This window comes from Ruegeria sp. YTSC325 (assembly GCF_059609525.1).
In genome coordinates, this window is sequence record NZ_JBXWLY010000001.1 from 1 (window position 1) to 56,184 (window position 56,184).

The window sequence follows — 56,184 nt, forward strand, 5'->3', positions numbered from 1 at the left end:
TTCTGACCTTTCCCCCAACCAGATTTACGGGTGCCGTTGATTTCCGAGCCGTATCGATGCCCAGGGCTATCAAGCAGTACACCGTATATTTGCGTTCGATCCGAGGTGAACAGATCATGGGTTGGTTGGTATGAGTTTGGGTCGGCATCCGCAGCCGCGAAGACCCGCCAGCCTTCGTGGTTCATGCGCCCGCCATGAGAGCCACCAGAAATCACGAGGCCAGGCTCTGCGACTTCGGAAAAATGCGCCTGGGCGTCCATGCTGCGCCAAACGGCGACTGGAACTTTGACAGTCGTGTCGAAATATCTGGAGAAATGATAGTAAAGCAGCGAAGAGGTGGAAAACGTTCCACTAGTGCCCTTTTGGTTCATGGTGGATTTGAATTTGGCCACCCTGTCCTTGGCCAGATCTTTCGCCGCCTTCCCCTCTTTGCAAGCGTTTCTCTCGAACTCAGAACGGTTCCCCGCGTAGGGCCCTTCCGAAATATCGTAGACGGCCATTCCTGGGCTGGTACTCCAGGTTTTTGGGCAAATAGCAATTTCGGAGGCATAGAAATCGATCTCGCAATAGGCCGTTTCTTCCTCAAGATCGCTGTTCTTGTACTCGCCCGTTGGAACTTTTTCGATCCGAATACAGCGTTCAGTAATGCCGTTGGGGCTATCAAATGTCGTGGCTTCACCTAGAACATTGTCGTTCGCCCACACGACAGTGGGTGCAATGAGAGCAAGTGACCCCAGAAGATTGAACTTCATTTGGATAGTCCTCCCGGTATCATTTAGGGCAAATCGCTGCCTGTTGTTCGGTGGAGATTTTTAACTTTGGGTCGACACTGAAGTTGGAGAACTTTGAGTCAATCCACTTGTCGCATCCGCCTGAACAAGGCGCCCCGTTTCGGGCCTCATTCCAATAATCCTTGGCCCTTTCTTCTGTCCAACCGCAAAACTGAACGAGCGCCATCGCCGACAATGCACCTGAGGAATGAACCCCCCACATACAGTGCACCAGAACAGGGCCCTTTCCAGGGTTTTCTATCACCTCGTGTATGGACGCCATAACAGCACCGGGTCGGGAGGATCTGGCGCTTTGATAGTCAAAGGATCCGTTTCCACAACTGGTGCGACCGTATTCAGTGTTTTTGCCAAAGTCGGCATAAAACCCGATTGAGAACCCTTCACCACATAGAGTTTCGCGTTGACCTTCACTTAGGCCCGTTCGCTCCTTGTCGCCGCCTTTGAAACCAGAGCGATACAATACTCCACTTAAGACTGGGCGAAAGAAAGCGACACCATCAACACCGCCGTTGCTACCCTTTGAAAGCAATTGACTGTCGCTTGGGCCACCGTTTCGACTGGTCACGTCAGAATTGGCAGCGGTTGCGAGAACACCAATGAATATGAGGGACATCAAAAACCGCATGCCAGCTCCTTCCTATTTTTCAGCCTGTTATGCTCAAACTCTTCCCACTTAGTAGCCTTTTGGAGCGGTTCATTATTGGCAGCTATATCGAGTGGACGATAATCTTTCCGCCGTGAAGCATCAAATCGGCCACACCAGATTGATGATAAAGACGACAACGAAGTAGGCCAGAAAAACTTTCCAGTTCCATTGGTGCTTGTTTTCTTCGTTTATCACGCCGGCCGATTTCAATGCCAGGTTTGTGACAACTAGAGCGGCAATGATGACCGCCGCATGAGCCAGGTCGAAATGCAAACTAAAGCTCCCTTTCGCAGATGTTTGATTGATGAAAATGTGTCAGCAGTCACCTGATGGCAGCATAGTCACATCTGAGTACCTTCCCTCAGACGTCGTTATCCGAGCACAGGCACCAGTATCCTTGTTAAACCAGTACGAGGTCAGCCCTTCACTGCGGATGAGTTCAAATCCGAGACTCTGGATGCCCATTTCAGCTTGGCCCGCTCTTGCCCCTTCAAATGACGAAAGATCGCTGGAGCTGCCCACAGTTGGTGCACTTGCATCCACTGATCCGCCACTGTCGTCGCATGCTGCAAGCACAGTAATACACGCCGTGCCGATCACCAATTGGACCTTGGTTTTCATCTGTTTTTCCCTCGCTTTTTTTGGACTTGTGTTCCAGGGTTTCTGATTGATCACCTATTCAATTCCGAAAATGACGTTGTAATCGACTGAAGAGTTGCTGCGATTGATAACTTCCACGACATGATCACCGGATTGCCAAAGTTGTCCTCGATACTCCTTGTCCGCCGACATCAATCCTAAGAGTTCAGAACCGTCGGGGTTACGAATAACGTAGTCCAAGGAGCCATTTCGCGGAGCAACGCGGACGTAAAGAAACTGTTCGTTTTTGGCACCCAAAACGTATTGCTGCGACGCTCCGGGCGCGAGTTCACCAACGAGTTCGGCGCCGGTGGAACCAGCATCGAATTTGACACGTTGGCTACCAGTAGACCCGGCGGCGCCTGCCATGGCTCCACCGCCATCATCCATCGCTTCGACAACCGACATCTCGCCGATGCTACCATCCTTGTACGCGATGCAGCGCCAAAGTGTTCCGCCTGCGTCTCGTAGCATGACGAGCGTGCCCGCTTCTGAGAACTCCGAGCTTTCAATCGTACCTGATTGACCGTCTGGTCCTCCAACCTGTCGCAAATGATCGATACACGCGTCGTCTGCTTCAGACATTGCAAAAGAAGCCGTGCCCGAGATTGCGAACATGGGTGTGAGGAGTTTGAGTAAATCGAGTTTCATCAGATGGTCCCCTGTTGGCTTGTCCTTACATTTTTGCTCCGTACAAAGCGGAACCTCACTTCGCGTCTCGTAACTTTGACAGAAATTCATCGCATGCCTGCGCGCTGCCGACGATCTCGTCCGTCGTTTCAATTCCTTGCAGTGACGCCATTTCGGAATTTACGCGGTTGAGGATCTGATCCGCTTGCTCGGCGGTGATAAGGTTCTCAGCTTGTGCTCCTTTCAATGTGGTGCAGACACCGGCGGACAAGCCTGTTGCAACGCCGACACCCACCGCGGCCCCGCCACCCAAGGTCATCGCCCCAACCACGCCGAGGACGAGCCCGATCACAATTCCCAAGATCACTTTCCCCATTTTTTTCTCCCTGTTGGTGAGAACGAGCTCAGCCTTCACTGCTGCCGCAAACTGCGTGCCCATCTACAAATCATGACCAGCACCAAAAGGTTGAGAGCCGGTGCAAGCGCCGCGAACCACGGCTTGGCTGCCTCCCAGACCAAGTCCGCCACAAGTATCCAAGGTAGTCCCAACGGCAGCAGGAACACTCCGGACAAAGGGTCTCGTTCCTGTCCCAACCAGCCAAATGTGCCCGTTAAGAACGCAACTAACGCAAACAGGTAAAGGACCGCGAATACGATGATGGTGGTTCTACAAACCAAGTCGAGCCTCAGCAGATCAAGCCAGTGCTGCGCAGCCGTTTTCAGCTACGCAGCAGACAGGTCACAATGCGCCTTCGTCGCCCAGGAACTCGATACCAGCCGTCGCGCCATCACTGTAAGCAATGCAATTCCAAGGAGCACGATCCTCGCCAACGCCGACTGTGACCTGTGTTCCCGCCTCGCTAAACGCGGATGAGAGCACCACGACTTGCGAATTGTTCGTCGTGTTGGCTACATCTCGCAAACACGCCTGCTGAGCCGGCGTGAGCTCGGCGGACGCGCTTGATGTACTCGTATCGTCGCAGGCCACAAGCAGTGCGAAACATGTCGCGCCTGCAATCATCACCATCTTGTTAGACATTTTCTTCTCCCTCTGGTTGCCTTGAAATTAGTGAAATTGGATGCGCTTGTTTGAAGCTCTCGCGTCAGAGCAGGCTATGGAACATACTTCGACCCTGTGATTTCCCTTTCCAACAACTTGTCGCGGGGGGGGGCGGGCAGAGCGATTTTACTTTGACTACCGAGACCGCCGACAACGTGTGAAAGCTGAATGACGACACTGGCAATAGCTCGAGCGAATTCTGGAAATAGGGCGAGTACGTTTAGTCTGAGCATCGCGTCCTCCCAGCGCTCAATCATTGTAAAGTGCCTTCCGACCGCCAGCACTCACTCCAGCAGTCGGAAGGGCTCGGCACAGCGAGCAGCAACGACAACAACGGAGGTAAAATAAAGTTGTGTCGAATTCGCATGTTTGAATCTTATTTTTTATAAATCAACATTTTTTCCGCGCGTAAATTTCGCTACCTTTTTGAAAGATAGGTTTTTAGCGTTCAAACAAAAATGGAAGGCGGAAAAACCCAGAAGGGCGAAGGCGTGCTTTTGGGTCCGCGAGGCGTTCTGAGGCCGCACAGAAACTAAGAAAGGATTGAAAAATGGGATTTGGTGAAGCCGTTAAAACGTGTTTCTCGAAGTACTTCCAGTTCTCCGGCCGGGCTTTACGCTCAGAATATTGGTGGTTCTTCTTGTTTGTGGTTGTCGTGAGTGCTGGTTTAGCTGTGCTGGATACGATCATATTCGGGACCAACCCCGAAACAGACCAGGGATCTCGGGTCCTGTCCTCTGTTTTCCAGCTGGCTGTTCTCATACCTATGCTGGCCGCCGGTTGGCGAAGGCTGCATGATACAGGACGACCTGGCTGGTATTTGCTGCTGCCGATGGCGCTCAGCATTACAACGCTATTTGTTATGCTGGGTGGGGTAGCGTTCTTTTCGGTATTGGAGCAAGGGACCGAAAACCCCGATGCATTACGGGGACCCGCGGCAGTCTTGGGCGTGACCGGTATCGTGGTTGTCTCAATTCTTCAATTGGTTCTGTCTATCCTGATGATCTGGTGGCTGACGCGACCTTCCCAAGAAGGCGCAAACGAATACGGCGAACCTGTTTCCTGATCTGGCTGTCCGGGCAATTGGCTGGAACTTCTGCTGAACGACAGTGCGAACCGTAACTCAATGGAGAGAAAAAAAATGAGCTGCAAAACCATTTCCATTGGAATGCTACTGATGGCAGTGGCGACCACAGCATCAGCGGAGTGGTCGTTCAGCTCAGGGCCCAACCCCAATGCGTTTATTCAGACAGGAAACATGACGCTGGAACTTCAGTGTAACCGTATCCGCTTTGCACCGGCTGGATATGAGGACAGCCAGGACATTGTGGAGAAGCAGGGGCTTTCCATTCGATTTTTGAAGAATGGCACTACCGAGGTTGGGGCATTTCAGGTTGGCGCAGAAAACGCTGCCGTGCAGATCGTCGACAATTATCCGGTCGAAATCAGTTTCAATAGTCAGCAGGACTACGGTTTTGTACTGGACCAGCTTGCGGCCAATGCATCGGTTAATCTGTCGATGATTGATCAAGATGTCAGCTACGGAATCTTTGACTTAAAAGGTTCCAGCGCGGCAATTCGGTCCCTTCGTTCCGCCTGCGATTCAGGTGCTAGCCAAGGAGCCTCCTACGAAGCACCCGAAGGCATTGTCTATTGTGGTGGCGGAGCGATAAGACGCCAAATCGAATATGTAATTCTGGACAATCCAGAGGGGGAGTGGGACGCGCGAGTAACGGTCAACGGCGAGTCGATCAGAGCCATGACGGCCTACAGTTACTTCGGAAACTCTGTGCCGCCCGCCGGGTTTGTCGTCGCCCTACTTGGGGAGGACAGGTCCGAGTTTCTGATTTTTAGCGAAGGCTCGGCAAACTGGCTGGAATACGGGGATTACAGGTATGAACAATGCAACTGAAGCCACCTTCCAACCGGCTTCCCAATTGTCAAGCTACTTGAAACATTTGGTATCTGCGATCCTGCTTGGTTCGAGCCTGGTTTGGACCTCACCAGTTGTCGCGGCTGACGTTTCGCAACTTCCAACCGGTTTGCGAGCAAAGGTTGATCTGGCGGTGCGGGCATGCGCGGAGTTCAACAACAGTCAGTTTGACTTAGATTGGGGCGCGGTTGAAAGGGTCGATCTCGACGGAGATCTACAACGCGACTGGGTTTTGAATGAGGCTGGTTTTGCGTGTTCGAGCGCCGCATCTCTTTACTGCGGAACTGGAGGATGCATGTCGCACTTTTGGGTAAGCGAAGAGGTGCACTCCTTGCTCAACCAAGGCTGGACAGTCGTTGATTTTGGGCGTCAACGCGTTGTTGTTGCGGATATTCATGGATCCAATTGCGACGGAATAGACCCAACGCCTTGCGTCACCGCCAGTGTTTGGGATGCGGACGCTAAGACGTGGCGCTCGTCTGCTGGCGATTGGGAATAAGTTGCATTTGAGAATTGCAGATAAGCCATAGGAGCTGGTTTGTTCGATGGGTTCTCTGTGGCAAGCAAACTTATGGGCAAATCGTGCAAAGTTATGCGCAAATACCGCGCAGAGTTATGGGCAAGCTTCCAAGATTTTCTTCAATGAAATCAATGTTGGGAATGCAGCGTTATGAGCGCACCTACAAGCTTGTAGGGACGCGCACAAACCTTCACGCACCCCATAAGTTTGCACGATTTGCCCATAAGTTTGCACTGTTTCACGATAATAGTGCAGAGGAGAGCAAGTAAATCGCCTTATGCGGGTGTCGAAGGATAGGTTTCAGTTGCTCAAGTATTGAACACCTGATCGCGATACCAGATCAGGTTCTCCTTGTGCCCAGCAGTTTGACCAGAGATCTGCTTGGAATGTCCAGAAAACGAGCTCATTGCCGGTGCGGACAATTTACTCGAAAACCTAGGTGTCCCGTCGTCCTTGAAAGTCACCAGACCCTTGTCAAATGCTGTATCCCATGATGCTGACAGCAAATAGCTTTATTCGGTTACCCTAAGGTCTGTAGCTCGTTCAGCTCTCTTTTCGGGCAATGTCGCAAAGCGAATACCCTTTAAGGAGAGTTTGTCGCGCAAATCATTCATCCTACGCAAGTCATATGCGCTTCCTTCGGGCACAATCATGAGAATTTCTGGCACAAGTTTTTGAATTAGTGCCAAATACCCAAGTGTTGTTATGAACTGATGCCGGTCTACCCGGTTTCGGTAAGATTTTACTTCTACTGCAACACGCTCTCCAGAACTCAGGTTCACAACAAGGTCTGGGCTAATAGGATCGATAATTCTTCCGGGCTGGATAGATACGCTGTCCGATTCAAAGAATTCAGCCCCAAAGCGCTTAAGGTAGTCGTCAACAAAGTCGTTAAATCGTTGTGCTCTTTGAGGCGCGGAAAGCTCTATACTTCTGGTCGTTATGGAAGGATCGCTTTTTCTTTCTCTAAGGTCGTCGAAGATAGCCTTGAGCTCGATCTGCTTCATCTGACCTTCAAAAACTTTCGGCGTTATTTTTTTTGCTTCTGCGGCATCCAACTCTTCTATTTTCATCAAATACATAACGAGCGTCATACCCAACCAGGCCGGTTTGGCTTCGTAAACCTCAGGATGCTTCTCCTTTAACCATGACGAATTTCAAGCCGAACGTCTTAGTCAGATCAGTCATACTAATAGAGTTTTGCTGACCCATTTGACCAGTTTAGTGGGAATTAACCCCGTCACCCTTCAACTCGTCATCAGGTTCGAGGTGAATGACAAAGACGGAACCCGGATACAAACGATCCAATTCTTCCTCGATGTCATTGCAAATATCATGCGCCGCGCTGACTGGCATTGTGCCGTCCACAACAAGATGAAACTCCACAAAGATGACATTCGCGGATCTGCGCCCTTTGAGGTCGTGATACTCTAAGGCTGTGCCGAGGTTTGCTTCGATTGCATTAGAAACAGTCTGCAAGTCATGTTCCGACAGGCTCACATCCATCAGGCCATCGACGGACGACCGAATAACTTTCCAACCCTCCCACAAGATGTTCAGTGCAACGAGAATTGCCAGAATCGGATCGAGGATCAGCCAGCCGGTGACAAGCGCCAGTATCAGACCTGCAATGACACCAACTGAAGTCATGACATCTGTAAAAATGTGCCGGGAGCTTGCCTCCAATGCAGGCGAACCCTCGCGCCTGCCGATTTTGAGCAATAGGTAAGCCCATGCGCCATTCACACCCGTTGCAATAACATTGACGACGATTCCAAGCAGCGGTGCATCCTCAAGATGCGGGTTTGGGAGCGCCAGCACAGCTTCTCTGATGATCAAGAACGCAGCCAGCACAATCAGTACGCCCTCGACGACGGCAGAAAGATACTCGGCTTTTTTGTGACCAAAGGGGTGGTTTTCATCAGGGGGTTTATTGGCAACCCGAACTGCGAAGTATGCCAGCAACGCCGCAACGACATTCACGGTAGATTCCATTGCGTCCGACAGCAATGCCACCGAGCCAGTCAGCCACCAAGCCAACAGTTTTAGAGCCAGTACCGCAATGGATATCGGAATGGACCAAAGAGCGATTTTTTGTGTCATTCCGTCACGACCCTTAGTCAATCGTTACAAATGATCCTGGGAACAGGTGAGCGCCCGTACTTAACACGCAAGACAGGAGTTGGGTAACAATGAATAGGGCCACAGGGTCGGTCATGCACGACCGGCTGTAGTGAATGGCTCCAGCACCATAGTGTCATACATCCGTTACTTGGATGGACCTGATGGTTACATAGAGCTAGCATCTGTGATCAAAACAGCACGAAGGGAGACACACATGTCGAAGTTCACCAACAGAAAAACTGCTCATGGGGTTGTTGCACTCGTAATCTGCTGTATCGCTGCGACTGCACACGCGCAATCGGCAGGCGAGGAGATGTCGTTTTTCATCACTAGTGTGGGCAAGGGGGACGGTGCAAATCTAGGCGGCCTCGAAGGCGCCGATGCTCATTGCAATGCGCTTGCCTCCGCGACCGGTTCTACCAAGACTTTTGCGGCCTATCTGAGCACCTCAATGTCCATTGATCGCAGCACCGACCCGATGACAATCACCAATGGCGTTTCTGCTCGCGACCGGATCGGATCGGGTCCGTGGTACAATGCCAACGGAGAGCTCATCGCCAACAACGTTGAGGACCTGCACAGCAACAGCGTGAACATTAATCTACAGACCGCGCTCGACGAAAATGGTAACCCTGTCAATGGGCGTGGCAGTCAGCCAAACAAACACGACATTCTGACCGGCTCCGATTCCGCGGGATACTTCTCGACGGCAGGAGGCGACACAACATGCAGTAACTGGACTTCGAATAGTGAAGATGGATCTGCGATTGTCGGGCACCATGATCGTGTAGGTCTCAACGATGCTCGAAACATGATATCCTGGAACTCATCGCACGGCTCGCGCGGTTGCGGAGAGGAACATCTGCCACGTTCAGGCGGGGCAGGTCTGTTTTATTGCTTTGCAACGGACTAATCGGGCAGCATTGGTACGCGTGACGCCCGCATTGAACCTGACATTACCAAGTCAGTTTGGGGGATCGCGTTTTGGAAGCGGTTTTTGGGCGGAAATAGTCTAGATGCCGCTTCGTTGCGAGTTTACTAAATTGCAATGCTTGGGTGAGAAGGTTCAGTTTGGGCTGCTTCAAGTCACTTATTTGCAAGTCAGCGAAAGGCGCATCCGAGGAGGATACTGGACATTGCAATGTTTGGCCGGTTCCCGAAAGTCGACATTGCCGTGGGCGACACTGAACTCAAAGGTGTTCATGTTGCATTGTGAATTAGCGGCAGCGACAAATCAGGGTGCAGTCGTCAACGTTGTGGGGAGCGCTTCGAATTGACCCTGCGACGTGCTGATGTCAAGCGGCAAACGTAGTCATACTGCGATCTTGGAAACTGTTATGTTTATTGGCCGCTTTGTTTGCAATTTCAGGCGATTCTCACCGTCCAGGATTGGTTTTCGCGAAACTGCAAAGCAGATCGACATGTCGATCCAACCATTCTTCGTTAAGTGCCTCGTGACGTATGAGCTTTCGGAAATAAGGTGCAGCGATTGCTAATTCTATGAGCTGGTCAACCGGAACGTCGGCGGTGATCTCACCGCGGCCGATTGCGGCTGCAAATACTGCTTCAACACTTGCGAACCTGTCTTTCATGAATTCAGTTATCACTAACCGCGCCTCTTCGTCGGTGGACGCAGCAGCGACCACTTGAGGTGCGATTTGGCCCCATGGTGTGTCATTCAAGGCTCCCATCAGTATTCCGAGCAACCAGCGCAGGTCAGATCGCATCGGGCCATCGGTTTTGGGAGGTATGTTCGGCGGTGTTGCGATGCGCCTGAACGCTGCATCACGCAGACTGCGCGCATCTGGCCAGTGCCTGTAAAGTGTGCTGCGCGAAATGCCCGTTGCCTTTGAAACCGCGCCATGAGTTACGTGCAGCACGCCCTCATCCATCAGTATCCTTTGCGCTGCATCAAGTGCGGCCTGTCGTGTGGCGATTAGCCTGGGATCTTCTTTCAATCGCCCCTCCTATAGAACATCTTGTTGCGGAGTAGAACATTTTGTACTAAAAGTATGGCCAGCTAAAAGCTAAAGCTCAATACTCAATTCCGCGAACACGTCTTGTCAAAATGGGAGCGTATCAATGTTCAAAGTGGCAGCAACCCCGCTGGCGGTACTCTTATCGATGGGCGCGACAACCGCGTTGTCCGAGAGTGGCACTTACGAACTGGATCCTGGACACAGCCAGGTTTTGTTCAGCTACAACCACATCGGGTTCTCAGAAACGTTTGGAATGTTCTCAGGTTTTAGCGGTGAGATCGAGTTCAACGAAGATGATCCGTCTGCGTCATCTGTCACAGTGTCTATGCCTGTAAAATCCATGATCACGGGCTGGGACGCCCGTCTGCAACACTTCATGTCCGATGACTTTTTCAGCGCGAGTGACGATGACGTGGTCACATTCGCCTCAACCAGCATTGAAGTGACCGGGGACAATTCCGCGAATATTTCTGGCGACCTGACCATGAATGGCGTCACCAAACCTGTTGTTCTGGAAACAACGCTTAACAAATCAGCGCCTTACCCTTTTGGCGAAAAGGAGGGCACGCCGACCTTGGGGCTGGCAGCCACGGCGACTATCGTGCGGTCTGAATTCGGACTTGGGGCGTTTGCACCTGCGGTGAGCGACGAGATAGAGCTCTTAATCAATATCGAAGCGTTAAAGGCTGAGTGAAGTGTGCAAGGGCACCGATACGGTGCTCAGCACTCAATCTTTTTGATTGGCGGATGGTCAACACGATGAATGTACACATGAGAACATTGACGGTTGCCGTGACGGTAGTGGCATTGATGTGCTCGATGGCGTCCGCGCAAGAGCGCTCCTTGCCGGAGCGCTCCTCGCCCCGTCCCGAAACGACAAGCGGCGTACCGCATACACAGATTGGTGTTGAGATTGATGCCGATTTGGCCCAGCTATTGCTGGAGCGAGTTGCGCAATTCCCAGGGGTCACACTTGGCCCAACACGCATATCATTACCTGGCGCGATTGGCTTTCAGCTTGATCCTGACATGTTGTTGTCTCAACCGAACTCTATCGTCGGTGGGTTTGAGTTTGCGCATATGCATCCTGATGGCAGCTTGCACGCCTCGCTCGACCCGGCAATGGCGCGGCGGGCAATTGAGGCCGGCTGGGCCGTAGCGCACCCTTGGGCCGATCAACGCCCCGGATGGAGCGGCTTTGTCATGATTTATACTCCGACCACACCAGAAGAGCTGGATGTCGTCATCGATCTGGTGGAAAGTTCGTACACCTTCATCACCGGCAACACCTTGGGCTAAACGCCTACCTGCTGATCTTACCGTTGCTGACTAACACGCAGGTCAGCCAGTATGCAGCCGCACGCGGATATACAGATGATCCATGTTCCACTGTTCCAGCCGGGCATGATCCAGAGATGTGGCGCACCCACAACGGGTGCAACTAGGATCATTTGCGTCGACCCATCCTCGTAACTTGTCAAAACCACATACCCACAGTAGGTATTTGGTATGTTTCGCCTGGTCCTGACGATACTTCTTGTTGTTGCATTCTCTGGCGCATCCGCAGCGTCAGTGAAGCATGGCTTGACCCATGGATCGGATCATTCTGGTCATCATGCTCAAATGGCGGACGACGATCCGTTGGCTAATGCCAAGAAAGCTGTTGCGGATTGTTGTGACACCACTAGCGGCATGGGTTCAGCATCCTGTTTTGGTGATCTTGTCGCCACGGTGGGGATTTCGCCGATTGCTCCAATGGTGATCTCAGTGGGTGGTGTGATGTACGCTGGAGCCGATTTTTCGGGCCTCGCAATGGGCGTCCCCACCGGTCCTCCGAAAGCCTGAACGGCAACGGGCGCCCGCCCGCAATCCGTTCAATTTTCACATCAAAGGACCGACAGACATGATCACACGTCGTCACTTCACCACACTGTCTGCAACTGCTCTCATCGCGACCGCTCTCCCCGTCCGTGCAGGCACCCCAATGCACGTGCTCAACTCACCAGGTTGCGGATGTTGTCACGCCTGGGCCGACTTGGCTCGCGCACGTGGCTACGCCGTAACCGTTGAGGATCTGACCGACCCTGAGGCACAGAAGTCAGCGCGGGGTATCCCGCTGAACCTCGCATCCTGTCACACCATTGAAGCCGATGGTTATGTCTTCGAAGGCCATGTGCCGTTCGAAGCACTGGAAGCCGTGTTGAGGGATCGGCCTGGCATCACAGGGCTAGCTGTTCCTGGCATGCCAATGGGCTCTCCAGGTATGGGCGACGATCCGTCCGCCCGCTACGACGTCGTTGCATTTGGGGGAGAGGCTGGGACCGGAACGGTGTACTACCGCGCGGGCACGGCTCAGCCGTTCGACACCTGATGCTAGGGCACACAACACTCTTGGTCACCGGTGGGCTTGCGCTCGCCGGTTTCGCCGTAGCGTTCGTTCTGGCCCAGCCCTCCAAGGCCGTCGGACTATTGGCGCCGGATGACGCCGAACTGGTCGCCACTGGCCAAGATATTTACGCGGCACAATGTGCTGCCTGCCACGGTGAGAACCTTGAAGGACAGCCAAACTGGCGGATACGCGGCGAGGACGGTTTGCTACCAGCACCGCCGCATGATGCCAAAGGGCATACGTGGCACCACGATGATGAAACGCTCTTCACCTTGACCAAATTTGGCCTGGCCGGACTGATGGAAAATGCGCCCCCAACCAGTATGCCGGTCTATGAAGGTGTGCTCAGCGATGACGAAATCATAGCGGTCCTTTCTTTTATCAAGTCAACCTGGCCCAATGATCTTCGTGAGTACCACGACGAGCTGAATGCCCAGTCCGAATAGGGGATAACTCAGATGATCAAACAAACTCTTATCGGCTTGGTCGTAGTAATGGCTCCAATACTTGCGGCCGCGCATTCCAAGTCCGAAGAAACGACACCAGCTGACGGCGCAACTGTCACGGACGTGCCGGAGCTTTCCATGCGGTTCGATGATCCGATACGCATCATCTCAGTCACGCTGACCTCACCCGATGGCGACGTCAAAATTGAGCGCGAGACAGGTATGGATCCCACCACGGAATTCCGGGCTATGCCTTTGGAGGAGCTCGTACCCGGAAGCTACCGCTTCGACTGGCGAGGCATGGCGTCAGACGGTCACCCGATGCAGGGCAGCTTCTCTTTCACGGTCGCTGAGTGACCGGAGTGGCCCCCATTGACGGTGTTATCGTCTTGGCCATTTTGGCGAAGGCACTTGGCTACGGCTCGGCGCTGCTGGCGATGGGTGGCGTCCTGTTCACCGTTCTTTTTGCCACACGCGCTGAAACGTCAGTTCTGCGCGTTGCACGGCACCTCGCGGTCGGTGCAGCGATTGTCGGTCTCGCCGTGCTTGCTCTACGTTTCGGCATCAGAGCGGCGCGGATATCCGGGATGGGCTTTGATGGCGCGACGGACCCAATAATGCTTGGCTTTGTTTGGGACAGTCCGCTTGGCACCGCCGCGATTTGGCGAGGAGTGGGTGAACTCAGGGGAAGATCGAGCGATGGCACCAGACCTTGAAGAACCGCATCCTGCTGGAAAACTACTATCTGCCCGGCGATCTCAGGCAACAGATCGATGCCTTTGTCAATCATTACAACCATCGACGCTATCACGAGAGCCTACAAAACCTCACCCCGGCCGATGTCTACTTCGGACGCGGGCAGACCATTCTAAATCAACGAGAAAGGATCAAACGAAAGACCATCGAAACGCGACGCTTGCTTCACCGCAAATCCGCCGCATAATCACATGAACCAGATGAGCCAGACCCTCTCTTAGCTCACGCCGCCATCTGTCCCAAAATCCCTGACGACGGACAGGGAGCCGAGCTAGAGAGCTCGCAGGTATTCACATGTCGCGGGAACCCGATTTTAGCGTTTCAATGTTCCGGCATATGCGCGCTCGTATCTCTATCGCAAAACCAGAAATCTATGACGCCTACTATAAAATGCTGGCAGCCGCAGGCATTCCTGATTGACGACACCAGTTGTAGACCAGCGGCAAGTCATAGCAAGTGTGCAACATGTGGAAACATATTTTTTGCCGCTGGAAGAATGCCCAATTTGGTCTGCGAACAGTCGTTGAAGTGAATAGCGGCGAGCGGCAATCGAACCTTCGCGGCGCTCGGCGTGAACGATTGCTCTGCGGACAAAGCTACCATTGCCACGTTAGGTCAGATTAATAGGTTTGCAGTTTCATGCTCTAATCAGAACAGATGCCCATACGTGCGAATTGCATGCTGTCTGTTTTGCAGTTCAAGTTTGGCGTAGATTTTACTTGTGTGGTTTCGAACGGTTTTTTCACTCATTTGAAGACTTCTAGCAATTTCTTTACCACTCATTGCTTGGCAGATGAGTCTCAGCACGTCCAGCTCGCGCTTTGTCAAATCGTTAAAGTCCGTCGTTTGACCGGAAAATGTAAATTCAAGCAAGCTCTTGGAAAAAGCGCGCCAGGCAGGTTCATCGCGTTGGATAATGTGATTTTTTCCCTCTAAAGCAGACATTGTCGCTCCGGGAATTTTCTGAGCGAGACGTTGTCCTTCTTCAAACGGAATAACCTGATCGTTCCTTGAATGGATCACCAGTGTTGGAACTGAAACCTTTGGCAACAGACTTTCAACATTAACGTCAGCGCGCGCCATAAGCAGGTCGGCCCCTGTCTCAGGCAAAACGGTCTTTTGGCAAAGTTCTGTAAACCAAGAGCGTTGTTCGGGCGGCGCACCAGGAAGAAATCTTGATGTAAATACATCTTGAAACGCAGGGTTGTCATTCTCCCAACCCAGGCGAAATACATCGATAACAGTCTTGTAGTTTTTGGCGGCAACCGATCCGCGGTGGCTGCTGCCCCTTGCATAGCCTCCAACGAGTACCATCCCGGCGACTCTACCGGGATACCTCAGCGAATACGCGATAGAAGTCGCAGCGCCCTGAGAAATACCCAGAAGATAAATTGGTTCGTCTATTTCAGCGGCGTCGATTACAGCTTCGAGATCATCAACCCAGTAATCAATACCCAGATTCTCAACTCGTTTGTCAGATAATCCGCAGCCTCGCTCATCATATCGAACAAGGGTGAATTGACTTTCTAGCAATTCGATCCAGTGAGACCAAATTGGACTGTCTAGATCATAACTGAGATGCGTGAGCCAGTTAGCCGCCTTTACCATTGGTAGGCCGTTTCCGGATTTGCTCCACGCCAGCGACGTACCATCGCTTGAAGAAGTGTATCTAACGGTTCGCTGTCTTTTTTTAGTCAATTTGGGGCAAATGTCCCATCAATTTCCCGTCGGTTTGAGTCTAGCCGGGACATGTGTCCGATAGGTTGAAGGCCAGATGAGTGACACCATTGTGAAACTCAGATTGGAGGTCATCACATGAATAAGCAATTTGACGCATCACTACACGCTTGGCCGTGCTGGTCCCAAATATCGCCTGCTCCCTGCGTAGGGCTACATTGTTCCGGCGCTGACGGAAGCCAGTGGCGCAATCTGTTTGCCCGGATGAGCGAAGAAACCAAAACAATAGCACCCGACCTAATAGGAACCTTGTCTAGGGGTCATAAAATCCCGGACGGGCCGTTCACATTGGAAAACGAAGCTGCTTCGATTGTCACCGAGATAGAGAAGCTTGGCAGGCCCGCTCACTTGATCGGACACTCCTATGGAGGAGCGCTGGCTTTGCATATCGCCAGAGCTCGACCCGACCTTGTTCGATCACTTTGTCTCTATGAACCAACTTTGTTCAGCCTACTGAAAGCCGGAGAGGTGACTGATGGTTTATTGTATTCCGAGATTGTTAGCCTCACAAACGCAATACGAACTGGCATAGAAGAGGGATGCGAAGAGTTTAGCGCACAGGTTTTTACTGATTTTTGGGGAGGACTTGGCTCTTGGCAAGCCCTGAGTCGTGAACGCAGGTGCGCTATGATTGACTGGGTTCACAAAGCCCCAAGCGATTTCGATGCGCTTCTGAAAGAACCTGACCCAGAATACATTCTTTCTGAGGGAGTTCCTTCTACGATCATTCGCGGATCGCAGACGCATGTGCACACAAAGCGCATCGCAGAACTTCTGGCATCCCAAGGTAAGCTTGTTGAACTAAAGGTTCTGAAAGGTGCTGGCCATTTGGGTCCCTTTACCTTCAAGGAAAGTTTCGAGATGGAGGTGCTGTCGCATATTAGAACTGTTGACCGCCGCGACATGGCTTCAATGGAAGTCAAGCCGATCAGTAGATCGTGAGCCGGGGACACTGGAAATCTAGAAAAAACGACCGACCGATCTGGTCTACGAGCGTTCGGTCGTTGTGCAGCCGCACTAACGTCGAATGGGCGCCCGCATTGGGCTCGATGTTGTCATTTTCTCAAACGCTAGGAATGCTCTCTTTGCGGATAAAGCAGAAATCGCTCGATCACTAAAAAACATCAGGCGGCTTAGCCAAAGGTCCCCAAGTTTCAGGGTCTGGTAGACCGACACTTGACCATGCTTCTTGCAAAACTCTGGAGTCTGAAGATCTTGTCCGCGGCAAATCATCCAAAATATCAAACCAAGGCATTTTGCTTTCTATTCCGGAGTGGACTGAAGGAGCAAAGTTTTCCGGTTGGTCGAGGCTCGAAGTATGCAGGACCAGATAGGCCGTTTCTCGTGGCTTTACGAGCTTATAAGTTAGGCTTGCCCCGCATCTGGCACAAAAGCCACGATTTGCTATCGGCGTAGTTGCGAAGTATCGAGGTTCCTCGGTGAGAAATCGAACAGCAGAAGCGGGAAAAGCCGCCCATGCATTAACTGCTGAACCAGAAAATTTTCTGCAACAACTACAATGGCAATACCCGGTGCTTATGGCAGGCGCGTTTATTTCATACCGTACTAACCCACAGATGCAGCCACCAGTTATTAAGGTTTTGGCCAATTCATCTTCATCAAAATCCAGAAAACCTCCCTCTTCTCCGGGTTCTGAAACGGTCATGTAGACATGTATTGGACTATCAGTTCTCTTGAGTCTCTTGTGACCGCAATCTGCCAGCGGAAGATCTATCTTGCCCGCTATTTGCGCCATTACTTCTCCTGAAACCGCGATTCCACCTGGTTCCGCTATTGCTTCAAGCCGTGCCGCAGTATTTACGCCGTCTCCGAGAATATCGTCGCCGTGTACAACGACATCACCGAGAGAAACGCCGACGCGTAAGATGAGAGGGTCGTCACTGTTCGACCGGCGTGCTTCGCGTGCGCAGGCTCTTTGAATGTTAATTGCACAATTGACCGCCTCAAAGACACTCGAGAACTCAGCCAAAAACCCATCGCCAGTAGACTTAAAAACACGACCCCGGTTTGCTTCCACCTGCATGCCGATGATTTCACGTTCTAGTCGAACCAACTTAGCTAATGTTCCGCTTTCATCGCGTGATACCAATCCCGCGAAACCGACTATATCGGTGGCCAGAATGGCCGCTAACTTGCGTTCCATCTCCGTTGCTCCGAGCCAACAATCTCCAATTGATGCCTGCTTACTTTAACATAAAATCGGTCGCAGCGAGCCACGGTGGCTGAGGTGTTAATTTCCAGCTTTCAAAGACCGTTCGGGGCTGCGAGCGGTCAATCATGCTCATCGCAGAAAATGGCAGCGCTGAGCCCAAAGCCGAAAGTTTCCTACTTTTGCCGAGCTCGTACCTCGGCGGCCCGACGAACTGCGAGTACCGCTGTTGCGTAATCTCCCAAAGAAATCCCTCTGAAAGCGAATGCAGCCGGTTTCTCGCTTAAAGTGGTATCGACTGCTCCCGAGACAATTTCCGTCAAGTCCCCTGTTACCCGCTGATATGGCAGCATTGGTTTGTCGCTTTCAGATTCCTGTTTTCGGTCGTCAACAATAACAGTTTTGAAAGCGGTCATACCCTCTGGAAGCCACGGAATGCAGGCATCTGTAATGGCGGCGAAGGCAGTCGGCTTTAGCCATCGGGCATCCAGAAAAGGTTCGATGGAATAGTCCAAAGTTATTGATGTCACTACCAGATCGGCATCACGCAAGGCGTCCTTGGCACTGGTGGCTGTTTGGGCCTCGAGGTCTATGTCCCGAGCCCGGCGACAAAGCTTGTCGACATTCGCTTTGCCACGTCCGAACACACGAATGCTTTTCAAGGGGAAAACTTCGGAGAACGCAAGCAAATGGGAGTGAGCTTGCACGCCGGCCCCAACAAAAGCCACTGTCTCAGCATTGGGATCAGCAAGTCGACGCGCGGCGACGACTGACAGCGCCGCTGTTCTAACAGCCGTTACCCAATTTGCCCCTAAGACTGCCCGGAGAACCCCGGTTTGCCCGTCCATTACCATGATAGCGCCGTTAATCGCAGGGAGCCCTTTTGCCGGATTGTTCGGACACACCGTTACCTGTTTGGTCACGATGAACCCATCATCTCCTACTGCCAAGGTCGACATTGCGTACCGTCCATCCCCGGGCAAAATGGCTGTCTTAGGGGACGTATGAAGCTGCTTACTTGCCTTGGCTATCAGCGCAGATTCAATCGCGTCGGCAACTTCCGAAGGTTGGATCCCTAAACCTTCCAAGTCTTCGTCAGAAAGATAAGTTATTTTGCTTTCAGAAGTCATGTTGGCGCCGCTCCGCTTTGCAACCCGGCTTCCCGATTAGGCTATCAAATTGCATGTTAACATAAGCTTTGGGTGTCTAGATTGGGACTTCACTCGAGTAAATTATTCGTTGCATTGGGTTTTCTGTTTTCATGCTTACGGTCTCAAGTTGTCTCAAGCCAGTTGAGTTTGAAAATTGTATGCTCTCCTTCGAGACCTTTAAGCGGAACAGTCATTTGCTCGGCAAACTGAAACTCCTGTGATCCGCCCACCATGATCCGTGTGGCATCCGAGACGCGGATGTCACTTGGTGCTGCCAGGGCGGCTATACGTGCTGCTTTGTTGACAACGGTCCCGAAGTGATCAGCATCAGAAGTTATCACTTCGCCGGTATGCAAGCCGATGCGAACCCGCAACTTTGGCTCGTTTGTTTCCGCCGCGTTCGCCTGTTGAATATTTTGAGCTGCCAGCAATGCTGCCCTTGCGGAAGCAAAAGACGACATCACCCCGTCTCCCAGTGATTTCACCGTACGTCCACCACTCCCGACGATCTGCGTTTCGACAAGTCGCAGATGTCTTCCGAGGGCGTCGCTCCAAAGCGTATCGCCTATAGCCTCAGCGATTTTTGTGCTGTCCGCGATATCGGTGAACATGATGGTCGCTATACCACTTTGGCTGAGTTCGTGGGGTGTAGAGAGGGCGGCATCAAGCAGTTCCTCAAAGCCTCTGGCCTCATACCCAAATCCCTCTACGTTGTTGACCGGTAGGGAATTGTGAACGTGCACAATCTTCCAGGATCCTTTGTCGAGTTTCAGAATGACCGTAGAACGTAGGTGCGCGATCTGTCCTGTTTCAATACCCTCAATGCTTGCTTCCCATTCGACCCAACCGAGTGATCCGCATTCAAATCCTCTCAGGTCTTTTGGGTGCCACTTGAACCGTGGAACCTCACCGATGTATTGCTCCATACCGCGACGCAGCGCATCGCCCTTCCAGGCTTCGCCGTGTGCTGAGCCAAAGTATGACAGGGCAGCGTCATCAGAAAAAAGATTTGCCACCGTCTCCCCATCGCCCCGACCGTAGGCGTTGATCCATCGTGCCACTATAGCGGCCAGTTCTGGTGAGGGGCTTATAGTATCTCTCATGTCAGAACGTCGCGTCGACGGCCAGAAAACTGCTTCGAAAAATATGACCTTCGCACGTCCAGTTCCTTTTGAAGCGTGTCATGGCATAACCTTTCCGAGATCTCCATTTCTGAGGTCCTGTTAGTTTAGGCCAAGCCGGGGCGGCCAAGCGACAAAAATCTCTGCCCGTTTCTGCACCCAAAAAACTATGCACCCCAACTGGTACTAACAGTTCAATTGCAACTTAGAGCGACGAGATGGCATTGATCACTGCTTCTCTGCTCTGAACAGCGCCGGTTTGTAGATACTCCATAGCTTTGAGAGCAGCTTCATGGGCTTGGAAAGATGACCCGCCAACGCAATCTTCTACAACGCGGCAGAAGTAGCCTGATTGGTGGCCATCGACGAATGTGTAGTGCACACAAACATCTGTCAGCCCGCCGCACAACAAAAGTGTGTCCACCTTTAAACCGCGCAGCAGGATTTCGAAATCGGTTCCAAAAAACGCAGAATACCGTCGCTTCGAGACGATGTAGTCACCTTTGCGATATCCCATCTCATCTTTTGCAACTTCCGTACGTGGATCACCTTCGAGACAGTGTATGTCTTCGTCACCATCCAGTTCCCTGCCGAAGTCGATCTGATCGGGACGATGGACTTCTTGGATGAAAATGACTGGCACATTGTAATCATGTGCGGCATCAACCAAATCACGCGCAGCGATCATGCGCTCTTTGTAGCCCGGCATGTTGTCGATGGAGCGTACTTCGCTGTCATCAATAAACGTGCTCTTTTGAATGTCGATTACGATTAGGGCAGGTCTACCCTCGATCAGTTTCCTGGCTTGTTTGGTTTTAGTTGTCATGTTCGACCTCTAATTTGCCAGGTCGTCCTGAAAAAAACGCCCTTGCTTGGCCGGGTCGTCTCAGCGGGCAGATCAAACTTGACTAAATGTGCAACTGATTACGGTCAAGGGTGTGCTGCGTTGTTGTGGGATGAAAAGAATGTATCCGCGCCTGGGGCAACATTGACCGCAAAGCTGCCGCCAGGGGTAAGTGCAGTGAGTGTCTGCGCCGAGCGCAGATTGAGCAATGATGCGAGCAAAACCGACGGCGGCTATACAACTTGACCCATCGTTCATAGTGTAAATGCATGAGCCGAATTCGAAACGCCCAACCCTCTGATGCAATTCGATGCTTTGAGATCGAGACTGATGCCTATGAAGGCGGCGAAGCGGCTACCCTCGAAAAGATAGCAAAGAGAATCGAGGTCTATCCCGATGGTTTCCTTGTTCTTGAGGTCGAAGGCGAGATCGTCGGCTTTGTGAATTGTGGATGTGCATACGACGTCGAAATGTCTAATGAGGAATTCAAAGAGCTTGTAGGGCATGACCCCGACGCGCCAAATGTCGTTATTATGTCTGTCGTCGTGGATCCGGAGCATCAAGGAAAAGGCCTATCGCGGGCATTGATGACTGAATTCGTCGGCCGTATGAGAAAAATGGGCAAATCCGCGATCTACCTTATGTGCAAAGAGCATCACGTCCCGCTTTATCAGAGATTTGGGTACAAGTATCTTCGCCGATCAACCTCTGATCATGGCGGAATGACTTGGCACGAAATGTCCATGCATCTTTGAACCGTTCTGTTCTTTGGTTGAGCCTCGGTGAGTGGACATTCAAGGCCGACCGAGCAGCGCTACATTGAAAGGGATCTGCCGCGACCTCTCAATTGAGTTGTGTTGTTCGGTTTTGGGTTGAACTTTACTAGTCAGAATGCACTTTTGATTGAGTTTTGATGCGTTAAAGTTGATCGAATTACGCTACAACAATCGAAGTTTGAGCGTGTATAGTGAACCGTGCAAACTTATGGGCAAATCGTGCAAACTTATGCGCAAATGCTGCGCAAAATTATGGGCGAAGCCCCCGAGATTTTCTGAATAAAATCAGTGTTAGGAATGCAGCGTTATGCGCGCACCTACAGCTGTGGGCTTACCCAAAATGCCTTCTTCCACATCGTATATTAGCCTGGAGACTAATTTTTGCATTGCAATACCTGGAAGTGAGGTGGCGGTTTAGTGAATTCCGATCAATGCACGCCTTGTGGACGATGCCGTCGCGGCCAGGCCTAGCGTGTTTCAGTATCAGGGCTCGCGCTTCACAGCGGTCCAATCCAAGACTTCTTGTAGGACTTCACCGCTCGCACCATTAGGACGTGCCGTACTTAATAATGCAGACAGTGTGGATGCGATAGCAGTCGTACAAACCCGGCGTGCAACCCGGTGCGGTTTTAAGTTCGCTCCAGCAAAGAAAATCGGCACATGTGTGTCACCGCGCCACGGTGACCCGTGGGTGGATGTGACGGACAAACCATCGAAGTCTGCGATGAACCAGCCGGGTTTGAAGACTACGTATATGTTCCCGGATCGGGTCGGATTATAATTGTTGCGGATCCGGCGCATGATGTCGGTATCGGGCAGGAGGTTTGCTTCGATAGCCGTACTGGGGACGGCGAATGCCACATCGGTAAAGGATAGAAGCTCTTCTGCAATAGCTGACTCCAGCGTTGGTAAATCAATATCACGGCGAGCCAATACTTCGGGGGCGATATTGAGATAGGGGTGATTATAACCCTCAAGCAGTTTCCCGGTGATCCCAAACCGCTCCTTAAGCCTGGCTATCTGTTCCGTCGGGTCCCATGTGTCCGGAGCAACAAGGCCAGTTTGGATGCCAACACTCTCCAAATAGCCCGGCGCATCGGTGGTGCCGTGGTCCGCCGATAGAACGATCAAAACGTTTTCCAGCCCAATCCGTTCGTCGATAAACGCGAAGAGATTCATGAGAGTCTGATCGAGGCGGTATATCGTGTCCTCGGCTTCAAGACTGGAGGGGCCAAACACATGGTTGACGTAATCCACGGACGAGAAGCTAATCGCCAGATAATCCGTTACCGCGTCTTGCCCGATATCCTCGGCAGCAATCAATCGTTTGGCAAATTGCGCCGTCAGATCGTCGCCAGCGGGGCTAAGCGTTAAAAAGGTCGTAAAATAGGGATTTTCCAGCGGGTCAAACCCATTTTGCGTCGAAGAATAGCGATGAGGAAAGGTTATGCCGAACCCGGCGACATCCGTCTCCCATGGTTGGTTGTCACGGTCGCCAAAGAGATAGGCTTCCTTTGGGTGCATCAACTCCCAAGAGGTTCCTTCAAAGGAGGCGCTCGGCGATGCGTCATTCCATGAGGAAACCCAATCTGGGTATTTGTCATAGTAATAGGTGCTTGTGACAAAACGATTTGCGGCTTTTGAGAACCAGAAGGCTTTGCCGCTTTGTCCCGCCATTGTAATTGCCCCACGGTCTTTGATTGCAACTCCAAAGACTTTGGCCGCACCAGCAGTGGAAGCGCTTAATTCGTCCGAGAGCGTCGTAACAAGCATAGCGCGTGGTGACCGGCCATCTGTGCCAGCTGCCGCCCGTGTTGGGTCAATTTCAATATCGTCATTGACGCCAGCGCCATCTCCAAGAAGCGGAGCGGTGCTGTCTTCAACGTTGTAGACAACGCGGTCCAAGGTTCTGTCGAACCAGATGTTTCCGATCATCCCGTGTACTGCCGGAGTTGCCCCGGTCGCCAATGTGGCGTGTCCGACAACCGTCTCTGTATTGGCATGGCAATGATGGGCGTCCAGATAGTGTACACCGTTTTCTAGTAAATACTTAAGGCCACCCTCCCCAAGATTCTCAAAGTAGCGTGTCGGCAGATCGCCCCGAAACGCGTCAACGGTCAGCTGCAAAACGAGACGAGGAGGTTCTTGCGCATACGCAGGAGCGACTGCAACCAACCACAAAGACAAACAAACTCTCAGTGTTTTGGTCATAGTGCTTCCTTTCGCTGTATTGCGCAGCAGGTCAGTCGCGACCGCAATTGCGCGCTAGAACAACCCTCTTCAATACCAAACTGATAGCAAAACCGCTTCACGTCTACTTCTTCCAACCCACCGCGAAAGAGCCTGCAACACCCAAACCAGTGTTCATACAAACAATTGCTTGGAACAGAGGTGCCCGGATCGGTTTTGATCCAAAACAAGGCTTTGAGTCTTTTGAGACACTAAACTCTGCGCCAGAAACCCTGTCTCAGGTAAAACGCTATGACCAAAAACCTATCGGTTTTTCTTATTTTGGCTGGTTTGGTAATTGCTGGTGCGTTGCTGTATGTCGTTGTTGCCCAGGATGGCGATGAATTGCCGGTCGGATTTGTGCAAGGAAACGGGCGGGTTGAAGCGGAACAAGTCGAAATAGCACCAACTAATGCAGGCCGGGTTGCGAAGGTAACGGCAACAGAGGGCAGTATGGTTGCAGCCGGTCAAATCCTGGCCGAAATGGACATAGACGAGCTATCTGCGGACCTGGATCGGGCTAGAGCCGAAGTAGCCTTGGCAAATCAGACAAGGGCTGAAGCAGAAGCGCTCGTTGTGCAACGCGAAAGCGAACAGCGCAGGGCCGAGCAAGAGCTTGATCGTGCCACGGCGTTGCTGGCAGGTCAAAATATCTCCAAAACTATTTTTGAAGATCGCGATACCACTCATAAGGTTGCTACAGCAGTATTGGGCGCCGCCAAAGCCCGAGTCGCAACCGCAGAAAGCCGTATTGCTGCCGCTGAGGCGGAAGTGCGCAGGATCGAAGCGCAGATTGAAGACAGCGCTTTAGTGGCACCTTTGCCCGGCCGCGTGCTTTACCGGCTTGCAGAACCCGGAGAGGTCGTTGGCGCAGGCGAACCAATCCTGACTATTCTTGGCCTTGAGAATGTTTACATGGAAGTTTTTCTTCCGGCGCGTGAAGCCGGACTTTTGCCCATTGGAGCTGAGGCTCGCATCGTGCTCGACGCTTTGCCGGAATATGCGATACCTGCATACGTGAGCTTTGTTTCTCCCGAGGCCCAATTCACCCCCAAACAGGTCGAGACCCTGGATGAGCGAGAGCAACTGGTTTTTCGCGTTCGCGTCCGTATCCCAATAGACTTGGTTGAAAGTCGGATTGAGCACGTCAAAACCGGTCTGCGCGGTGTCGCGGTGATCCGGCTGAACCCAGCCGCTGCTTGGCCTGAGGCGCTTGAACAACGCATCCCGGAAGAGCTGTTCGAATGAGAGTAGAGGATGACGCCTGCGATATTAACATTTCAGGTGTTACGCACCGTTATCGCAAGCATGTCGCATTGGATTCTGTTTCGTTAGAACTGCCAGGCGGCCAGCTTGTTGGCTTTATCGGGCCGGATGGGGTGGGAAAGTCTACACTGCTTGGTTTGATCACCGGCGCAAAGAAACTGCAATCCGGCAATATCGACGTTTTAGGCGGCCCGATTGGCGATTCTGGTCATCGACACAGCATTTGCCCAGCCATCGCGTTCATGCCGCAAGGGCTGGGTCGAAACCTGTATCCGGAGCTGTCTGTACGCGAGAACCTTGAGTTCTTCTCAGGTCTCTTTGCTCAAGGGCATTCAGAGCGGGATGACCGTATCGCAGCGCTATTGGCTGCGACAGGGCTTGCGCAGTTTGAAGACCGTCTGATGGGCAAGCTCTCGGGTGGGATGAAGCAAAAACTAGGTCTTTGCTGTGCCTTAATCCATGACCCCAAACTTTTGATTTTGGATGAGCCAACGACCGGGGTCGACCCGTTGTCGCGTCGGCAGTTCTGGGCTTTGATTGAAGCAATCCGAGCAAAAAGCCCCGAATTGTCGATATTGGTTTCAACGGCGTACATGGAAGAAGCCGACGGTTTTGACCGCATTGTCGCGATGGACGCGGGTCAAGTCATCTTTCATGGGAAGCCCGCCGAATTGAAAGGGAGTGATGACGACCTCGAAATTGCATATCGGCGTCTGAGAGCACGGGAGTTGCCTGTCGAACCGGCGGGGAAAAACAAAACGAATGGGAAGATCGAAGCAAGCCCAGTGATAGTTGCGCGTGGACTGACACGACGCTTTGGTGATTTCACGGCCGTAGACAACGTCGACTTCACAATCAATCGCGGAGAGATATTCGGGTTTCTAGGATCAAACGGATGCGGCAAGTCCACGACAATGAAGATGTTGACTGGCTTGTTACCTTCCAGCTCAGGTGAAGCACTGCTGTTTGGCAACCCTGTCGATGCATATGACCGAAAAATGAGGCGTGAAATAGGCTACATGAGCCAGGCCTTTTCCTTATATGGCGAGTTGTCGGTACATCAGAACTTACAATTGCATGCGCGGATATTTGCAATTGCCGACCGTGAACAACGCGTTTCGGAACTCACTGAGCGCTTTGGGCTCGAAGAGCACCGGCATACGTTGGCGACGGCACTGCCTCTAGGGATCAAACAGCGACTGTCGCTAGCCGTAGCAGTGATCCACCGTCCGCGGGTGCTAATACTCGACGAACCAACATCCGGTGTGGATCCAGAGGCGCGCGATTCCTTCTGGGACTTGTTGATTGAGCTGTCGCGAAATGAGTCGGTAACGATCTTTGTGTCCACTCATTTCATGGGTGAGGCGGAACGCTGTGATCGCGTTTCTTTTATGCATGCTGGTAGAGTTCTAGCAGAAGGTACTCCGGCTGAACTGATCGTTGTTGAAGGGGCGGATAACCTTGAAGACGCTTTCATTTCGATATTGGAAGCAGCAGAAAAGCCAGTCTCTGTTGTCGCGCCAAAGGTGGGTTTTAGAACCAAATCCCACGCCGGGGGAGGAGCGTTTTCGCGTGTATTGGCATATGCGCGGCGCGAAACCGTTGAAGTAGCTCGTGACCCGGTGCGTCTGGCTTTCGCGTTTCTGGGTTCTGCTATTCTAATGTTGGTTTTTTGCTTTGGAATTACGCTGGATATCGATGAGCTTGAATTCGCGGTACTTGACCTTTCTCAGGGGCCGGAGAGTCGTGCTTATTCGGCTGAATTCGCTGGATCGTCCTACTTTAAAGCCACATCGCCGCTGCAAAGCGCCAGCGAAGGGCGCGACCGTCTGGTGGCAGGTGAGGTCTCTCTGGTTGTTGAGTTGCCACCTGACTTTGACCGAAAGATGAGTACGGGTGAACCGACCCAGATACTTGCAACTGTAGACGGCGCTATCCCATTTAAGGGTGAGACGGTTGAAGGCTATGTTTCCGGATTGCACCAATCATTTCTAGAGGAATATGCCCTTAACAACGGCAAAAGCCAGATAGATATCGCCAGGATCGAACCCCGGTTTCGCTACAATCAGAGCTTTGAAAGCATCGCCGCGATGGCTCCGGCAATGCCTGCTATCCTGCTGATTATGCTGCCAGCTGTTTTGACTGCCGTAAGCGTAGCAAGGGAACGAGAGCTGGGGTCAGTTGTCAATTTCTACGTGACACCAACCACGCGGCTTGAATTTCTAATTGGCAAACAAATTCCGTACATTTTGATCGCCTACGCAAATTTTCTGCTTTTGGCCGGAATGACCGTTTTTCTTTTCGGGGTGCCGTTAAAAGGAAATCCTTTCCCTTTGGCTGTTGGTGCCCTTCTTTACGTTTGGGCAACAACATCCTACGGGTTGTTGATCGCTACAATGACATCCAGTCAGGTGGCCGCCACATTTGCAACTGCCATCGCCTCAGTTGTCCCAACAATTCAGTTCTCAGGTCTGTTGCAACCTGTTTCAACACTTGAAGGAGGCGCACAAGTGCTGGGCTCTCTTTGGCCTTCCTCATATTTCTTACACCTAAACGTTGGTGCCTTCACTAAAGGTTTGGGTTGGGAAGCCCTTGCGCCAGACATTCTGGCCCTCGCCTGCTTCGGACCCGTTCTGACACTGATCGCAGCCCTATGCCTTCGGGCGCAGGAGAAGTGAATGCAGCGCTTCTACTGCATATTCTGGCTAGGCTTGAAGGAAGTGATGAGCCTGCGCCGTGATTGGGTGATGATGGCATTGTTGGTTTGGTCTTTCACGCTGGCCCCGATCATGGAAGCAACGGGAGTGGCAAGTTCTATAAACAACGCCTCGATAGCGTTTGCGGATGAAGACGACTCGCCACTTTCTCGAGCACTTGCCACAGCGTTTTTCCCACCAGAGTTCCAACCGGTCGTCCAAATCGAACCCGGAAAAGGACCTGCGTACATGGATGCTGGGCGCTTTATTTTCGTTGTGGCTGTGCCCCCCGGATTCGAAAAGGATCTGCGCGCAGGGCGCAGTCCGGAGATTCAAGTTCTTATTGACGCAACCGCCATGGAACAGGCCGGTATTGGTGCAAACTACATCACCAGTATCTTGAGCGCTGAAATACATCGCTATGCAATTGGTATCGATCTAGTAGATGCTCCCTCAGTCAGTGTCATTCTAAGAAGCGCCTTCAACCCAAACAGAGACACCGTACGTTTTGCTGGTATCGTTGCTTTGATCGGCCAGATCATGTGGCTCACAACTATATTGACCGGAGCGGCAATGATTAGAGAGCGAGAGCACGGGACCATTGAACATCTCCTTGCCATGCCGCTTGCTCCATTTGACATTGCCATTGCCAAAATTTGGGCGAATGCAGCAGTGGTTTTGGTCGCGGCTGGTCTTTCACTAACCTTTGTGATGCAGGGTTCTTTGGGCATCAGTATCGCTGGATCCAAGATGTTGTTTTTGGTTGGCACGGCGTTGTTTCTTTTTACTGCGACGGCGCTTGGGGTGTTTCTGGCAACCATTGCGCGCTCTATGGCGCAGTTCGCGCTTCTGGTCATGTTGATTGTGTTGCCAATGCTAATGCTGTCAGGTGGAGAGACCCCAATTGAAGGTCAGCCAGCGTGGTTGCAGGCAGGTACTTTGGTTTTGCCGTCACGCCATTACATGTCAGCAAGTCAGGCTATTGTTTTCAAAGGCGCTGGTATTGAGACTGTCTGGCCGGAATTCGTTTGGATGACGTTTTTAGGAATTGCTTTGTTACTAATGAGCCTACGGCTTTTTCGGCGTTCTCTTGCTCAGATCAGCTAGCGCTCTAATCTGTTGGCTGTGACAGATTGGAGCGCTAGCTGATCTGCCTCAGAAGAAAGTTTGGAAATCTGCTCGGCAGAGGTCAGGGCATTAGCGACTGTATGAGCGTTAGCCAAAATACCTCAAGTCATGTTCGTACTATACGCGCCGACGGCTGGATTGCGATGCAATCGAGGTTTTCAAGGGCTATAGTCGCAAACTCAAAGGTTTGTAATGAAAGTGTGGATACCTTCTGCATCAAATGGGCAAGTCCAAGGCCGTCATCCGAGAAAACAAGCCGCATGAGACGGCCTGATGGATTTTGGCCTTATCTGCGGCGCAGAGTTGGTCCTTCGTATTTGCTGCTGGTTAGGTAACGTTAGGTTGGGAGTACGATATGGAATTACCAACACTGACGTACGAAATGATAGCCGTACTGAGTCTATTGTCTTTTACCGTCTTGCTTTTTGTTACCGAGATTATACGGATTGATGTCGCAGCAATTCTTGTAATGGTGTTGCTTGGCGCACTGAGCTATCTACCGGGGCTAGGTAATCTTGCCGATGTCTCCAGGCTCTTTGAAGGTTTTTCCTCGAACGCTGTGATGTCAATCATCGCAGTTATGGTAATTGGGGCTGGGCTTGATAAGACCGGACTTATGTCAAAGGTTGCGGCCTTGATCCTCAAGAATGGTGGCACGACAGAGGCCCGGATCATCCCAATCATATCAACAACTGTTGGTGTCATCAGCTCTTTCATGCAGAACGTTGGAGCTGCTGCGCTCTTTCTACCCGTTGTTAGCCGTATCTCAGCACGTACGGAAATCCCTATGAGTAGGTTGCTAATGCCCATGGGGTTTTGCGCGATTCTGGGTGGTACGATTACATTGGTCGGGTCGTCGCCCCTCATCCTGTTGAATGACCTGATTGTTTCAGCAAACTCATCCCTTCCGGCTGACCAACAAATGAAGACATTTAGGTTGTTTTCAGTCACGCCTATCGGTGTGATGCTGGTGCTGACAGGGGTGCTTTACTTTGTGCTCTTTGGTCGTTGGGTCCTCCCAGCGCAGCGAGAGCGCGGAGAAGACGCAAGCTCAGCTCGGTCCATGCAAACATACGTCGAAAATACCTATGGGCTTAGGGCCGATATGTTCGAGATACGTGTTCCTGAAGGCTCAATAATCATCGGGCAAACGCTCGCGGATCTAATGGTGGCCCATAACATGTACATTCTTGGCACATCCTATCGCGGCCACAAGGTCATCGCGCCAATGGCGGATACCAAGATCGAAGCCCCTGCGCGGCTCGCAGTGCTTGGCCTGCGTCGGGTGGTTGAGCATCAGTTTGCTGAGCCTTACGGATTAGAGATCCTACCCCAACTAGATGTCTTTGCGGATGATTTCGCCGCGACCCAATCCGGGGTGGCCGAGGTTGTTGTTCCGCCCGGTTCTTCAGTGATCGGCCAGACTCCGATTGATTTGCGCCTCCGTCAGACACATGGTTTGTCTCTTTTGGCCATTCAGCGCGGAGAAGAAACACTGAGCCACGTTGAAACCGAGGATCATTCAGCCACACATATCGGGCAAGTCGCTTTGCAGGCCGGTGATACGTGTGTGGTTCACGTGCAGTGGGACCGTCTGACACGACTGAAGTCGGACAGGGATTTTGTTGTCGTAACTTCAGACTTTCCCCAAGAAGAGTTACGGCCACACAAGGTCGGCTGGGCGCTTGCTTTCTTCCTAATAGCGTTGAGCTTAATTCTGTTTTCCGATCTGCGCTTGTCATTATGCCTGTTGATCGGCGCTATTGGGATGGTGTTGAGCCGGGTGCTCTCGATTGACGAAGCCTACGAGTCGATAAGTTGGAGCACAGTCTTTCTACTGGCTTCGCTGATCCCGTTGGGCCAAGCAGTTCAAAACACCGGCACTGCGGATTGGATTGCCGCGCATGTGTTGGCCCTCCTGAAGGGGTGGCCGATCTGGTCTTTGCAAGCAGGGATCGCCGTTTTGGCAACGGCGTTCACGCTGGTCATGTCGAACGTGGGTGCAACTGTTCTGCTGGTGCCGCTGGCGGTTTCTATCGCCATATCGGCGGGTGGTAACCCGGCTGTATTTGCTCTCACAGTGGCAATTTCAACGTCCAACTCATTTTTGATCCCAACCCACCAGGTGAACGCGTTGATCATGGGTCCAGCAGGCTATCGGGTGGTCGATTTTGTTCGCTCGGGCGGAATTATGACTCTCCTTTTCTTGGTTGTCTCAATGACCGGGCTTACGATTTTCTTCTGAGCCGCCTCTCGGCGATCCGTTCAGACCAACTCGCAATATAAGGTTTTTGAGACCAATTTTTTTGGCGCAGGTTCAAGACGCCTGCGAAAATGGCCTCCTCCGCGAGGGACCGAAGTAACGCGTCCAACTCAACCAAACCTGAAGTCGGTATACGCTGGAACTGGACCGTTTTAATTTTATCGATCACTGTTGTTGGACCAAGACCGTCGGCATTTGTGGAGAGTTCACGATGAGATTCCTTCGCACACCTGAGCATCGGTTTGACGGATTGCCAGATTTCGACTTTGGCCCGAACTATCTTGATGTGGATGATACCGAGGGCGGTCTTCTCCGACTGCACTATTTGGACGAGGGACCGGCGCAGGCACCGCCAGTATTATTGATGCATGGAGAGCCAACCTGGTGCTTCGTGTATCGGCACATTATTCCGTTATTCAAAGATGCGGGTCATCGAGTTCTGGCTCCTGATTTGATTGGGTTTGGACGGTCGGACAAGCCCACTGAGCGATCCGATTACACTTACCAACGCCATGTAGACTGGATGTCCGAATGGTTGCGGAAAGTTGACCTGACGGGCATCACATTGGTTTGCCAGGATTGGGGCGGACTCATTGGCTTGCGGCTGGTTGCGAGTATGCCCAAGCGTTTTGCTCGTGTGGTAGTGGCGAACACGGCTCTGCCCACCGGTGACGTCCCCTTGGGGGATGCATTTCTTTCATGGCGGGAATACTCACAATCTGTGTCTGAACTCAATTCGGGCCGTATCGTATTCGGCGGCACAACATCGAAGATTTCAGATGAAGAGGTTGCAGCCTATAACGCACCATTCCCGGATGCGCGCTATCTGGCAGGCGCTCGAGAGTTTCCAATGTTGGTGCCCGACAAACCCGAAAATCCAGCTTCCGATGCCAACCGAGCCGCATGGGAAACCCTCAAGACCTTAAACACTCCGTTTCTGAATGTTTTTGGAGAAGACGATAGGGTCATGGCGGGGGTAGACAAACTGATCCAAAAGTCGATCCCTGGGGCAGCTGGCCAAAATCATGCCGTTGTGCCTAAAGCGGGGCATTTCATTCAAGAAGATGCTGGCAGAACGCTGGCACAGGCGACTTTGAAATTCATTGAGCAAACATAGCGGCTATCAATTCAGTGTCTTACCCTGTGGCCTCAACTCACACCAAATTTGCGACGCAAATGCTCGGTCAAGGCCGTTATTCGACGTGGTTGGGCTCGGCTCGGCGGAAACATCATTTGCAAAGGTTTCGGCGGTGGGAGGAAGTCGCGCAAGAGAGAAACAAGTCTGCCAGATCGAACATCGTCGCCTACATCCAACTCCGACTTCAAGACGACCCCATGGCCTGCAATCGCCCAATCGCGGATGAGGGAACCATCATTGACTATTCGATTTCCCTTTACCGATACGCGCTGGGCATTTGGTCCTGATCCAAACTCCCAAACGTTGTCGATCATGTCGCCAAACCTCATAGCCAAGCAGTTGTGGCCTAATAGATCTTCTGGTTTTTCAGGCGTTCCGAATAAGGCCAGGTAACTTGGGGATGCACATACGAAACGTTGGTAGCTTCCTAGATTTCGCAACCTGAGCGAGCTGTCTGTTATGTTGCCGAAGCGAACGGCAAGGTCGAAACCCTGGCCGACAAGGTCAACATAGCCGTCCGAGAGGGATAGTTCGATTGAGACGGCAGGGTTCTCCTCGGTGAATTCGGCGACAACCTCGGAAACAATGCTCCGTCCCAAGTCAATCGGCGCGCTTATGCGAATTGGACCAGACAGAGTTTCGGCGCCGTGCCGAACAAGCGTATCCAGGTCCGCAACCTCACTAAGTACGCTTCTTGCTCCGTCAGCGAGTGTCCGGCCTTCTTCGGTCAGGCTAATGGAACGGGTGGTACGGTTGAACAAAACCACACCGTAATGTGCCTCCAGAGCCGCGAGCCGCTCGGATACTGTTGTGCTCGACATCCCTGTTTCGCGCGCCGCGGCCACAAGACTGCCTTTCTCGGCTATGGTCAGAAACAAGCGAAGATTGTCTAAAAGCATTAAACGGAATTTCCGTATTATATGTTCGATTATGCCCTGTTTATCCCGAAAGTACTGCGGCGTAAATCTTGCGCATCGCTGAAGAACACAAGGGACCTATTCCAATGGCCAAGCTGACAATCCTCGCCAACATCAAAGCCAACCCCGACAAGATCGACCTCGTAAAGGGTGAGCTGATCAAGCTCATCGACACAACCCGTGCCGAAGAGGGTTGTATTAACTACGACCTGCACCAGGACAACGACAACCCGGCTCATTTCGTGTTCTACGAAAATTGGGAAAGCCGAGAACTTTGGCAAACCCACATGGGTGCTCAGCACCTTGCGGCTTACCTGGAAGCAACAGAGGGCGCCGTGGCAGAATTCACGTTGAATGAGATGACAATCATCGGTTGATACAGAACCGAACAAAGGAGCACGTTATGAAAGCCGTGGGATACCGTGAGACGGGGTCGATTGATCGGGCGGACGCCTTAATCGATTTCGAGGCCGACAAACCGACGCCAAAGGGGCACGACTTGTTGGTGAAGGTGCAGGCCGTGTCAGTGAACCCGGTTGATACGAAAATTCGGCAAAAACGTGCTCCTGCGGGTCCAGCGCCTGATATTCTGGGGTGGGACGCAGTAGGCGTCGTCGAAGCCGTTGGAGAAGCGGTGGAGACTTTCAGTCCGGGCGATACGGTTTGGTACGCCGGGGCGATCAACCGACCGGGGACCAATGCCGAGTTTCATCTGGTGGATGAACGTATTGTCGGAGCCGCGCCAAAATCCATACCGGCAAAAGCGGCTGCGGCGATGCCGCTTACGACACTCACTGCTTTTGAGATGCTGTTCGACCGCTTGCGAGTCCGGGATGCCGTTTCCGGCGGGACCAATACATTGCTGGTTATTGGTGGCGCAGGTGGTGTCGGATCAATCACCATTCAATTGGCGCGGGCTCTCACTGACTTGACGGTGATTGCCACTGCGTCTCGACCCGAGACACAAGACTGGGTTCGAGAGCTTGGCGCACACCATGTCATCAACCACTCAGAACCTTTTGGCTCACAACTCGAGGCTCTTGGTATCGACAGCGTGGATTTCATCTATTCGACAAACCATTCTCAGCTTTATGCGCCCCAAGTTGGACAGGTGATGACACCCCAAGGTCGCTTTGGGTTGATCGATGATCCTGAGACCTTCGACATCGCGCCGTTCAAACACAAATCGATCTCATTGCATTGGGAGTTCATGTACACTCGGTCGCTTTTCGGGACTAGAGATATGAATCGTCAAAGCGAAATCCTGAATCAGGTCGCCGGGTTGATAGATGATGGAAAGATCATATCCACAGCGACCGATACACTTGGTACAATCAATGCTGCAAACTTAATGAAAGCGCATGCTATCCTTGAAAGCGGAAAGGCCAAAGGAAAGCTCGTGCTTGAGGGTTTTTAGATGAGAATTGAACGGCTGGATCATGTGAACATCGTGACGACTAGGTTGCCTGACATGGTTGCTTGGTATGAAGACGTCTTGGGTTTGAAACTCGGGGCCCGCCCTGAGTTTCAGTTTCCCGGAGCTTGGTTGTATGCGGGTGATCACGCAGTGGTTCATCTTGTGGGTCACGAAGGAACGCCTAATGTCGGCTCCGAAGTAAAGCTCAAGCTCGAGCATTTTGCGCTCTCAGCCACAGGGTTAAGAGCATTCGAAGAAAAACTGATCTCGTGTCAAATCCAGTATCGCAAAACTGATGTCTCGGGGGCTGGAATGGTGCAAATCCATGTGGCCGATCCTGATGGAAATCACATTCACATAGACTTTGAAGAAATCGAGTAAGGGATAAACACTCGAAATAGTCGGAACGCAAAACTAAGCTCGTAAATTCTTGCCGATTAGTGATCGAGATCATTACCGGGTTGCTTCTAAGAATTACTCGGACCAACATTTTTGGGCGGTACAAGCGTAGAATTGGAGATCAGCATGCTGGACCTCGAAACCAACAAGAAGAATGTCATTGCTTTCTACGAAATGATGTTCAATGAGTGTCGGCCTGCGGAAGCCATAGATATCTTTGTTGGTGATACCTATACGCAGCACAACCCGCATGTTGGCGACGGCAAGCAAGCCTTTGTCGAATATTTCGAACGCATGGCCGCCGAATATCCGGGAAAGCGTGTGGATATCAAACGTGCGTTTGCTGAAGACGACCACGTTGTTCTGCATTGCCACCAAATCTGGCCCGATGGTCTCGCGTACGCAGGTATCGATATTTTTCGCCTGGATGCTGAAGGTAAGGTTGTCGAACACTGGGACGTTCTTCAGGAGGTTCCGGCAAACAGCGAGAATGACAATGGCATGTTTTGACTTAACCGTTCTGACAGTGGTGCATGGAACTTCGAAAGGTCCTGTCGGCTAAACCACGATAGTCAAAGGGTATAAGTCTGATCCAAGAAGCCCGCCGAAGCGTATCTATCAAGAACCTTTTAGAAAGGAGATAAATATGCTCCCGAAGAGTATTCTCGCGGCGACCCTTGGATTATTTGCAGCTACTTCGCTTCAAGCTGGTGTACAAATTCACTTTATTGAAGGCGCACCCAAGGACCGCTTTGTTCTGACAAATGTCGGAGCTTGCAAAGTAGAAGCCTCGACCCTCAAAATTGACTTGTCGAAATCTGCGGGACGTCTGATTTTCGACGTTACTGAAAAGGGTGCGGGCGTCGAGGTCTTTCAACCTCTCGAATTCGTTGAGGGTGCGGATGCTCTGCGGCAAATTCCAGCGGTCGTGGACGGGCAAGATACAATAGAACTTGAAATCGCCTCCTTCGCAGCCGGGGACACACTCGCTTTTACCATCGATGTCGATGATACTATCGGGCAACGCGAAATCACCGTAACGGGGTCGGAGATCGAAGGCGCCACGGTGTCATATACCGATGCGGATGAGACCAGTACGGCGACCTTCTCTTCCGAAGCACTCGTCAACGTGACGACCAGGGACTGCTGAAAGCTATCGCAAAATGTGGAATTGGTTGATCCGCATAGCATTCCTTACGCTCGTGATGGGAGGCGGCATCCTGATCGGAACACTGACCGCACCTGGCGAATGGTATGCGCAGCTTTCTAAACCGGCTTTCAATCCACCTAATTGGATTTTCGGGCCGGTTTGGACGGTGCTATATGTCTTAATCGCCATGGTAGGTTGGCGTCAGTTCGAAGCGGACCGAAGCTCGACCGCCATGAAGCTGTGGTGGGCGCAGATGGGTCTGAACTTTTTATGGTCCCCAACCTTTTTCGTACTGCAACTGCCGTGGTTTGCCCTTTTGGTCATTGTCGCGTTGTTGGCTGCCATCGTCATGTTCATCACTCAGGTTAGGAATTCAGATCGGGTCTCCGCACTGTCTTTCCTGCCGTACTTTGCATGGGTCGCATTTGCCGCGGCGCTGAACCTCTCCATTGCGATACTGAACTGACAAGGAACAATATGCGTGCAAACTTCATCGGGCTTGTTTCAGGTCTTGTTATCATCGGATGCACAATGGCTCATGCTGATGAAAAACTGACTGAAGACTTTTCTAAGTCTCCGGAGACGCGTTGGGACTACGTTGCCGACACCGTCATGGGAGGAGTTTCCTCAGGACAGGTGCAGTTTCGTTCGGAAGGTGGTGTTGAATTCGCGCGGCTGACCGGTACCGTGAGTACAGAAAACAATGGGGGCTTCATCCAGTTCCGACGCAAGTTGTCTGAGCGACTGGATGAGGCTGTATCAGGCGTCAGGCTATTGGTACGGGGAAACGGCGAGCAATACTTCGTTCACCTCAGAACACGTGGCACGGTGCTTCCGTGGCAATACTACCAGGCCGCGTTCGCAACTTCTGAAGACTGGACCGAAGTCTATTTGCCTCTGTCAGGCTTCAAGGCTTCGAGTGCCATGTTGCGCGCTATTCCCGATGCGGAAGCAATAACCTCAGTTGGGGTTGTAGCCTTCGGGCACGATCATGAGGCCAACGTAGATGTCAGCGAGATTGGTTTCTACTGAAGGTCGCCCAAGCGAGGGGCTGTAATCTTCTGTTGAACCAATTCAGATCAGGCGGCTCAATAAGTGTAAGCGACAATGCAATTCCAATAGTCTTTGCTCATCTTATGCAAGCGACTAACTTGGGTACATGGAAGAAGTCACCCGACTAACCGAATGGATGATTACAGAAGGTCGTCGCTCCGGCGATCCTGTAAAAGTGGTGTCACACTTTTGTTCCTCCTTGGTCGAAGCCGGAGTTCCGCTGTGGCGAGTAAACATTGGCCAACGCTTTGCCAATCCATTGCTTATTGCTTGGGGCGTGGTTTGGACGCCCAACGGCACCGACAGCTACGATGTCACCCATGAGACGACGTTGACGGATGGTTATGTTGGGAGCTCATTTGAGTATATTCTGGCGAATAGAAAGCCGCTTCACAAAAGTCTTCAGCAACTGGACTCAGAAACAGAGCATTCATCCTATTTGGAGTTTGCAGAGCAAGGCGGCACCGACTACTACGCTACTTTGCTTTATTATGGTGATGGATCGCTGCATGGTTGCACGTTCATTACACAGGCGCCGGATGGATTCTCGACGGAACATCTAAGGCTGATTGAAGCGGTCTTACCGGCCCTTTCTTGCGCCTTGGAACCTGTGACGATGCGAAAATCGTCTAAAGGTCTACTTCGAACTTATTTAGGAGATGGACCTTCTGAGGCAGTCTGGAGCGGCAACATCAAGCGGGGTGAGCGAACAACTCTGGATGCCGTGGTTATGTTCTCTGATCTGCGAGGCTTTACGGCACTTTCCGAAACCTCAACGGAAGAAGAAGTCTTCGACACGCTCAGCGACTATTTTGATCTGGTGGTCAAAGCCGTAGAAGACAACGGTGGAGACGTCCTCAAGTTCATGGGTGATGGCATCCTGTCGATCTTCACTATTGAAGCTCAAAAAAACCATGCCGACCGTTGCAGAATGGCGGCTCTTGCAGCGCAGAGTGTGCTGAGTGGTTTGAACGCTCTCAACACTAGACGAGACGAGTTCCAAAAACCGCCCTTGGACATTGGAATTGGGATCAACGTTGGGCAGGTCAGCTACGGTAACATCGGTAGCCCCGGCAGGCTTGATTTTACGGTTTTGGGCGGTGCGGTGAACGTCGCAAGCCGAATTGAAAACTTAACAAAATCAATTGGTCAGAGAGTGTTGGCGACGTTAGCCGTTGCAAGTGCTGCACCGAACATGTTCGTTAGCTGTGGGGATCACGAAATACGTGGCCTTGCTCAGCCCATTGAGCTGTTCTTTCTCACTGAAGGGGCGCAATAATCAGGTATATTTTTTTAAACAACATACCTTTCCGGGAGCATTCTGAGTGTTTGCAAGAACCATAGCCTTACTGATCTGCGCTGGGGCTTCTCCGGCCACGGCATTGGAGCTTCGCGAAACTGGGCGCTATGAGCTCAACCAACCCGCAAGCCTTGACTACGATCCAACGTTTTGTGGCTTGTGGATTGCCAACGAGGGGCCCGAGGCCATTCTCGTTACATTGCAAGGTGATGAGTTGCGCCGCATATCCAGCGATCTCTTCCGTATCAAGGCAATTGCTATCGAAGGAGATCACTTGTTGGTAGGCGACGGTCTTGGCAGCCTCCAACGTCTCACGAAGGAAGGAGTCACTTTAGGAGCACCCTTTGAACTTGAAGGTGGATTTGCGGATACCGAAGGGATCGCGATCAATGCAAAGGGGCAGATCGTGACCGTAGAAGATGATCCGGAACGATTGTCTTGGTTCACTTCAGAAGGCGTCCTTACGGCAAGGTTGGATACCATGAAGCTCTCTCCCCCCTTAAGCGAGGCACAGGGCATCGCAATTGACCCACGAACCGGTCACATGTTGATCGTTGATGACTGGGAAGGGTCAAACAGCCTGTATGAGTTCACGGCAGATGGCCAACTGCTCGCCCAGCAAAGCCTGTTGGAATTCGGAACTGACCCGGAAGGCATCGCCATTAGGCCGGGATCTAACCAACTGTTCGTGGCGTTCGACGGTGGCGCGAAGATTGTGACATTTGACTACACACCCACCTTACCTGAAGGATCGCCGCCTCTGCCTCCGGGCGCGGATTGTATGATCTTTTGAGAATTTGGCTGCTTGCTTGGGGCGATGCAGGTTACGGCTAGTCGCGCTCGCTGTCTAGCGTTTCACGTATGAGCGTCAAATTGGGCAAAGACCTATGGAACGGTTCGGGCCCGAGTTCGGACAAAACTGGAGCCAGGGCTTCAGACATCCGTTCCATAGAAGCTTTCAAAAACTCCGCACCTTGCGGCGTGGACCGGGCTATTTTCGAACGCTTGTCATTGGGGTTGGTTTCAAGGGTAATCAGGGCATGGTTTTCGAGGCTCGCGAGCATGTGCGTCATCGACGTCTTGGGCACTTGAAAAGCGTTCGACAGCTGTAGTGGCGTTTCCCCCTCGGGGCGCCGGACCAGGTGGCCCAATATGCCAAATTGGGTAGCGGTCATTCTGCCAGGTAAGAACGCTTCAAGCTTGGTCGAGATCAGCTGGTTGATGATCCCGACCTCGGTGAAGAACCGGTAGACTTCGTTGGTCTCATCTTCAGGCTTCATTCAGAATTCGTGTCTCCAGAGGCCAGCGGGGTGTGGCAATTGGCTCGGGTCCATACCCCAAACGCAGCAACATTTGCACCGTGTGGCCCGGTGACGCAAGAAGCTCATGCGCAAGATCGTATTCATCGGCCATCTCGGGATATTCCTGAAGGGCCTGACTGACCGGATGCACGCCCAGACCCATTTCGGTTGTCTTCAGGTAGAAACGCATCAATTGACGTCCGGCTTCGAGTTGATCGCTTCGCGTGTTTGTAGTTGTCGTGAGGACTGCGTATTGCGGCGTCGCGTCTAGCATAGCGAAGTAGCCTCGCATGTGAGACTGAGTGCCTGGGTGGTCAACATTCATAAGGGTCTCATTGTCCAATAGGCCAGTAAGTCGCAGCGTTTCCAGCATGGGATCGCGTAACTCAATCCCGTCCGGGTTGGCGTTGATTTCTGCTTTCCCGATCCGCATGAGGTCGACGGATTCTTTCAAGGTCTGCGGTGTTCGCATTTCGATTTCGAAAGCGCGTTTCGTAAGGTCTCGAATACGGGTCACCAAATCTTCATCGGTAATCAGGGTGGCGTAGTTTTCAAGGACCGACACTTCCGTCTCGGACAGCCGCTGTTCAGTATACGGTTCTTTGTTTGAATGTCGGTTGAGGATTTGATTTGAAAGTGGATCGGGTGCCCCTCCAGGTACAAACACTGCTTCTGCAATAGGCCCGTCATCCCCATCTGGCAGCAACTTGACCTCGGTATCAAACCCGAGAGCACCTGCCGCCAGGACCATCGTCTCAACAAATGCGCCGAGGCCAATATAGAGCTGGCGGTGGTAAGGATCAGTTTCCGGAAGCTCGCGATCTGTATCGCGGTGGATGCGAACCTTGTTTTGCCCAACTAACTCGACGAGCCAAGGTTGCAAGTTGTGCGGGTTAGGGGCGAGAATCGCGTAGGACAAAGCGGCTTTGCGGGGGTCGTCATATGGTTGTGGCGTCCACGGAGCCAGCGCGTCATGCGGCGTGCGTGTAGCGAGAAACGCAACCGCGCCCGTTGCCGCCAGTATTGTGCCTCCGCCTAGAATCTTGAGAAAACGTCTTCGATTTGGCATCTTGAGTCTCCAGTAGTACGATATCGAACTAATATAATCCGAAATCGTACTATTTCAACTCCATTGATGCAGTGGTTGGTTGAGTGACCTGAAAAAAGTAAATCAGAACAGCCGGCCTCAACGATAGACTGCCGTGTTAGACAGGTGTTCGGAGAGCTTTTTGTGCCTAAAAAAGCAGCTATTTTAGTTGATTAACGACCGGATGCGAGAAGATTAGAGGCTGTTAAGCCGATGCTTTTCGAGTATCCCGCAAAGCATAGCCTGTGCTTGCAGCCTGTGTTCTCGATGACGTTCACGGGCGGCATCTGGACGACCTTCACTAATCGCTTGAAAAACAACCCGGTGATCTTCGTTGGATTTAACGGGCAGGGGCCTGATGAACAACGTCGTTGCACGCGCGCGGCGGACTTGGTCGCTCATCATGGCAACAATCGCTTCGACTCGTTTGTTGCCGCCCAACCGAACGAGCTCTTGATGAAACAACTCGTCTGCCTCTGCCCACGCTTCAAGGTCTTCGGCTTCGATGGCTTGGTCCATCTTCGCAATTGATCCAGCGAGTACCGCCAGTTCATCTTCTGAATAACCCGCTTCGGCAGCGCGCTGTGCCGCGAGACTCTCAAGTTCCGTCAGTATGTCGTAAATCTCACGCATATCATCTGATGAAACAGGTAGTATCCGAACGCCCTTTCGGGGTCGCATTTCCAGCAACCCCTTACTTTCCAACATCAGCGCAGCTTCCCGTATCGGGGTGCGGGACATGCCAAGGGTCTCGGCGAGTTCCGACTCCAGATGGTCAGTTCCGGCCGCAAGTTCGCCAGACAGGATCATCCGCCGCAAATCCCTAACAGCGCGTTGTGTATTGGAAAGAGTTTTTGCGTCCTGATCCTTCACGGTGTCTCCAGGTTGATTTTTCGTCCTTCCGCAGCTGAGAGATAGATATTCTCTTCAATGCGGATCACATCCAAATAGTCTCGGGCCGTGTTTTCCAAAGGCGTGCCCAGTAGAAGGCCCGAAATAACGTGACTTTGCAAGGCGTGAACGCAGTCTCCTCCAAATCCATCATGATCGCTTGGAGGTAGAATCTGCTGTCTCTCCTGTTTTCCAAACGCGCGGAGGTCAACGGAACCGTCGCCGTAAAGAACTAGTGATCCTTCCGTTCCTTCGATGAGAGCTTCGCCCATGGTCTGACGCGGGTTTTTGGCGCTGTGGTCAAGGCATCTGTTGCCATCGAACAGAGTTTTCAAACCGTTGGGGTGGTCAAACAGGATGTAACCTGCGTCCTCGCCCGCGATAGCGGGGTTAACTTGGCGCAAGTCCGCATAAACTGCGCTGGGCGCATCGAACAAAAATCGGAATGTGTCTACCCAGTGAACCGCTGTCTCATGAACTAGGAAACGTGGCATTTTCTGAAAGTACGGCTGCCGGTCCAGGTAGGCTCGCGGTCCCTGTCCGTCGCCGGGCCGAAGCCGGAAAGTCGCTTGTAGAGGTGTTCCAATTCGACCCTCGGTCATCGCCACCTTGATTGCACGATACCAAGGCTGAAAGCGAAAATTCTCATGCACGACAATAGTTGCACCTACCGCTTCAGCCTCTGAAACGATCTTCTCCGCTTCATCCAGAGACATGCAGAAAGGCTTTTGGCAGATCAGCCATTTTATGCCCGAATGCAGCGCAGTTCGAATGGCGTCGGCCTGCGCCACAGGTGGAAGAATGATGTCCACGAGATCTGGTTTTTCCGCCTCCAGCATTTTTGACAGATCATCGTAAGCGGCCAGTCCTGTTTCCTTCGCCTTGTTGATATCACGGTTGCAGGATGCAATCAGAACCGCTCCGGGCATTCGGGACCAACTTTCGTAGTGGAACCTACTGAAATACCCCGCACCCACACACGCGACCCTGATGGCTTGTTGAGTATTCATGCCCGCAATGCTTCCAATACCGATGAGGCTGCGTCCTGCGTTCCGGCGGTGCCACCTAGGTCACGCGTCAGGTTCTGTCCCTTCGCAGTCACCTTTTCCACGGCTTCACGCAACCGTTCGCCGTCGTTGGACAGGCCTGGGTGATCATGGGTCAACCCCAACCATTCAAGCATCATTGCTGCGGACAGGATCATCGCAAAGGGGTTGGCAATACCCTGTCCTGCAATGTCTGGAGCGGAACCATGGCAGGGTTGGAATACAGCGTGATTCAATCCGATATCCGCTGACGGAGCCAGTCCAAGACCGCCCATGAGACCTGCACCAAGGTCGGAGAGGATGTCTCCGAACATGTTCTCGGTCACCATGACATCGAACTCCCAAGGTTTTTGGACCATCCACAGTGCAGTGGCATCAACATAAGCATGGTCTGCCTGCAAATCGGGATGGTGGGCGGCTTCTGCATCAAACATCGATCTGAAGAATGCAAAGGCGCGGAATACATTGGCTTTGTCGACACACGTAACTCGACCCTGACCGCGCCCGGTTCTTTTGCGGTTCTGGGCGAGTTCAAACGCGAAACGGAACAGCTTTTCGGACACCTCACGAGTGATCAACAGAGTTTCACGTGCTTCGTCTTCGGTAACTTCGCCAGCGCCTTGGGTGAAGAACAGTCCTTCTGTGCTTTCGCGTATCAAGACAAAGTCGATCTCTTTTCCGGGAGGCAGCGCCAAGGGGGTCATTTGTCCACTGCTTACCTTTACTGGCCGTACACCAGCGAAAAGTCCCAGTTGCTTTCGCAGATCGATTTGCGGTGAAATCTCTGTTCCGTCAGGGTATCGAACATCTGGCAAGCCCATTGCAGACAGCAGAATCGCGTCAGCGTTGCGTGCAGTTTCGAGTGATCCAGCCGGAAACGATTCTCCAGTTTTGGCGTAGTGGCCTGCACCTGCCGGCGCGTCCGAAAACGTCAACTCGTAGCTGGGGTTTTCGCCTGAGAGCTGGCGCAGAATTTCAAGCGTAGGAGCCATAATTTCAGGGCCGATCCCGTCCCCGTGGAACACTGCCACATCATAACTTTTCTTCATCTTAGCCCGCTTCCTTCTCGTTTCGTATTCATAGCGCGATAGCAGCTTCCACTACAGTCCGTTGACAACGCATTCTTTAATGTATACGCAAATAAATGCAATAATAAACGCAAAGTTGTTTGGGAGGACTTGGAAATGAAACGAAAACTAGGGCGGTTGGTGGCCGCAGCGGTGTTGGCGACCGGTATTACAGGGACGGCGTCTGCGCAGGATTACCCCTATCGTGATATCACCACAGCTGTGGTCTGGGGGGCCGGTGGCGGGACGGACACAATCAACCGTATGATCATGGCTGAGATGGAAAAACACCTTCCGGTCTCGATCAATGTTATCAATCAAACAGGTGGTGTCGCGGGTTCCAACGGTATGGTCTACGTCATGAACCAACCGGACGATGGCTACACATTGGTTGGCCTGTCAGAGTCTAACGTCACCGCTGCCGTGCAGGGTGGGTGGGATAAGAAATTCGACTTTTGGTATCCGTTTATTGTTGGCGGATCGCCTGATCTGATCTCGGTCCCGGCAGACAGCCCTTACAATACTCTGGAAGAACTGGTCGACGCTGCGAAAGCTGCTCCTGGGACTATTCCGGCTGCGGCTTCCGGTGCAGGTTCGATCCACCACTTGAATCTTCTCGCCATCGAGAAAGGGTCGGGGGCAGAATTCAAGTTTGTTCCATACAAAGGCTCGGCGCCAGGGCAGGAAGCGGCGATAGCAGGCGAGGTTGCGTTGGTTGTGACCTCCCTAGCTGAGCAAGCCCCCTTGATCGAGGGTGGCCAGCTGAAACCGCTCGCGATGCTGACACCCGAAGAAGCGCAAATCGCAGGGGCAACGGTGCCTTCCGCCTTCGGCATTTATGACGGTCTCGATCAGTATCTGCCGCTTAAACAAGCAATCGGATTTGCTGTTCACAGCTCGGCCGGGGATGAGGTTAAGGCCGCGCTTGGTGATGCGTTCGAGCAAGCAATTGCCTCTGACACCGTCGCCGAATGGGCCTCAGCAAACAATTATGATGTCGGTGGTCAACACGGGGAAGAAGCTCAAGAGCTGTTTGCCAACCTTGAGGCTACCTTTGCCTATACCTTGCAAGATCTAGGCGCTGCCACGGTCGATCCGGCCTCGCTGGGTATCGAGAAGCCCTGATCCGATCACTTTTGAAAGGGCGCGCCTGATCGCGCCCTTTCCATTAGGAGGCAGGCATGGACAAGTCTGACGAAACGCTGGTCATGCGAACACGCGATTTTTGGGCCGCGATTGTTCTTATTGTCGCGTCCGTCTTTTTCCTTTGGAAGACGTCGGACATCTCGCTTTGGGGTGAAAACCGCGCAGGTGTAAGTGGATCGGATTGGTACAACTCGGCTGCAATTGTACCGCTGTTTATCTTCGGAGGGTTGCTTGTGTTGTCCTTCGTCTTGCTAGCCATTTCGATCCGTTCAGGTGGAGCTCAAAACGCGCTTAGCGCTATGCGTATCGGATGGGATAAGTCGGAAGCCTATCGAGCTTCAACAATAGGCCTGATCCTTCTTGCATATGTCTTCGGGCTCGTTCCCAGAGTGGACTTCATTCTGTGTTCTGGGTTGCTGATTACAGCTTTGACTTACGGCTACTACGGAGGTCGGGCGCGGCGTGCTTTGGTGGCGTGCTTTGCAGTAATTGCTGCAGGACTGTTTGCCTTCATCGGCTTTCCGGCACAGATGGATTGGAATGCGCACGGCGATGATTGGTTCACGCTGATCCTGTGGATCGTATTGACGCTGTTGGTGCTGGCCAAAGCGACTACCGAACGCGTTTTGCGCTACGTTCCATTGGTGGCAATACTTGCCCCGCTCATCCTCGTTTGCGCGATGGCCTTTGTTTTCCGGCAGAACGTGCCCGCGCGCGGCGGGCTGATCTTCAAGCAAATCGAATACCACTACTACGTGACGCTTCGTCCGCTATGGAAAGACTGACCGGATGGACTTTTTTCTTTTGCAACTGGCTGGATTTGGGACTGCATTCTTTGGCCTGGCAGCGGACCCGCTGACCTATCTGTATTTGATTGCATCCGTGTTCCTGGGCATCACGTTCGGCGCATTACCCGGCCTTACGGCAACCCTGGCTGTGACGATCCTGACGGGTTTCTTCGGTAACAAAATCCCGCTCGACTATTCGCTCATCGCTTTGCTCGGGGCCTATGTCGGCGCAATTTACGGCGGCTCTTACCCGTCTATTTTGCTGAACATTCCGGGCACGGCAGCCAGCGCGGCGACGGCCATGGATGGATACCCACTGGCCAAAGCGGGTCGAGGGGGCGAAGCACTTGGGCTGACCACGACGGCCAGTTTCATTGGCACAGTTATCGGAACCATCACGCTTTTGATTTTTGTCTGGGCGCTGCTTTTGGTTTCAAAGAACATCGCAAGCCCGGAGAAAGCATTGCTGGCCCTGTTCGGCATTTTGCTTTCTGGCACTTTGATGAGCGAAGACCTGGTGATTAAGGGATGGATCGCCGGTCTGATTGGGCTTGCGATGTCCATGGTGGGCCTCGACCCTCTGTTGTCTGAGCCGCGCTATACTTTCGGTTGGTCTTACCTGATGAGCGGGTTTCAGGTTGTGCCAGTTTTGATGGGGGCCTTTGCCATACCCCAAATCATTGACGGTTTGAGGCACGTTGAGGCCGGGAAAGTTCTGGCCCTGAAAGGCCGCATTCTTCCGAACCTACGCTCCATCCGACGCTACCTGCCCACCATTGGCCGGTCAGGAGTGATTGGAACTGGGGTAGGAGCGCTTCCTGGCGTCGGCGAAGACGTCGCCGGTTGGGTCAGCTACGGTGTTGGCAAGACCGTTTCTGCCGAGGGCGACAAGTTTGGAAAAGGGTCATTGGAAGGTCTGCTGTGCTCTGAAACAGCAAATAACGCCTGCATTGGGGGCGCGCTGATCCCGCTTTTGGTTTTGGGCATTCCCGGTTCACCACCCGCCGCGGCTTTGATGGGGGCTTTCAAGATCAACAACGTGATCCCAGGTCCGACGATAGACCCCGAGATCATTCTGCGCGTGGTTGCAATTTTGGTGCTGGCCTCCCTGACAATGTTCTTAATGGGCCTGTTCACTGCTCGGGTCTTTATCAAAATACTCGCCATCCCGCAGACCATCTTCTTGCCCGTCGTTATGGTTCTGACAACCATTGGGTCTTTCAGCGTCGGCGGCGGCATCAATGATCTTTACCTGATGCTTGGCGTCGGCGCTGTTGCCTATTTCATGAACCTCATGAAGTACCCAATCGCGCCGTTGGTGATAGGCGTTATTCTGGGTAGCCTGTTTGACGAAACCTTCCGTCGGTCGCTGTTCCTGTCGGATGGGGATCTTTCGGTCTTCTTTTCTCGGCCTGGTGCGGCCATTCTGCTGGTGCTCAACATTGGTCTGATCCTCAGCCAACTGCCCGTCGCGAAACGCGCTTTCTCACGCCTAAAAGGAATTTCAGTCTGATGTTTGCGGTTACTGTCACCTTCACTCTCAAGCCCGGTAATAGAGATATCTTCTTGCCGCTTATGGTCGAAAACGCTTCAACTTCTTTGCGTGAAGAAATCGGATGCCGGCAGTTTGACGTATGTCTCGGCGACGATCCTGAGACAGTTTTTCTCTATGAGGTTTATGATGACAGCGTGGCGTTCTCTGCCCACCTAAAAAGCGCGCATTTTCAGTCCTTTGATACGGCAGTGGCTGATATGATCGCCACCAAGGTGGTTCACCAATATTCCGAGGTCATCCGATGAACGATTGGGAAATCCATGCCGTGAAATACGCGGATCGCAACGCCCGGACGCGAGCTGATAGTTTCATCATCGATGATAATCACGACGCTCCCCATGCGATGGACTATTTCGTTTGGGTGCTGAAACGCGGCAACAAAGTCATTCTGGTGGATACTGGCTACGACTCCGATGAGGCCGCCGCCCGTGGTCGTCCCATCGCGATGGACCCTCGCGAGGCTTTGCGACCCCTAGGCATTGCGCCGGAAGCGGTGACCGAGGTCATCGTGACCCATCTTCATTATGACCACGCAGGGGGGCTGCATATGTTCCCCAACGCGAAGTTGCATATGCAGTCGGCGGAAATGGCCTTCGCTACAGGTCCCTGCATGTGCCACGATCACCTGCGTGCTCCTTTCACGGCTGGCCATGTCTGCGAGGTCGTAAAGCGTCTCTATTCGGGCAAAGTCGTGTTCTACGACGGAGAAGCCGAGATTGCAGATGGGGTCACGGTGCACTGCATCGGTGGGCATTCGCGCGGGTTGCAATGCGTGCGCATAAGAACGGCGGCCGGGTGGATGGTGCTCGCCTCTGATGCCTCGCATTATTACGAGAATTTCATGGCGCGCAAAGCCTTTCCTATCGTTGTCGACCTGCAAGACATGATGGACGGCTTCAATACACTCGAGAGGTTGGCCTCGCATCCTAGGCTTATCGTGCCCGGCCACGATCCACTTGTGCGCGCGGTATTTCCCGTAGGCGCGGCACCGCATATCCATAGGCTGGATCCAGGGCCGACGCGGGACATTGAACTATGAAAATCGGTGTCATAGCGGACGATTTTACCGGTGCGAGCGATATTGCGAACACCTTGGCGAAGGGCGTTGAGCCAGAAGGTGGGTTACGAACGGCTCAGTTTCCGGGTATTCCGACGACCCCAGCCAACGAAGAGATCGAAGCGGGCGTCATCTCGCTCAAGAGCCGCACTGCACCGGTCAAGGAAGCCGTTGCAGACAGTCTGAGTGCCTTGAGGTGGCTCGTGGGCCAAGGATGCCAGCAGTTCATCTTCAAATATTGCTCGACATTCGATTCCACGATGGAAGGAAATATCGGCCCAGTTGCGGAAGCGCTGGCTAGTGAACTGAGTGCGCAAAAGGTGATTTTCTGCCCGGCCTTTCCGACAACGGGACGCACGGTCTATCACGGTCATCTTTTTGTGCTCGGCAGGCTGTTGAACGAGTCCGGGATGGAAAATCACCCTCTTACTCCGATGACGGATGCCAACATTAGGCGTTGGTTGCAGCATCAGACCCAAGAAGCGGTTGGGTCGGTGTCAATTGACGCCGTGAAGCAGGGACCAGAGGCGATTTCTGATGCGTTGCAGAACGCAAACGAACGCTTTGTGATCGGTGATGCGATTTCGGATGAAGATTTGTTGGCCTGGGGCGAAGCTCTAAAGGATGCCAAGCTCATTACTGGGGGATCGGGTATAGCGCTGGGTCTACCAAGAAACTTCCTGAGAGAGGCTTCATCCAAAAGTGTTGGCATTGCGTTCACTGGTATCGCAGGGCCCGCCGCTATCCTGGCAGGGTCTTGTTCAGGTGCGACACGCGGGCAGATCGATGTTCATGCGGAATCCAATCCGACGTTCGTCATTGATGTTCCAGGTGTCATGTCCGGGGGTGTGACCACGCAAACGCTTCTGGATTTCTTTGAAACGCATCCGGGTCAGGCGCCGCTCGCGTATTCATCAGGAAGCCCGGATGATGTGCGCGCGATACAAAACAAATTCGGTCAGGACGCTGTGGCGGAAAAGCTGGACAATCTCTTTGCGGATACAGCACGAGAACTTGTTCAGAAGAGCTACAAGCGATTGGTGGTGGCAGGAGGGGAGACCTCGGGAGCTGTCGCCAAGGCTGTCTCTGAGGCACTGGGGTCTCCGGCCATGTCAATTGGGCCAGAGATCGACCCGGGCGTGCCAATCTTGAGCGTTGGAAAAACTGAACCCATTGTGTTGGCTCTAAAGTCTGGAAACTTCGGCGCTCCGGACTTTTTCGCGAAGGCCCTCAGAATGATGGAGGTCGGTAAATGAGTTCTGAAGAACTGGCGCTGCGACAGCAGATGTCGGAACTGTGCGCCTCACTGTTTGCACGTGGCTTTTCCGTCGGCACTGCGGGCAATGTCTCTGCCCGGCTGCATAACGGAATCCTTATGACACCTACCAACTCGACTTTGGGGAATATCGATCCCGAGCGCATCGCCAAGATTGACTTGGATGGCAACCACGTCTCCGGGGACAAGCCGACCAAGGAAGTCTTTCTGCATCAAGCCTTCTATGAGACAAGACCAGAAGCGGGCGCCGTGGTTCATCTGCATTCGACCTGGGCCACCGCATTGTCGTGTCTGGAAGACACCGATCCAGACGACTGTATTCCACCGCTTACACCATACGTGGTCATGCGCGTCGGCACGGTCAAACTGGTTCCATACGTCAAGCCGGGTGATCCGAAATCAGGTGATCTGATCCGTAAACTGGGCGGCAAATTTAGTGCTGTTCTGTTGGCCAATCACGGACCAGTCGTATCGGGGAAGGACCTCTTCTCGGCGGTCTGTGCAGCAGAAGAGTTAGAAGAAACAGCCAAGCTGCTCGTGGCATTGCGGGACATGCCAACCCGAATGTTGGATGCAGCACAAGTCGCAGAACTCAAAGAGACTTTCGGAAGGATTTAATTCGACACCGAAATGGGGGCGTGCAAACTTTTGGGCAAATCGTGCAAAATTATGCGCAAATACGGCGCAAAGTTATGGGCAAGCACACTTGAATTTGATGAACGAAATCAACAGCAGGAGCGCAGCGTTATGAGCGCGCCTACCAGCAGTATAGGCGTGCGCATAGTATTTCGCGCACCTCATAAGTTTGCGTATTTTGCCAATAGTTTATCATCTTCATGTCTGACATCGCCCTCGCGACAAAGCTTTTGATTGGGTAAACTGCGCAATACGTCAAAGTTCACCGACTACTCGGCCAGGGAAATTTCGTGGTTGCTTTTAGCCATGTAAAACAAGACGAGGACGATTGGGCCGTCTTTGACTTGTTCCGGCTGGAGGGTGGAAAGATCGTCGAACATTTGATGTTCAGGACCAGATCGGCCCGAAAGAGACCTGGAACAACTCTGGCAAATTCTAGGGGAGTAGAGTGTAACGGCCTATCTGGCGGAGGCCGATGATGATTTCTTTCTCAGGCAAACGCGCGTTGATGCCGGGTCAACATTCCAGAAATCGAATGGTTGTCTTTGACTGAACCAGCGCGATAGTCTGATTGCATCTAAGGATTGGCGGAACATGTGTGGAGCTTTGAATGAACAGGTTGGTGTTATCAGCAATGGCATTGATCTCCACTGGCGCGGTGTGGGCCGCCGGTATGGAACGGTGGGGTGAATCCGGCGACTGGACAATTCTGATTGATGCCGAAAAGGGCAATGGCTGTCTTGCGTGGAAGCCCTTTGAAAATGACATGACCGTTGAAATCGGCGCAGCACCTAATCAGGACGGCGGCTTTTTTGCCGCTTTTAATCCAGCCTGGGTGCAAATCGAAGAAGGTGCGACCGGGATCGTACAGTTCGATTTTGGTGATGCGAGATTCGAAGGCGAAGCGGTGGGTGTCTACAAGAATGGCGTGCCCGGTGGTTACGCCTTTTTCGACAACCCGGCATTTGTAACCGAGTTTGGAAAACGCCAAAGCGTCACGATTATTGGCGAAAGCGGGGCCGAGGTTGAACTCGATCTCAGCGGGTCTGCCAAAGCCATTGAGGCCGTTCTGACGTGTCAGGCCGAACAGCCGGAACCACTAAAGAACTAGGTCGCGTCAGATCACTGCAATTGGTTGATATCAGGCACGCAGGGTTGCCTGTCGACAGGCATAGCATCTGCGCCGTCTGGAGCCTTGTTTCTGGACCCGCCTACATCCAGCTTGAACTTTGGCGACGAAAGTTGGCCAGTCACATCAAAGGGCCAAGCGCTTCTGGATAAGGGTTTGCCAACGCGCCGCGGCTCAGCTCTGATCGCAATGCTGTCGTTCAGCCAGTCCACTTGTCCTCTGGCCACCAATTGAACCGATCCCGTTTCAATGACGATAGAGTTTGAACTGACTCGCCCGGCTTGGATATTAACCGGGGCAACCACGCAAGTGATGTCGGTGTAGCCTTGTCTGAACTCCTCTGAAAACAGCCAGGGGAAAATTCCCAGCCCCGCCAGCTCCAATAGGCTGGTGCTGATATAGCCCTGCGACATCGACAAAGACGCGTTGCCGCGCATCGAGTTGATGAAGGCTTTGCCAGAGCTGGTGCTGCCAGAAACGTTGAACTCTCCGCTCAAACGGCCATAGGCATCAATACCGATTCCCAATTCATCAAGGATCTCCCCGAATTCCCATCCCGAGGTTGATCCCGACAATGAAAGCCAATCGGGTGAATCAATCAGATCCATGACCGCCCGAAGGCTGAAGTTTCCGCCACCGTAAGCCATCTGAAGGGGGCCGAAATCCACAGTTCCTTCTTTTGCTGACAATTGGCTTGAAACAGACGTTACACCTTGCTGGCCTACAATCTCTTTGAATTCGATCTGTACCTCGACGTCAGCTTCGCGTAGCACGCGCTGCACATCCAGAAGATCGGCAGGTTTCCCTTTTTCCTTTGGCAATACCAAGGGCTGCACGTCTGTCTCCTTCGGTAAAACTAAAGGTTGCACTTCGGCTTCAGGTTCTTTTGACGTCTCCCCTACCAGACTTTTCAGTTGGTTCAGCACGGCAGTCAGGTTCTTCAGGTCGTTGAGATCGAGCTTTTCGCTCGTGATGTTGCCCCGAACAACAGAAGTGCCCTCGGGGAAATTTGCGTTCAAAGTCGCAAGGAGATGCGAAGACCCGGCTTCGAACTGGATTGCGGCATCAAAGTCCTCGCCCTGTTTGGAGGTTTCAGCATCGATAGCTAGTGCCCCGAGCTCGACAGGTTGTAGATTAACTGCTGTCAGAAACTCGACGCTGTCGTCGACATCCAATTCTACATCAAAATCGAGACCGGCCAGCCCTTTTAGCTCGTTGACGGATAGTGCAAGATCAAGCGCCCATAGATCGGTGTCGTAAGTGGTCGCGTTAAACCTGTTGAGAGAAACCGACCCGCCCGCATTGGATACGTTGAAGTCGGCTTTGATGCCGCCGAATTGGTCAACGTAATCTTTATCGAGGTTGGGCAAAATCAACTTGGCGGGCCCGTTTAGCTCCCCATCGAAAGTCACGTCCTGAAGCTGAAGCAGATCGAGGATTTCACCTTCGGCTTTCAGGACAGGCTCTTCAATTGGACCGGCTTGTAGCGCAATGCCCAGCATGGCGAGCCGTCCGTCTGGCATGCGGCGAATACTTTCGATTGAGGCTGGGCCGATTACGTCCAGCCCTTGGTCAAATGCATTGGTTTGGAACAGCAACTTCTCGAATTCGAAGGAAGCCAGAGATCCGACCATGTGCATTTCAAAGCCGGTGAATTTCAGCTCTTGGATACGTTTTGCTGCAGGCGGCGGCTGTCCTTCGGGATGAAGCCGTGCGTTGAAAAACAGATCGACGCCTTGCGCGGTGTAGAGGTCATCTATTGCGCCCTCAGCTTCGAGCTTCTGCCCATCTTCCAGGCTGACGGTGGTCTTAAACGCCTCGATCTTCAGAGCGTCCTGAGACACAAGCTCTGCTTGCAGCTGACCATTGCCTTCCAGAACGCGTTCCAATCCTATGACATCTAGAAAGTCACCGAATTCTCCGGTGTCCATCTCCAATACAGCCCGATAGCCGCCCCCTTCGTCTGCCGATAAGGGCTCGCCATCGTAGCTGACGGTTATTTCTCCGAAATTGGCCCGTGTGGTAAACGGTGCGTCATGGGGGTAGTCGCCTACGATTTCGAAGCCTTGACCGTTGACGGAGCCGGAACCAGAGACCTTTGTTCTTTGTCCATTATCTACTTGTTCGAGCGCGAGTGACTGAAGGTCAAACACAAATGAGAAGCCCGAGACCTTGTCGTCGATGTTTAACCCGATTGACGTGAAGCTGACGTTCTTGTCGCTCAGGAAGTTCAGGATTCCGCTGCCTTCTGTGTCGTTCTCATTGGTACTATCAGCGCTAGCAACGTCTTTTGGACCATCCGCTGATACAGTTTCCTCGGACAGTGGTTTGGGTGTTGGCCTGTCTTTTCGCCAGCTTGTGGTGCCGTTTTCGGCCGTAAGAATATTTGCTTGGAGGCCTTCCACGACGAGATTGTCAAAATGCAGACGCCCGTTGGTCAAGGCGATAATATCCAACTCCAATTCTAACAGGTTCAATTCTACAAGAGGTGACTCCGGCATTGTCAGGCTCGGGATAACCACCCCGCCGACGTAGATGTGACTAACGCGCCCAAGCGCGACGCTTACATCATCGTTCACTAGAAGGGGCCGACCAATTTGTTCTGAAAGAACTTTTTCTACAAGGTCGCGCCGCATGTCCGAGAACATCGGAGCCGCAAGCAACAACCAAACAAATGCGACCGTTGTTAAAGCGAGAATTGCGACAAGCCCAATTATTCTAATAAGCCAAACCTTCATGCGCTCCCCTATCGCCGCTTTCGCCGTTCAGTCTTTCACGAGCAGCAATTTAGCCCACCAGCTTGAACGCTCGTTCTGAACCATATTCTGATCAATTGGCTCGTGTCACTAATCGTCTCTGGTAGCCCCGCCAGTCGCCTTGATCCTTCCCATCAATACACTTTCCCTATTGGTTGAAGCCTCTTCGGAAGTCTGGATTGGTCCAAAAGTCTGAACGTCATCGACCTTCATAGTGAACGCAGCCTTCATGAGGACAGTACCATCAACAACCAGCATTTCTTTCTGCGTCGGCTCGATCCTGATTTGACCAGTTACAACGATGGGTTCGTAGACTGTCGATGGCGTCCATGAATCGCTTAGGTGCAAACGCACCATCTGGTTCGGAGGTGGAGGTGGTACGTGGCTGCACATTCCACGTTCCGGCACGATATATGCCATTTGGGAACCATCTTCGTCGCGGGGTGCCGGGATCACAAACCCGCCCAATGAAACGATCATGCCGTCGATGTCGATGTTAGCGGCCGTGCCCGCCTTCTCACGTCTTTCCATCACAATCCAGCGTTGGGAAATCAGCCAGTTCGCATCAACGCGTTCCTCAGCAAGAGTTGCTTCGGTCGCCTCGATATCCACTTGAAGCTGGTCCAACAGCTCTGGCGACGACCCGCCTTTTTCTTGCTGCGCGCGCAACCGGACCAATTTTCGAAGCGTGTTAAGCTGTTTGCCCGTCAATTCGACGAATGGATCTTCGTAGTTCTGAGCAGTTTCATCGATCAAGTCAGCCCATTCGATACGTGTAACTTCTGAGTGAACCGGCAAAGCCAAGAAAAATGCGAGAACTGTTGGAACAAGTGTCAGTTTGGCTCGAATTCTCATTTTGAGAAGTTCCCATTTGTAGAGCTAGGGATGCGCGGGGTGCCGAGGTAAATTCACCCCGCGCGACACTCAATCGAGTGTATTCTTGTAGATCACACCATCTTTCATGATCAGGTCGATGTTGTTGGTGTAGTCGACCAGGATCTCGGCATCCTCGACCGGGTTTCCCTCGACCAGCAGCAGATCGGCGTACGCGCCCTGTTCGATCACGCCCAGCGGACCTGCTTGATAGGGGTTGAGTTTTCCTGACAGTGCCAGAAGTGCGGCCGATTTTGACGTGGCTTGTTGCAGGATTTCGTACGAAGTCCACGCCTCCAGCCGGTATTTGAACTCATCATTCTGCTTGGTCAGAGCCACCGGGTCGCCGATGATATCGGTCGAGAATGCGACGTTTTCGATCTCGTATTCTTTCAACAATTTCATCTGATTGCGCGCACCGGCCTGAACATCAAGAAACTTGGGCGCTGCAGCGGGGCCAAGCGCCTTTTTGACAACTTCCTCGTCAAGCCCAAGCAGAGAATAGAACGGGACAATCCAGGCGCCAGACTCCTTGATGGCTTGCGCCGATACTTCAGTCATCAGTTGCCCATGTTCTATGCTGATGACGCCCGCTTCCAGTGACCGCAGGATCGAGTCGTCGTTATAGGCGTGGACCATGACATAGGTCCCCCAATCAGCCGCCGCGCGAACCGATGCCTCCAACTCTTCTGGCAATCCTTGAACGGTGTGCAACGGATCAACCGAAGATGACACACCACCGCCTGCCATTACCTTGATCTGCACCGCGCCCATGCGCAGTGCTTCTCGCGTTGCCCGCAGTACTTCGGGCACGCCATCGGCCAGGAACTCGACGTGCTGGTTAAAGAAAGACGGCTGCGCCCCCATGAAGTTCGGGTGGGGTTCGGTGTAGACCCGATGCTCGCCAT

The 56,184-nt window shown here is 52.6% G+C and carries 60 protein-coding genes and 1 pseudogene (1 of these 61 only partly in view); 36 read left to right on the top strand and 25 right to left on the bottom strand.

What is annotated here, in order from left to right:
- The 7 genes from AC2FF7_RS00005 to AC2FF7_RS00035 all read right to left on the bottom strand — a co-directional run.
- Window positions 1-752: hypothetical protein (locus AC2FF7_RS00005; protein ID WP_496904983.1), on the bottom strand; the 752-nt coding region annotated here is incomplete at its 3' end.
- Between the two features lie 19 nt (window positions 753-771).
- The gene (locus tag AC2FF7_RS00010; protein WP_353390952.1) at window positions 772-1,416 is read right to left on the bottom strand and encodes a protein-tyrosine phosphatase family protein; all 645 of its coding nucleotides are present in this window, start codon (window positions 1,414-1,416) and stop codon (window positions 772-774) included.
- A gap of 120 nt (window positions 1,417-1,536) precedes the next feature.
- A complete protein-coding gene (locus tag AC2FF7_RS00015) occupies window positions 1,537-1,710 on the bottom strand; it encodes a hypothetical protein (RefSeq protein ID WP_353390953.1) in 174 nt (57 codons plus the stop codon).
- 42 nt (window positions 1,711-1,752) lie between these two features.
- A complete protein-coding gene (locus tag AC2FF7_RS00020; RefSeq protein WP_170493936.1) occupies window positions 1,753-2,058 on the bottom strand; it encodes a hypothetical protein in 306 nt (101 codons plus the stop codon).
- Between the two features lie 54 nt (window positions 2,059-2,112).
- A complete protein-coding gene (locus AC2FF7_RS00025) occupies window positions 2,113-2,727 on the bottom strand; it encodes a hypothetical protein (protein WP_353390955.1) in 615 nt (204 codons plus the stop codon).
- Between the two features lie 55 nt (window positions 2,728-2,782).
- Entirely contained in the window at window positions 2,783-3,145 is a 363-nt protein-coding gene (locus tag AC2FF7_RS00030) for a hypothetical protein (protein ID WP_353390956.1), read from the bottom strand.
- 300 nt (window positions 3,146-3,445) lie between these two features.
- Window positions 3,446-3,745 (bottom strand): hypothetical protein, encoded by a 300-nt coding sequence (locus AC2FF7_RS00035; protein WP_353390958.1) that lies wholly within the window; start codon window positions 3,743-3,745, stop codon window positions 3,446-3,448.
- A gap of 571 nt (window positions 3,746-4,316) precedes the next feature.
- Here AC2FF7_RS00035 and AC2FF7_RS00040 point away from each other — a divergent pair.
- The 3 genes from AC2FF7_RS00040 to AC2FF7_RS00050 all read left to right on the top strand — a co-directional run bounded on the left by AC2FF7_RS00040 (window position 4,317) and on the right by AC2FF7_RS00050 (window position 6,198).
- Entirely contained in the window at window positions 4,317-4,832 is a 516-nt protein-coding gene (locus tag AC2FF7_RS00040) for a DUF805 domain-containing protein (protein WP_353390959.1), read from the top strand.
- A gap of 75 nt (window positions 4,833-4,907) precedes the next feature.
- On the top strand, window positions 4,908-5,678 hold the full coding sequence (locus tag AC2FF7_RS00045) for a hypothetical protein (RefSeq protein WP_496904984.1): 771 nt from the start codon (window positions 4,908-4,910) through the stop codon (window positions 5,676-5,678).
- Window positions 5,662-6,198, top strand: a complete 537-nt coding sequence (locus AC2FF7_RS00050) for a hypothetical protein (protein WP_496904985.1) — start codon at window positions 5,662-5,664, stop codon at window positions 6,196-6,198. The genes AC2FF7_RS00045 and AC2FF7_RS00050 overlap by 17 nt, the downstream gene beginning before the upstream one ends.
- 533 nt (window positions 6,199-6,731) lie before the next feature.
- Here the strand turns inward: AC2FF7_RS00050 and AC2FF7_RS00055 are convergent.
- Both AC2FF7_RS00055 and AC2FF7_RS00060 read right to left on the bottom strand, forming a co-directional pair.
- On the bottom strand, window positions 6,732-7,301 hold the full coding sequence (locus AC2FF7_RS00055; RefSeq protein WP_496904986.1) for an SGNH/GDSL hydrolase family protein: 570 nt from the start codon (window positions 7,299-7,301) through the stop codon (window positions 6,732-6,734).
- A 139-nt stretch (window positions 7,302-7,440) separates the two neighbouring features.
- Window positions 7,441-8,322: a cation diffusion facilitator family transporter gene (locus AC2FF7_RS00060; protein ID WP_353390934.1), complete on the bottom strand. Its 882-nt coding sequence runs from the start codon at window positions 8,320-8,322 to the stop codon at window positions 7,441-7,443.
- A 235-nt stretch (window positions 8,323-8,557) separates the two neighbouring features.
- On the opposite strand from AC2FF7_RS00060, the gene AC2FF7_RS00065 reads away from it, so the two are divergent.
- Complete coding sequence (locus AC2FF7_RS00065; RefSeq protein WP_170494982.1) at window positions 8,558-9,256, top strand: hypothetical protein; 699 nt, start codon at window positions 8,558-8,560, stop codon at window positions 9,254-9,256.
- 463 nt (window positions 9,257-9,719) lie between these two features.
- Here AC2FF7_RS00065 and AC2FF7_RS00070 read toward each other — a convergent pair whose 3' ends face one another.
- Window positions 9,720-10,301, bottom strand: a complete 582-nt coding sequence (locus tag AC2FF7_RS00070) for a TetR/AcrR family transcriptional regulator (protein ID WP_496904987.1) — start codon at window positions 10,299-10,301, stop codon at window positions 9,720-9,722.
- 124 nt (window positions 10,302-10,425) lie between these two features.
- Here AC2FF7_RS00070 and AC2FF7_RS00075 point away from each other — a divergent pair, with 124 nt between their 5' ends.
- The 8 genes and pseudogenes from AC2FF7_RS00075 to AC2FF7_RS00110 all read left to right on the top strand — a co-directional run.
- Window positions 10,426-11,016, top strand: coding sequence for a YceI family protein (locus AC2FF7_RS00075; protein WP_496904988.1), 591 nt, complete (start codon window positions 10,426-10,428; stop codon window positions 11,014-11,016).
- Window positions 11,017-11,093: 77 nt separating this feature from the next.
- Window positions 11,094-11,621: a luciferase domain-containing protein gene (locus AC2FF7_RS00080; RefSeq protein ID WP_496904989.1), complete on the top strand. Its 528-nt coding sequence runs from the start codon at window positions 11,094-11,096 to the stop codon at window positions 11,619-11,621.
- Between the two features lie 210 nt (window positions 11,622-11,831).
- Window positions 11,832-12,167, top strand: coding sequence for a hypothetical protein (locus tag AC2FF7_RS00085; RefSeq protein ID WP_170494994.1), 336 nt, complete (start codon window positions 11,832-11,834; stop codon window positions 12,165-12,167).
- A gap of 58 nt (window positions 12,168-12,225) precedes the next feature.
- Window positions 12,226-12,693, top strand: coding sequence for a DUF411 domain-containing protein (locus tag AC2FF7_RS00090; RefSeq protein ID WP_496904990.1), 468 nt, complete (start codon window positions 12,226-12,228; stop codon window positions 12,691-12,693).
- A gap of 20 nt (window positions 12,694-12,713) precedes the next feature.
- Window positions 12,714-13,157 carry a c-type cytochrome gene (locus AC2FF7_RS00095; protein WP_496904991.1) on the top strand — a complete coding sequence of 148 codons (444 nt, stop codon included), beginning with the start codon at window positions 12,714-12,716 and terminating at the stop codon, window positions 13,155-13,157.
- Between the two features lie 12 nt (window positions 13,158-13,169).
- Window positions 13,170-13,514, top strand: coding sequence for a copper resistance CopC family protein (locus AC2FF7_RS00100; RefSeq protein WP_496904992.1), 345 nt, complete (start codon window positions 13,170-13,172; stop codon window positions 13,512-13,514).
- 5 nt (window positions 13,515-13,519) lie between these two features.
- Window positions 13,520-13,873 carry a hypothetical protein gene (locus AC2FF7_RS00105; protein WP_496904993.1) on the top strand — a complete coding sequence of 118 codons (354 nt, stop codon included), beginning with the start codon at window positions 13,520-13,522 and terminating at the stop codon, window positions 13,871-13,873.
- Window positions 13,837-14,100, top strand: a pseudogene (locus tag AC2FF7_RS00110) (integrase core domain-containing protein); the annotation flags it as partial. The gene AC2FF7_RS00105 and the pseudogene AC2FF7_RS00110, both read left to right, overlap by 37 nt.
- 461 nt (window positions 14,101-14,561) lie before the next feature.
- Here AC2FF7_RS00110 and AC2FF7_RS00115 read toward each other — a convergent pair.
- A complete protein-coding gene (locus tag AC2FF7_RS00115) occupies window positions 14,562-15,521 on the bottom strand; it encodes an alpha/beta fold hydrolase (RefSeq protein WP_170756453.1) in 960 nt (319 codons plus the stop codon).
- A 207-nt stretch (window positions 15,522-15,728) separates the two neighbouring features.
- Between AC2FF7_RS00115 and AC2FF7_RS00120 the strand changes: the two genes are divergently transcribed.
- A complete protein-coding gene (locus AC2FF7_RS00120) occupies window positions 15,729-16,592 on the top strand; it encodes an alpha/beta fold hydrolase (protein WP_496904994.1) in 864 nt (287 codons plus the stop codon).
- Between the two features lie 172 nt (window positions 16,593-16,764).
- Here the strand turns inward: AC2FF7_RS00120 and AC2FF7_RS00125 are convergent, their stop codons facing one another.
- The 4 genes from AC2FF7_RS00125 to AC2FF7_RS00140 all read right to left on the bottom strand — a co-directional run bounded on the left by AC2FF7_RS00125 (window position 16,765) and on the right by AC2FF7_RS00140 (window position 20,918).
- The gene (locus tag AC2FF7_RS00125; RefSeq protein WP_170546192.1) at window positions 16,765-17,814 is read right to left on the bottom strand and encodes a GFA family protein; all 1,050 of its coding nucleotides are present in this window, start codon (window positions 17,812-17,814) and stop codon (window positions 16,765-16,767) included.
- A gap of 182 nt (window positions 17,815-17,996) precedes the next feature.
- Window positions 17,997-18,950: an ornithine cyclodeaminase family protein gene (locus AC2FF7_RS00130; RefSeq protein WP_496904995.1), complete on the bottom strand. Its 954-nt coding sequence runs from the start codon at window positions 18,948-18,950 to the stop codon at window positions 17,997-17,999.
- Window positions 18,951-19,093: 143 nt separating this feature from the next.
- Window positions 19,094-20,074: a nuclear transport factor 2 family protein gene (locus AC2FF7_RS00135; RefSeq protein WP_496904996.1), complete on the bottom strand. Its 981-nt coding sequence runs from the start codon at window positions 20,072-20,074 to the stop codon at window positions 19,094-19,096.
- Window positions 20,075-20,297: 223 nt separating this feature from the next.
- Complete coding sequence (locus AC2FF7_RS00140) at window positions 20,298-20,918, bottom strand: cysteine hydrolase family protein (protein ID WP_496904997.1); 621 nt, start codon at window positions 20,916-20,918, stop codon at window positions 20,298-20,300.
- 287 nt (window positions 20,919-21,205) lie between these two features.
- Here AC2FF7_RS00140 and AC2FF7_RS00145 point away from each other — a divergent pair, with 287 nt between their 5' ends.
- Complete coding sequence (locus AC2FF7_RS00145) at window positions 21,206-21,691, top strand: GNAT family N-acetyltransferase (RefSeq protein ID WP_496904998.1); 486 nt, start codon at window positions 21,206-21,208, stop codon at window positions 21,689-21,691.
- 504 nt (window positions 21,692-22,195) lie between these two features.
- On the opposite strand, the gene AC2FF7_RS00150 is transcribed toward AC2FF7_RS00145, so the two are convergent.
- Window positions 22,196-23,923 carry an alkaline phosphatase family protein gene (locus tag AC2FF7_RS00150; RefSeq protein ID WP_496904999.1) on the bottom strand — a complete coding sequence of 576 codons (1,728 nt, stop codon included), beginning with the start codon at window positions 23,921-23,923 and terminating at the stop codon, window positions 22,196-22,198.
- 270 nt (window positions 23,924-24,193) lie between these two features.
- Between AC2FF7_RS00150 and AC2FF7_RS00155 the strand changes: the two genes are divergently transcribed.
- The 5 genes from AC2FF7_RS00155 to AC2FF7_RS00175 all read left to right on the top strand — a co-directional run bounded on the left by AC2FF7_RS00155 (window position 24,194) and on the right by AC2FF7_RS00175 (window position 32,411).
- Window positions 24,194-25,189, top strand: coding sequence for an HlyD family secretion protein (locus AC2FF7_RS00155; protein WP_496905000.1), 996 nt, complete (start codon window positions 24,194-24,196; stop codon window positions 25,187-25,189).
- Window positions 25,186-27,885, top strand: a complete 2,700-nt coding sequence (rbbA, locus tag AC2FF7_RS00160) for a ribosome-associated ATPase/putative transporter RbbA (protein ID WP_496905001.1) — start codon at window positions 25,186-25,188, stop codon at window positions 27,883-27,885. Before AC2FF7_RS00155 ends, rbbA begins: the two co-directional genes overlap by 4 nt.
- Window positions 27,886-29,010, top strand: coding sequence for an ABC transporter permease (locus AC2FF7_RS00165; protein WP_496905002.1), 1,125 nt, complete (start codon window positions 27,886-27,888; stop codon window positions 29,008-29,010).
- Window positions 29,011-29,386: 376 nt separating this feature from the next.
- Window positions 29,387-31,276: an SLC13 family permease gene (locus tag AC2FF7_RS00170; RefSeq protein ID WP_480868646.1), complete on the top strand. Its 1,890-nt coding sequence runs from the start codon at window positions 29,387-29,389 to the stop codon at window positions 31,274-31,276.
- A gap of 229 nt (window positions 31,277-31,505) precedes the next feature.
- On the top strand, window positions 31,506-32,411 hold the full coding sequence (locus AC2FF7_RS00175) for a haloalkane dehalogenase (RefSeq protein WP_480868645.1): 906 nt from the start codon (window positions 31,506-31,508) through the stop codon (window positions 32,409-32,411).
- 32 nt (window positions 32,412-32,443) lie between these two features.
- Here the strand turns inward: AC2FF7_RS00175 and AC2FF7_RS00180 are convergent, their stop codons facing one another.
- Entirely contained in the window at window positions 32,444-33,331 is an 888-nt protein-coding gene (locus tag AC2FF7_RS00180; RefSeq protein ID WP_170756445.1) for a LysR family transcriptional regulator, read from the bottom strand.
- A gap of 104 nt (window positions 33,332-33,435) precedes the next feature.
- Between AC2FF7_RS00180 and AC2FF7_RS00185 the strand changes: the two genes are divergently transcribed.
- The 9 genes from AC2FF7_RS00185 (at window position 33,436) to AC2FF7_RS00225 (ending at window position 39,461) form a co-directional block, all read left to right on the top strand.
- On the top strand, window positions 33,436-33,726 hold the full coding sequence (locus AC2FF7_RS00185) for a putative quinol monooxygenase (protein ID WP_170756444.1): 291 nt from the start codon (window positions 33,436-33,438) through the stop codon (window positions 33,724-33,726).
- A 26-nt stretch (window positions 33,727-33,752) separates the two neighbouring features.
- Window positions 33,753-34,766, top strand: a complete 1,014-nt coding sequence (locus tag AC2FF7_RS00190; RefSeq protein WP_496905003.1) for a zinc-binding alcohol dehydrogenase family protein — start codon at window positions 33,753-33,755, stop codon at window positions 34,764-34,766.
- Window positions 34,767-35,147: a VOC family protein gene (locus tag AC2FF7_RS00195; RefSeq protein WP_480868641.1), complete on the top strand. Its 381-nt coding sequence runs from the start codon at window positions 34,767-34,769 to the stop codon at window positions 35,145-35,147.
- 144 nt (window positions 35,148-35,291) lie between these two features.
- Window positions 35,292-35,675, top strand: a complete 384-nt coding sequence (locus AC2FF7_RS00200) for a nuclear transport factor 2 family protein (protein ID WP_496905004.1) — start codon at window positions 35,292-35,294, stop codon at window positions 35,673-35,675.
- A gap of 136 nt (window positions 35,676-35,811) precedes the next feature.
- Window positions 35,812-36,315, top strand: a complete 504-nt coding sequence (locus tag AC2FF7_RS00205; RefSeq protein ID WP_480868640.1) for an aggregation factor core — start codon at window positions 35,812-35,814, stop codon at window positions 36,313-36,315.
- Window positions 36,316-36,340: 25 nt separating this feature from the next.
- On the top strand, window positions 36,341-36,781 hold the full coding sequence (locus tag AC2FF7_RS00210; RefSeq protein WP_496850391.1) for a TspO/MBR family protein: 441 nt from the start codon (window positions 36,341-36,343) through the stop codon (window positions 36,779-36,781).
- 11 nt (window positions 36,782-36,792) lie between these two features.
- Window positions 36,793-37,347: a CIA30 family protein gene (locus AC2FF7_RS00215; protein WP_496905005.1), complete on the top strand. Its 555-nt coding sequence runs from the start codon at window positions 36,793-36,795 to the stop codon at window positions 37,345-37,347.
- Window positions 37,348-37,474: 127 nt separating this feature from the next.
- Entirely contained in the window at window positions 37,475-38,647 is a 1,173-nt protein-coding gene (locus AC2FF7_RS00220) for an adenylate/guanylate cyclase domain-containing protein (RefSeq protein WP_480868637.1), read from the top strand.
- 103 nt (window positions 38,648-38,750) lie between these two features.
- Window positions 38,751-39,461, top strand: a complete 711-nt coding sequence (locus AC2FF7_RS00225; RefSeq protein WP_480868635.1) for a hypothetical protein — start codon at window positions 38,751-38,753, stop codon at window positions 39,459-39,461.
- A gap of 37 nt (window positions 39,462-39,498) precedes the next feature.
- Here AC2FF7_RS00225 and AC2FF7_RS00230 read toward each other — a convergent pair whose 3' ends face one another.
- From AC2FF7_RS00230 to AC2FF7_RS00250, 5 genes are all read right to left on the bottom strand, one after another.
- Window positions 39,499-39,948, bottom strand: coding sequence for a MarR family winged helix-turn-helix transcriptional regulator (locus tag AC2FF7_RS00230; RefSeq protein WP_480868633.1), 450 nt, complete (start codon window positions 39,946-39,948; stop codon window positions 39,499-39,501).
- Window positions 39,938-41,038, bottom strand: a complete 1,101-nt coding sequence (locus AC2FF7_RS00235; protein WP_480868632.1) for an Acg family FMN-binding oxidoreductase — start codon at window positions 41,036-41,038, stop codon at window positions 39,938-39,940. The genes AC2FF7_RS00230 and AC2FF7_RS00235 overlap by 11 nt, the downstream gene beginning before the upstream one ends.
- Window positions 41,039-41,251: 213 nt before the next feature.
- Window positions 41,252-41,929: a GntR family transcriptional regulator gene (locus tag AC2FF7_RS00240; RefSeq protein WP_170756439.1), complete on the bottom strand. Its 678-nt coding sequence runs from the start codon at window positions 41,927-41,929 to the stop codon at window positions 41,252-41,254.
- Window positions 41,926-42,957, bottom strand: coding sequence for a Gfo/Idh/MocA family protein (locus tag AC2FF7_RS00245; protein ID WP_480868630.1), 1,032 nt, complete (start codon window positions 42,955-42,957; stop codon window positions 41,926-41,928). The genes AC2FF7_RS00240 and AC2FF7_RS00245 overlap by 4 nt, the downstream gene beginning before the upstream one ends.
- Window positions 42,954-44,042, bottom strand: coding sequence for an isocitrate/isopropylmalate dehydrogenase family protein (locus tag AC2FF7_RS00250; protein ID WP_480868627.1), 1,089 nt, complete (start codon window positions 44,040-44,042; stop codon window positions 42,954-42,956). Before AC2FF7_RS00250 ends, AC2FF7_RS00245 begins: the two co-directional genes overlap by 4 nt.
- Window positions 44,043-44,177: 135 nt before the next feature.
- Between AC2FF7_RS00250 and AC2FF7_RS00255 the strand changes: the two genes are divergently transcribed.
- The 8 genes from AC2FF7_RS00255 to AC2FF7_RS00290 all read left to right on the top strand — a co-directional run bounded on the left by AC2FF7_RS00255 (window position 44,178) and on the right by AC2FF7_RS00290 (window position 51,629).
- On the top strand, window positions 44,178-45,185 hold the full coding sequence (locus tag AC2FF7_RS00255; RefSeq protein ID WP_496905006.1) for a Bug family tripartite tricarboxylate transporter substrate binding protein: 1,008 nt from the start codon (window positions 44,178-44,180) through the stop codon (window positions 45,183-45,185).
- Window positions 45,186-45,241: 56 nt separating this feature from the next.
- Window positions 45,242-45,991, top strand: coding sequence for a hypothetical protein (locus tag AC2FF7_RS00260; protein WP_496905007.1), 750 nt, complete (start codon window positions 45,242-45,244; stop codon window positions 45,989-45,991).
- Between the two features lie 4 nt (window positions 45,992-45,995).
- On the top strand, window positions 45,996-47,507 hold the full coding sequence (locus AC2FF7_RS00265) for a tripartite tricarboxylate transporter permease (protein ID WP_480868622.1): 1,512 nt from the start codon (window positions 45,996-45,998) through the stop codon (window positions 47,505-47,507).
- Entirely contained in the window at window positions 47,507-47,794 is a 288-nt protein-coding gene (locus tag AC2FF7_RS00270) for a putative quinol monooxygenase (RefSeq protein ID WP_480868620.1), read from the top strand. The genes AC2FF7_RS00265 and AC2FF7_RS00270 overlap by 1 nt, the downstream gene beginning before the upstream one ends.
- On the top strand, window positions 47,791-48,588 hold the full coding sequence (locus tag AC2FF7_RS00275) for an N-acyl homoserine lactonase family protein (RefSeq protein WP_496905008.1): 798 nt from the start codon (window positions 47,791-47,793) through the stop codon (window positions 48,586-48,588). Before AC2FF7_RS00270 ends, AC2FF7_RS00275 begins: the two co-directional genes overlap by 4 nt.
- Window positions 48,585-49,862 (top strand): 3-oxo-tetronate kinase, encoded by a 1,278-nt coding sequence (gene otnK, locus AC2FF7_RS00280; protein ID WP_480868616.1) that lies wholly within the window; start codon window positions 48,585-48,587, stop codon window positions 49,860-49,862. The genes AC2FF7_RS00275 and otnK overlap by 4 nt, the downstream gene beginning before the upstream one ends.
- Window positions 49,859-50,500, top strand: coding sequence for a 3-oxo-tetronate 4-phosphate decarboxylase (otnC, locus tag AC2FF7_RS00285; RefSeq protein ID WP_496905009.1), 642 nt, complete (start codon window positions 49,859-49,861; stop codon window positions 50,498-50,500). Before otnK ends, otnC begins: the two co-directional genes overlap by 4 nt.
- Window positions 50,501-51,152: 652 nt before the next feature.
- Complete coding sequence (locus tag AC2FF7_RS00290; RefSeq protein ID WP_234900820.1) at window positions 51,153-51,629, top strand: hypothetical protein; 477 nt, start codon at window positions 51,153-51,155, stop codon at window positions 51,627-51,629.
- Window positions 51,630-51,640: 11 nt separating this feature from the next.
- Here the strand turns inward: AC2FF7_RS00290 and AC2FF7_RS00295 are convergent, their stop codons facing one another.
- From AC2FF7_RS00295 to AC2FF7_RS00305, 3 genes are all read right to left on the bottom strand, one after another.
- Window positions 51,641-54,385 carry an AsmA family protein gene (locus tag AC2FF7_RS00295; RefSeq protein WP_496905010.1) on the bottom strand — a complete coding sequence of 915 codons (2,745 nt, stop codon included), beginning with the start codon at window positions 54,383-54,385 and terminating at the stop codon, window positions 51,641-51,643.
- A 108-nt stretch (window positions 54,386-54,493) separates the two neighbouring features.
- Entirely contained in the window at window positions 54,494-55,258 is a 765-nt protein-coding gene (locus tag AC2FF7_RS00300; RefSeq protein ID WP_496905011.1) for a DUF3299 domain-containing protein, read from the bottom strand.
- A 69-nt stretch (window positions 55,259-55,327) separates the two neighbouring features.
- Window positions 55,328-56,184, bottom strand: the 3' portion of a protein-coding gene (locus AC2FF7_RS00305) for a metal-dependent hydrolase family protein (protein WP_496905012.1). 505 nt of this gene lie beyond the right edge of the window; the window shows 857 of its 1,362 coding nt (coding positions 506-1,362); its start codon lies beyond the right edge, outside the window; the stop codon is at window positions 55,328-55,330.

Coding starts and splice junctions, on each gene's coding strand:
- AC2FF7_RS00010 (WP_353390952.1), bottom strand. CDS start 1,416: ATGCGGTTTTTGATGTCCCTCATATTCATTGGTGTTCTCGCAACCGCT.
- AC2FF7_RS00020 (WP_170493936.1), bottom strand. CDS start 2,058: ATGAAAACCAAGGTCCAATTGGTGATCGGCACGGCGTGTATTACTGTG.
- AC2FF7_RS00025 (WP_353390955.1), bottom strand. CDS start 2,727: ATGAAACTCGATTTACTCAAACTCCTCACACCCATGTTCGCAATCTCG.
- AC2FF7_RS00030 (WP_353390956.1), bottom strand. CDS start 3,145: ATGGGCACGCAGTTTGCGGCAGCAGTGAAGGCTGAGCTCGTTCTCACC.
- AC2FF7_RS00035 (WP_353390958.1), bottom strand. CDS start 3,745: ATGTCTAACAAGATGGTGATGATTGCAGGCGCGACATGTTTCGCACTG.
- AC2FF7_RS00040 (WP_353390959.1), top strand. CDS start 4,317: ATGGGATTTGGTGAAGCCGTTAAAACGTGTTTCTCGAAGTACTTCCAG.
- AC2FF7_RS00045 (WP_496904984.1), top strand. CDS start 4,908: ATGAGCTGCAAAACCATTTCCATTGGAATGCTACTGATGGCAGTGGCG.
- AC2FF7_RS00050 (WP_496904985.1), top strand. CDS start 5,662: ATGAACAATGCAACTGAAGCCACCTTCCAACCGGCTTCCCAATTGTCA.
- AC2FF7_RS00055 (WP_496904986.1), bottom strand. CDS start 7,301: ATGTATTTGATGAAAATAGAAGAGTTGGATGCCGCAGAAGCAAAAAAA.
- AC2FF7_RS00060 (WP_353390934.1), bottom strand. CDS start 8,322: ATGACACAAAAAATCGCTCTTTGGTCCATTCCGATATCCATTGCGGTA.
- AC2FF7_RS00065 (WP_170494982.1), top strand. CDS start 8,558: ATGTCGAAGTTCACCAACAGAAAAACTGCTCATGGGGTTGTTGCACTC.
- AC2FF7_RS00075 (WP_496904988.1), top strand. CDS start 10,426: ATGTTCAAAGTGGCAGCAACCCCGCTGGCGGTACTCTTATCGATGGGC.
- AC2FF7_RS00080 (WP_496904989.1), top strand. CDS start 11,094: ATGAGAACATTGACGGTTGCCGTGACGGTAGTGGCATTGATGTGCTCG.
- AC2FF7_RS00085 (WP_170494994.1), top strand. CDS start 11,832: ATGTTTCGCCTGGTCCTGACGATACTTCTTGTTGTTGCATTCTCTGGC.
- AC2FF7_RS00090 (WP_496904990.1), top strand. CDS start 12,226: ATGATCACACGTCGTCACTTCACCACACTGTCTGCAACTGCTCTCATC.
- AC2FF7_RS00100 (WP_496904992.1), top strand. CDS start 13,170: ATGATCAAACAAACTCTTATCGGCTTGGTCGTAGTAATGGCTCCAATA.
- AC2FF7_RS00115 (WP_170756453.1), bottom strand. CDS start 15,521: ATGGTAAAGGCGGCTAACTGGCTCACGCATCTCAGTTATGATCTAGAC.
- AC2FF7_RS00120 (WP_496904994.1), top strand. CDS start 15,729: ATGAATAAGCAATTTGACGCATCACTACACGCTTGGCCGTGCTGGTCC.
- AC2FF7_RS00125 (WP_170546192.1), bottom strand. CDS start 17,814: ATGGAACGCAAGTTAGCGGCCATTCTGGCCACCGATATAGTCGGTTTC.
- AC2FF7_RS00130 (WP_496904995.1), bottom strand. CDS start 18,950: ATGACTTCTGAAAGCAAAATAACTTATCTTTCTGACGAAGACTTGGAA.
- AC2FF7_RS00135 (WP_496904996.1), bottom strand. CDS start 20,074: ATGAGAGATACTATAAGCCCCTCACCAGAACTGGCCGCTATAGTGGCA.
- AC2FF7_RS00140 (WP_496904997.1), bottom strand. CDS start 20,918: ATGACAACTAAAACCAAACAAGCCAGGAAACTGATCGAGGGTAGACCT.
- AC2FF7_RS00145 (WP_496904998.1), top strand. CDS start 21,206: ATGAGCCGAATTCGAAACGCCCAACCCTCTGATGCAATTCGATGCTTT.
- AC2FF7_RS00150 (WP_496904999.1), bottom strand. CDS start 23,923: ATGACCAAAACACTGAGAGTTTGTTTGTCTTTGTGGTTGGTTGCAGTC.
- AC2FF7_RS00155 (WP_496905000.1), top strand. CDS start 24,194: ATGACCAAAAACCTATCGGTTTTTCTTATTTTGGCTGGTTTGGTAATT.
- rbbA (WP_496905001.1), top strand. CDS start 25,186: ATGAGAGTAGAGGATGACGCCTGCGATATTAACATTTCAGGTGTTACG.
- AC2FF7_RS00165 (WP_496905002.1), top strand. CDS start 27,886: ATGCAGCGCTTCTACTGCATATTCTGGCTAGGCTTGAAGGAAGTGATG.
- AC2FF7_RS00170 (WP_480868646.1), top strand. CDS start 29,387: ATGGAATTACCAACACTGACGTACGAAATGATAGCCGTACTGAGTCTA.
- AC2FF7_RS00175 (WP_480868645.1), top strand. CDS start 31,506: ATGAGATTCCTTCGCACACCTGAGCATCGGTTTGACGGATTGCCAGAT.
- AC2FF7_RS00180 (WP_170756445.1), bottom strand. CDS start 33,331: ATGCTTTTAGACAATCTTCGCTTGTTTCTGACCATAGCCGAGAAAGGC.
- AC2FF7_RS00185 (WP_170756444.1), top strand. CDS start 33,436: ATGGCCAAGCTGACAATCCTCGCCAACATCAAAGCCAACCCCGACAAG.
- AC2FF7_RS00190 (WP_496905003.1), top strand. CDS start 33,753: ATGAAAGCCGTGGGATACCGTGAGACGGGGTCGATTGATCGGGCGGAC.
- AC2FF7_RS00195 (WP_480868641.1), top strand. CDS start 34,767: ATGAGAATTGAACGGCTGGATCATGTGAACATCGTGACGACTAGGTTG.
- AC2FF7_RS00200 (WP_496905004.1), top strand. CDS start 35,292: ATGCTGGACCTCGAAACCAACAAGAAGAATGTCATTGCTTTCTACGAA.
- AC2FF7_RS00205 (WP_480868640.1), top strand. CDS start 35,812: ATGCTCCCGAAGAGTATTCTCGCGGCGACCCTTGGATTATTTGCAGCT.
- AC2FF7_RS00215 (WP_496905005.1), top strand. CDS start 36,793: ATGCGTGCAAACTTCATCGGGCTTGTTTCAGGTCTTGTTATCATCGGA.
- AC2FF7_RS00220 (WP_480868637.1), top strand. CDS start 37,475: ATGGAAGAAGTCACCCGACTAACCGAATGGATGATTACAGAAGGTCGT.
- AC2FF7_RS00230 (WP_480868633.1), bottom strand. CDS start 39,948: ATGAAGCCTGAAGATGAGACCAACGAAGTCTACCGGTTCTTCACCGAG.
- AC2FF7_RS00235 (WP_480868632.1), bottom strand. CDS start 41,038: ATGCCAAATCGAAGACGTTTTCTCAAGATTCTAGGCGGAGGCACAATA.
- AC2FF7_RS00245 (WP_480868630.1), bottom strand. CDS start 42,957: ATGAATACTCAACAAGCCATCAGGGTCGCGTGTGTGGGTGCGGGGTAT.
- AC2FF7_RS00250 (WP_480868627.1), bottom strand. CDS start 44,042: ATGAAGAAAAGTTATGATGTGGCAGTGTTCCACGGGGACGGGATCGGC.
- AC2FF7_RS00255 (WP_496905006.1), top strand. CDS start 44,178: ATGAAACGAAAACTAGGGCGGTTGGTGGCCGCAGCGGTGTTGGCGACC.
- AC2FF7_RS00260 (WP_496905007.1), top strand. CDS start 45,242: ATGGACAAGTCTGACGAAACGCTGGTCATGCGAACACGCGATTTTTGG.
- AC2FF7_RS00265 (WP_480868622.1), top strand. CDS start 45,996: ATGGACTTTTTTCTTTTGCAACTGGCTGGATTTGGGACTGCATTCTTT.
- AC2FF7_RS00270 (WP_480868620.1), top strand. CDS start 47,507: ATGTTTGCGGTTACTGTCACCTTCACTCTCAAGCCCGGTAATAGAGAT.
- AC2FF7_RS00275 (WP_496905008.1), top strand. CDS start 47,791: ATGAACGATTGGGAAATCCATGCCGTGAAATACGCGGATCGCAACGCC.
- otnK (WP_480868616.1), top strand. CDS start 48,585: ATGAAAATCGGTGTCATAGCGGACGATTTTACCGGTGCGAGCGATATT.
- otnC (WP_496905009.1), top strand. CDS start 49,859: ATGAGTTCTGAAGAACTGGCGCTGCGACAGCAGATGTCGGAACTGTGC.
- AC2FF7_RS00290 (WP_234900820.1), top strand. CDS start 51,153: ATGGCATTGATCTCCACTGGCGCGGTGTGGGCCGCCGGTATGGAACGG.
- AC2FF7_RS00295 (WP_496905010.1), bottom strand. CDS start 54,385: ATGAAGGTTTGGCTTATTAGAATAATTGGGCTTGTCGCAATTCTCGCT.
- AC2FF7_RS00300 (WP_496905011.1), bottom strand. CDS start 55,258: ATGAGAATTCGAGCCAAACTGACACTTGTTCCAACAGTTCTCGCATTT.